This is a genomic window from Amycolatopsis keratiniphila subsp. keratiniphila (genome assembly GCF_001620365.2).
Taxonomy (GTDB): Bacteria; Actinomycetota; Actinomycetes; order Mycobacteriales; family Pseudonocardiaceae; genus Amycolatopsis; species Amycolatopsis keratiniphila.
On record NZ_LQMT02000010.1, the window covers coordinates 279,328 to 334,499 of the forward strand.

The following is a 55,172-nucleotide window of genomic DNA, read 5'->3' on the forward strand; positions in this document are numbered from 1 at the left end:
CACCGCCGTCGCGACCTGGGCCGCGAGCGCCTCGCCGAGGCGCGGGATCTTGCGGCGCAGGATTTCGACCTCGCGGCCGAGGTCCGGATGTTCGAGCCAGTGGTAGAGACAGCGACGCTTCAGCGCGTCGTGCACCTCCCGCGTCCGGTTCGAGGTGAGCACCACGAGCGGCGGATGCTCGGCGCGCACCTCGCCGAACTCGGGGATCGTCACCGCGTTCTCGTCGAGGAGTTGCAGCAGGAAGGCTTCGAACTCGTCGTCGGCCCGGTCGATCTCGTCGACCAGGAGGACGCATGGCGCGGTCTGCAACGCCTTCAGCAGCGGCCGGGAGAGCAGGAACCGTTCGGTGTAGAGGGATTGTTCGGCGGCCTCGACGTCGAGGCCGCCGTCACCGGCGGCTTCCAGTGCCCGCAGGTGCAGTAGCTGCCGGGGGAAGTCCCATTCGTACAGTGCCTGCGCCGCGTCGATCCCCTCGTGACACTGGAGACGGATGAGCGGCATGCCGAGCGCTTCGGCCAGTCCCAGCGCGAGCGAGGTCTTGCCGGTTCCCGGTTCGCCCTCGCAGAACAACGGGCGGCCGAGCGCCACGGCGAGGTACCCGGCCGTGGCGATGCCGTCGTCGGCGAGATAGCCGACCGCTTCGAGGGCTTCGGCCAGTTTCTCGGGCGATTCGACGGTCACTCGCCGATGGTAAGCCCCGGTGGGCCGGAGATCAGCCCGGAAGATCCTCGCGGCGGTCCACGTCCTGCCCGGTGCCGAGGTCACCGCATTCGACGAGCCTCAGGTCCTCGCGCGCCCGGAGCCAGTCGCGGGCGCCCTTGTCCCCGGACGCGCCCGCGACGATCTCCGGCCACCAGCGACGGCCGAGCACCACGGGATGGCCGGGAACGCCGTCGTAAGCGGCACGCGCGACGGTGTTCCCGTCGGCCCCTGCGGCGACCCGGCGGACCACTTCGGCACCGACCCCGGGCAGATCCACGAGATGCACGACGGCGGCTTCGGCATCGGTTTCGGCGAGCACGCGCAGGCCCGCGCGCAGTGAGGCGCCCATGCCGGACTCCCAGTCCTCGGCGACGACGGCGGCCCCGGGATCGGGCAGGAGCGCGCGGGCTTGCGCGGCCGACGCACCCAGCACCACCCGGACCGGGACGCAGCCCGCTTCGGCGAGCACCCGCAGCGACCGGACGACGAACGGCTCGCCGTCGAGGACGGCCAATGCCTTCGGCCCGCCGAACCGACGCCCGGCGCCGGCCGCGAGGAGCAGCCCCGCGACCTCAGCCATGCCTCGCCCTGGTCGGCGGCGCAGAGGCCAGATCGGCCTCGATGGCCCGCGCCGCCGAAAGCAGCGACGGCAGCAGTTCCTTCTCGACCGACTCCGGCGTCGTGCGGCTGGCGTGGGTGGAAAGGTTGACCGCGGCCACGACCTTCCCCCGCCGGTCCCGGATCGGCGCGGCGATCGAGCGGAGACCCTCTTCGAGTTCCTGGTCGACCATCGCGTAGCCCTGCCGGTACACCTTTTCCAGCTCGGCGAGCAGATCCTTTTGCCTGGTCAGCGTGCGCGCGGTCAGCTTTTCGAGTTTGGCCGCGTCGAAGTAGCCGTGCAGGTCTTCGTCATCCAGGCCGGCCAGCAGGACATGCCCCATCGACGTCGCGTGGGCGGGGAAGCGGGTGCCGACGTTGATGCTGACGGTCATGATCCGCGAGACGGCCACGCGGGCGACATAGACGATGTCCGGGCCTTCGAGCACGGAGATCGAACTCGACTCGTGCACCTCGGCGGAGAGCCGTTCCAGATGCGGCTGGGCGACTTCCGGCAGCGACAGGCTCGACAGGTACGAGTAGCCGAGTTCGAGGACCCGCGCGGTGAGCGAGAAGTACTTGCCGTCCGTGCGCACGTACCCCAGGTCGACGAGGGTGAGGAGGAACCGGCGAGCGGCCGCCCTGGTCAGCCCGGTCGCGCGGGCGACGTCGCTCAGGGTGAGCTCCGCCGCGTCCGCGTTGAACGCCTTGATCACGGCCAGCCCGCGCTCCAGCGACTGGACATGATGCGCCCCGCGCTCGGTCACCTCGCCTTCGTCCATGAAAGAACCCTAACTGTCACCCTCTCTCTGGGCGGCAGGCTCACCGAGTTCGGCCAGGACCCGCTGCGCGACGGCGAACGCCGCGTTGGCGGCCGGGGCACCCGTGTAGACGGCGGTGTGCAGCAGGACCTCGGAGATCTCCTGCGCAGTGAGTCCATTGTGGACGGCCGCGCGGACGTGCATCGCGAGCTCGTCGTGGGCGTGCAGCGCGGTGAGCGCGGCCAGGGTGACACAGCTGCGGGTCTTGCGGTCGAGCCCGTCCCGCGACCAGACCGATCCCCAGGCGCCCCTGGTGATGTAGTCCTGGAACGGGCGGCTGAACTCGGTGGTCCGGGCGACGGCCCGGTCGACGTGCTCGTCCCCGAGGACCTCTCGGCGCACCTTCATGCCGGTCTCGTAGGGGTCTTCGCTCATCGGGCGGCCTCCAGATGTTCGAGGATCAAGGCGCTGAACCGCTCCGGCTGTTCGAAACTCCCGAGATGGGCGGCGTCTTCGACGACCTCGAGCCGCGCGTCCGGGATGCCGCCCGCGATCACCTCGGCGTGCTCAACCGGGGTGGCCGGATCCTGGGCTCCGGCGATGACCAGGGTCCGCGCCGCGATCTTGGGCAGGTCGCTCACGAGGTCCATCCGCTCGATGGCCTGGCAGGACGCCGCGTAGCCCTCGGCGGGGACACCCGCGATCATCTCGCGCAGGTACTCGGCCTGCTCCGGATACGCGGCGGCGTACCCAGTGGTCAGCCACCGGCCGACGCCGGCCTCGGCGACCGCCGCGGTGCCCTTCTCGCGGACGGTCTTCGCCCGGTCCGCCCACATGCTCGGCGGCCCGAGCTTCGCGGACGTGCAGCACAGGACGAGGCTCGCGATCCGGTCCGGCGCGTTGACGCCGAGCCACATCCCGGTCATCCCGCCGAGCGAGAGCCCGACGACGTGGGCCCGTTCGGCGCCGTGCTCGTCGAGCAGCGCGAGCAGGTCACCGCCGAGATCCGCGAGCGTGTACGGCCCGGCGGGCACCGGGGACGCGCCGTGCCCGCGGGTGTCGTACCGGATCACCCGGAAACCCCTCGCCACCAAGGGTTTCACCTGCGGTTCCCACATGCGGTGATCGCTGCCGAGCGATCCGCTGAACACCACGACCGGGCCGTCGGCGGGCCCCTCCGCGACGCTGTGCACCTTCACCTGCTCGGACATCGAAGAACTAGACATCGAAGAACACCGTCTCCCCTTCGCCCTGCAACCGGATGTCGAACCGGTAGCCGTCACCGGCCTTGGTGGCGATCAAGGTGCCCTGGCGCGCCTCCGGGACCGACGCCAGCACCGGATCCCCGGAGTTGTCGTTGTCCTCGAAGTAGACCCGGGTGACCACCCGGTGCAGGAGCCCGCGGGCGAACACCGAGACGTCGATATGCGGCGCCTGCGTGCCGCCGGCCGGGCCGGGCAGCGAGCCGGGCATGATCGTCCGGATCTCGTAGTCGCCGTTCGGGTCGGTGGGACAGCGGCCGAAGCCCCGGAACCCGCTCGCGACCGCTCCGCGCGGGTCGTCGGGGTGGTCGAACCGGCCGTCGGCGTCGGCCTGCCAGGTCTCGATCATCGCGTCCGGCACCGGTTCGCCCGCGCCGTCGAGGACGCGGCCGTGGATGCGGATCGCGGCCGGCTCGCCCGCGGGGACGACGTCCGGCCCGTCCGGCCAGGGCAGGCCGATGGACAGGTACGGGCCGACGGTCTGGGAAGGCGTCGTCTCCGGCATCAGTGCTCGTCCTCCTCGTCTTCGAAGACCGAAGCCTCGCGGCCGCGCACGACGATGTCGAACTGGAAGGCCAGCGCCCACTCGGCTTCCGTGCGGTCGAGGTCGAAGCGCGCGATCATCCGCTGCCGCGCCTTCTCGTCCGGGATGGAGTTGAAGATCGGGTCCTGCGAGAACAGCGGGTCTTCCGGGAAGTACATCTGCGTGACCAGCCGCTGGGTGAACGCGCTGCCGAAGACGGAGAAGTGGATATGCGCCGGCCGCCAGGCGTTGTCGTGATTCTTCCACGGGTACGCGCCCGGTTTGATGGTGGTGAAGGTGTAGCGCCCTTCGGAGTCGGTGAGTGTCCGGCCCGCGCCGTCGAAGTTCGGGTCCAGCGGCGACGGCCAGCGGTCGCCGGTGTGCCGGTACCGGCCGCCCGCGTTCGCCTGCCAGATCTCGACGAGCGAGTCACGGATCGGCCGTCCGTCGCCGTCGAGCAACCGTCCGGTGACGATGATCCGCTGGCCCTGAGGCTCCCCCGCGTGCCCCTTGGTGAGGTCGTTGTCGAACTCGCCGATCCGGCCCGGGCCCAGCGCGGGCCCGGTGACCTCGGTCAGCAGATGCGGGAGCACGATCAACGGTTCCTTGGGGTGCCGCAGCGCCGTCGACCGGTATCCGGCGGAATCGAGCGGCGGATGCGTGCCCTCCGGATCGCGCCGGTAGCGCGGGAGCCTCAGTTCTGCGGGTGCCGACATGCTGTTCCCTCCAGCGCGGGTCAGTGGATCACTGAGCTTCGAGGACGATGGCCAGCCCCTGGCCGACGCCGATGCAGATGGCGGCCAGACCCCACCGGCCGCCGGTGCGGCGCAGGTGGTGGGCCAGGGTGCCGACGATCCGGCCGCCGGAGGCGCCCAGCGGATGCCCGATCGCGATCGCGCCGCCGTTCACGTTGACGATCTCCGGGTCGAGCTTCGACCAATCGCGCAGACAGGCCAGCGACTGCGCGGCGAAGGCCTCGTTCAGCTCCACCGCCGCGAGGTCTTCCCAGCCGATCCCCGCCCGCTCCAAGGCGATCTCGGCCGCGCGCACCGGGCCGATGCCGAAGACGTCCGGGTCGACACCGGCCGCGCCCCGGCCGGCGATCCTGGCCAGCGGCGCCTTGCCGAGCCGCTTGCCCGCCGCCTCGTCGCCGAGCAGCAGCGCGGAGGCGCCGTCGTTCAACGGCGAGGCGTTCGCGGCCGTGACCGTCCCTTGTGGACGGAAGACCGGCTTGAGCTTGGCGAGCTTCTCCAGGCTGGAGTCCGGCCGGATGCCTTCGTCGCGGGTGAGTTCGACACCCTCGACCGGGACGACGTGATCGTCGTAGAACCCCTCGTCCCAGGCGCGGGCGGCGTTGACGTGGCTGCGGACGGCGAACGCGTCCTGCTCGTCGCGGCCGATCCCGTAGCGCTCCGCGAGCTGCTCGGTGGACTCGCCGAGCGAGACCGTCCACTGCTCGGGCATCTTCGGGTTGACCATGCGCCAGCCCAGCGCGGTGGAGTACAGCGTCTGGTTGCCCGCCGGGAAGGCCTTCTCCGGTTTCTGCATGACCAGCGGCGAGCGGCTCATCGACTCGACCCCGCCCGCGACGGCGAGCGAGGCGTCGCCGACCTGGACCGTCCGGCTGGCGTGCATGAGGGCGTCGAGGCCGGAGCCGCACAGCCGGTTGACCGTGGCACCCGGCACCGTCGTCGGCCAGCCGGCCAGCAGCGCCGCCATCCTCGCGACGTTGCGGTTGTCCTCGCCCGCGCCGTTGGCGTCGCCGAGCACGACCTCGTCGACGGTGGCCGGGTCGAGGTCGTTGCGCTCGGCCAGCGCCCGCAGCACGGTGGCGGCGAGATCGTCCGGGCGCACCCCGGACAGGGCGCCGCCGTACTTGCCGAACGGGGTACGGATGGCGTCGAACAGGAAGACGTCGGTCATGCGCTCGCCCTTTTGAGGTCTCGGAGGATGCGGAGTTCTGCCTCGGTCGGCGCCGGGGTGGTGCCCAGGTCGCCGGCCACCTTCAGTTTCCACCCGGTCGCTTCGACGACCTGATCGACCTCGACACCGGGGTGCAGTTCGGTGAGCGTGAGCTCGGCGGTCTCCGGGTCGGGCCGCATCAGGCCGAGGTCGGTGACCACCAGCGTCGGCCCGGCGCCGGGGAGGCCGAGCCGTTCACGATCGCCCTTGCCGGTGCCGTGGCCGAACGACGTCACGAAGTCCACCTTCTCGACGAACGTGCGGGGGCTCTGCCGGAGCACCACGAACACCTCGCGGCAGGACGCGGCGATCTCCGGGGCCCCGCCCGCTCCCGGGAGGCGCACCTTGGGATTGGCGTAGTCCGGCCCGATGACGGTGGTGTTGATGTTGCCGAACTTGTCCAGCTGGGCGGCGCCGAGGAAACCGACGTCGATCCGCCCCGGCTGGAGCCAGTAGTTGAAGACCTCGGGGACGCTGACCACGGCGTCCGCGGTGTCGGCGAGTTCGCCGTCGCCGATGGACAGCGGGAGCCTGCTCGGCTTGGCGCCGAGGCAACCGGATTCGTAGATCAGCGTCAGGTTCGGCGCATGCCCGCGGCGAGCCAGGTTGGCGGCGGTGCTGGGCAGGCCGATGCCCACGAAACAGGACATCCCGTCGCCGAGCGCGCGGGCCGCGGCGACACTCATCATTTCGTCGGACGTGTACTCGGTCATGCCTTCACTCCCGTCAGCTCGCCGAGCCAGCGGGTGAAGCTTTCCCTGTCCCGGCCGATCGCGTCCCATGCCTGGTAGGCGTCGTTGTCCCGTTCGTAGTAGCCCGCCGCGTACGACGGCCTCGCGCCGCCGGGCACCTCGGCCACGGCGGTGACGGCCCACGACGGCAGCACGATCGCGCCAGGCCGGGGCTCCAGCTCGTCGACGACCTCCTCGACGGTGACCAGCGACCGTTTCGCCGCGAGCACCGCCTCCTTCTGGACGCCGGTGATGCCCCAGATCTGGACGTTGCCGGACCTGTCGGCGCGCTGGGCGTGGACGATCGTGACGTCCGGGTTGAGGGCGGGGACCGCGGCCAACTGCTCACCGGTGAACGGGCAGGTGATGGGTTTGATCGTGTCGGTCTGCGCGGGAAGATCGGTGCCGGTGTAACCACGCAGGACGGCGAACGGCAGGCCCGAGGCTCCGGCGACGTACCGATTCGCCATGCCCGCGTGGCTGTGTTCCTCTATCTCCAAGGGCACCGGCCAGGAGTGCTGGACGGCGTCACGGAACCGGTGCAGCGAGCCCACTCCGGGGTTGCCGCCCCACGAGAAGATCAGCTTGCTCGCGCAGCCCGCGCCGATGAGCTGGTCGTAGACGATGTCCGGCGTCATACGGATCAACGTCAGGCCGGTGCGGCCCTGGCGGATGATCTCGTGACCGGCGGCCACGGGGATGAGGTGCGTGAAGCCCTCGAGCGCGACGGTGTCCCCGTCGTGCACCAGCCGTGCCACGGCTTCCTTCAACGACAGCAGCTCCGCCATCCCCACCCTCCCGGACTCTCCATGATGCGTTCGTATCGCGCACACATGTTCTTCATATGAACATAGCTCAGCCGACGCGACCGTGCAACCAAGCGCGATAGCGGCGGAGCGCCAAGGCCTGCAGGACCGTTTCCACCACGAGCGCCGCCTTCGGATCGATGCCGGGCTTGGTACGCCGCCCCGCGCCGAGCCGGCGAAGCTGTCGCCGGACGCGCGCCATGCTCGCGGCGGACGCGACGGCCTTGTCGCCGATCCGGACCGGCGCGAGTTCCACGGCGGCGTCCCCGTCGTGCCGCCATTTGGCGGGCAGTGCCGGATCGACGGCCAAGGCGGTGCCCATGCCGACGAGTTCCACGCCGCTCGCCAGGACTTCTTCCGCGACGCGCCTCCGGACCACACCGCCGGTCAGCATCAGCGGCAGCGAACTGGTCCGGACGAGCTGTTCGGCCAGCGACAGGAAATAGGCCTCCCTCGCCCGGGTGCGATCGTCGCCGGACTGCCCGGTCATCGCCGGGCTCTCGTAGCTGCCGCCCGACAGTTCGACCAGGTCGACGCCGAGCGGCGCGAGCATCGCGATGACCGACGCGGCGTCGTCGGCATCGAAGCCGCCGCGCTGGAAATCCGCGGAGTTGAGCTTGACGGCGACGGCGAACCCGGGCGCCACGACGGCGCGGACCGCGCGGACGACGTCGAGCAGGAACGCCGCCCGGTTCCCCAGACCGCCACCCCACCGGTCTTCACGACGATTGGCCAGCGGGGAAAGAAATTGCGAGAGCAGGTAGCCGTGCGCCGCGTGGATCTCGACGCCGTCGAATCCGGCCTCTTCGGCACGACGGGCGGTCTCGGCGAATCGTGCCACGGTCTCCTCGATCTGCCGCGGGGACATCTCGACCGGCTCGGCGAACCGCTTGCTGTTCTTGCCGACGTCGACCCGGACGGCCGACGGACCCCAGGCGACCCCGGGCATGTCCGCCCGCACCTGGCGCCCTGGATGGTTGATCTGCATCCACACCCGCGCGCCCCCGCTCTTGGCGGCCGACGCCCATCGGCGGAACGGTTCCAGCGGCGAATCCGCGTCGAGGACGACACCGGCCGGTCCGGTGAGCGCCTCCGCGTGGACCATGACGTTGCCGGTGATGAGCAGACCGGCCCCGCCCTCGCCCCACCGGCGATACAGCTCGAACAAGGGCTTGCCGGGCAGCTGCCCGCGACTCGCCATGTTCTCCTCCATCGCGGCCTTCACCAGGCGATTCGGCAGCGTCGAGCCACCCGGAAGGGTGAACGGCTCGAAGACCGGCGAGGAGGTTTTCTCGACTGCGGATGACATCCTTGCTCCCGGAAGAGGTATGTTTACATTGCTCACATGAGCATAGGAAGGGGATGTAAGCAGTGTCAACATCGGCGAAGAGTGGTTACCACCACGGCGACTTGAGAGCGTCACTGCTGACCACGGCGATGCGCATGCTCGAAGCCGGCGAACAGTTCTCCTTACGCGCCGTCGCACGCGAAGCAGGCGTTTCGGCGACAGCGCCGTACCGGCACTTCGCCGACAGGGACGCCCTGGAGTCGGCATTGGCCGCGCAAGGCTTGCGCGACCTGAAAGAAGACCTCGCGAAGGGACGCGAACTCCCGGCCTCAGCGGAGGAACTGGCCGAGCTCGCGGTCGCCTACGTCGATTTCGCCTTGCGTCGCCCGGCACTGTTCCGCCTGATGTTCGGGAACGCCTGCGACACGGGAAGCGAGGAACGCGTCCAGGCCGCGGCGGACATCCACGACCTCCTGCGGCTCGCGATGACCCACGTGTTCTCCGAGCCCTCGGACGCCCTCGCCTCGGCCGGCTGGGCACTCGCCCACGGGCTCGCCTACTTGTTCCTGGACGGCAAACTCCAGGTGGAGTCGGACGACGAGATCGCCGAGCAGGTGCGCGCCTCTTTCGCCGCGATCTTGGCGGCTCGGCCGAAGTAGCCGGTGTTGACAGTGCTTACATCGAAGCTTATGGTCGCGAATGTAAGCATTGTAAACATCCCGGGAGATCCGATGACACAGGAAACGGTCACCGTCGATCTGGGCGGACGCGCGGTCGACGTCCCGAAAGGCGGCCTATACGACCGCTACCGCATGGACACCGACCTCGACGCCGTCGCCGCCGACCCGCGCGTGAGCGGCGTCGACTTCTTCCGGCGCCTCCCCAAGGCGCGGGTCGACTCCCCGATCGGCCCGACGCTGACGCCCAACTTCTACTACCGGATCTCGACGGCCCGGCTGACGTTGACGGCGCCTTCACGGGCGATCCGGCACCGCCTTCCTGAAGAGCTCACTCCACTGGAGGTCGCGCCGGGCCTCGGCCTGGTGTCGGTGATGGTGTTCCGGTACGACGTCTGCGACATCGACTTCTACACCGAGGCCGCCGTGGGTGTCGCGGTCCGGCCCGCCCGGCACGGACGGCTCGGCTTCTTCGATCTCGTGACCGGGCTCAAGAACGAACACCTTCACTCGTACGTGTTGTCCCTTCCGGTCAGCAGCGACATCGCCCAGGTCCGCGGCCACGACGGCTACGGATTCCCGAAATGGGTGACGAGCCTCGACGTCGACATCGACGCCGAGCGCACCGAAGCGAGCGTGGCGAACGACCGCGGAGAGACCGATCTCGCCCTTTCGGCGGCGACGCCGCGCCAAACTCCGCACAAATCCGGCGAGCGGGTCTCAAGCCTCACGTCGTACACCACCATCGGGGACGCGTGGCATGCGACGCTGAGCCAGACCAACGTCCTCTCGGCCGGAAGCACGACGTTCCCGCGCGGCGTCGGCCTCCGGCTGGGCGAGGGACGCCTCTCCGACGACCTGCGCTCGCTCGGCCCGCGCAAGCCGATCCGCCTCGACGTGCTGACCGAAGGGCAGCTCGCGCTCCACATGCCGGTCCCCACCTCCGTCCGGGAACAGGAGGCCCGCCAATGACCAAACGCGTCTTGACCGTCGTCACCAACGTCGGCCACTACGACGATCCGTCCCACCCGACCGGGTTGTGGCTCTCCGAACTCACGCACGCCTACCACGTCTTCGCCGAGCGCGGGTTCGAGCAGACGATCGTCAGCCCCCAGGGCGGACGATCGCCGCTCGAACCCCGCTCGCTGAAGTTCCCCAACTACGACAAGACCGCCAAGGCCTGGCGCGCCGACCCGGACCGGATGGCCTTGCTGGAGAACACCGCCGCCCCGGACGAAATCGACTCGGCGGACTTCGACGCGATCTACTTCACCGGCGGCCACGCGGTCATGTACGACTTCCCCGACAGCGACGGACTACAGCGGATCACCCGCGAGATCTTCGAACGCGGCGGCATCGTCTCCTCCGTCTGCCACGGTTACTGCGGCCTGTTGAACACGAAGCTGTCCGACGGCTCGTATCTCGTCGCGGGACGCAAGATCACCGGCTTCGCCTGGCGCGAGGAAGTCCTCGCGAAAGTGGACAAGCTCGTGCCCTACAACGCCGAAGAAGAGATGAAGAAACGCGGCGCGCGCTACGAAAAGGCCAAGCTGCCCTTCGTCTCCTACGCGGTGGTCGACGGCAACCTCGTCACCGGTCAGAACCCGGGATCCGCGAAGGAGACGGCGAAGAAGGTGGCGGACCTGTTGTGATCAGCCGATCCCGCTGCCGGGCGGGAACCATTCGACGGCCTTGAAGTCCCCGCTCTCGACCCGCTCGAAGGTCGCGCTGCTCAGACACGGCGGAACGATCTGCTTGTGCTCGGGGTCCGGCCCCCAGCTGTAGCCGAGCCGGTCGCGCTTGCCGTTGTCGTACACCGTCATCCCGACGCGGCGGTCCTTGAGGCCGGGGACGTCCGTGTCCTCGACGATGCCGGTGACGACGGCGACCGGGCCACCGACGACCAGGCAGTCGACCCTGCCCTTGAAGTAGGCGGAGAACCCGCCGCCCACGTGGCTGACCCGGAAAGTCCCCCTGCTCTCCGGGAAGAGACCGTGCGCGTCGAAGGCGAACCGGACGTCCTGGCCGTCCTTGCGCAGCATCTTGGCGCTGCCGACCAGGCTCGGTTCGGTCGGCTTGCCCTTGCCCGCTTCCGCACCCGACGCCGGACCGGCCGCGACGAGTGTCGTGGCGAGGACCATCGCGGCACCGACGGCCGCGAGTTCTCGTGATCGTTTCATGTTCCACCCCTTGAATCCCCTGGTCGCGGAGCTTTTCCGCATTTCTCACCATTCCGGGGCGCCGGACGGTGACGACTCCCCCGCGCAGGGGAAGCGCCTCCCTCATAACGGGGATTTCCGGTATTTGGGATACCAAGCGCCGCACACTAGGCTGAGCGCGTGACCTCGACGATCGCGGTGACCCGGTGGATTCCCGACGAAGCGCTGAAAGTGCTCGCCGAGGCCGGGGAGGTGAAACTGTCGCGCGCCGACCGGCCGCTGACGCCGGACGAACTGCGCGAGTTCGTCCGCGGCTCGTCCGCGATCGTCGGCATGCTGCACGACCGGATCGACGGCGAGGTCGCCGACGCGGCGGGCCCGGATCTGAAGGTCGTGGCGAACGTGGCCGTCGGCTACGACAACATCGACGTCCCGGCACTGGCCGGACGCGGGATCACCGTCACCAACACCCCCGGGGTGCTCACCGACGCCACCGCGGATCTGGCGTTCGGGCTGATCCTCGCGGTCACGCGACGGCTCGGCGAGGGCGAACGGCTGCTCCGCTCGCGCACCCCCTGGTCGTTCCATCTCGGTTTCCTGCTCGGCTCTTCACTGCAGGACAAGACCCTCGGGATCGTCGGGCTCGGCCAGATCGGGCAGGCGGTCGCGCGGCGGGCGCTCGGTTTCGGCATGCGGATCGTCTACTCAGGACGATCGAGGGCCGCCGAAGACGTCGAGAAGGCCCTGGGCGCGCAGTACGTGCCCTTCGCCGAACTGCTGCGAAGCTCCGACGTCGTGTCGCTGCACTGTCCTCTGACGCCGGAAACCCGGCATCTCGTCGACGCGGACGCGTTGAAGGCGATGAAACCGGGCGCGTATCTGATCAACACCACACGCGGCCCCGTCGTCCACGAGGCCGCGCTGGCCGACGCGCTCGAAGCCGGGGAAATCGCCGGTGCCGGCCTCGACGTGTTCGAAGCCGAACCCGAGGTCGAACCGCGCCTGCTGGGCCGCGAAAACGTCGTCTTGACGCCGCATCTCGGATCGGCGACGGTCGAGACCCGTACTGCCATGGCCGTGCTCGCGGCCGAGAACGTCGCGTCGGTGCTCACCGGCGGAAACCCGCTGACGGAGGTTCGTCCATGACTCGTGTGGTCATCGCGCCCGACAAGTTCAAGGGAAGCTTGACCGCGGTCGAGGCCGCGGAGGCGATCGCCCACGGCGTCCGCGACGCGCTGCCCGAAGCCGAGGTCTCGTCCTGCCCGGTCGCCGACGGCGGCGAAGGAACCCTCGACGTCCTCGTCGCGGCGGGCGGCCACCTCGTGGAACTTCCCGTCCGAGGGCCGCTCGACGACACCGTCGACGCCCGCTACGTGACCCTCGACGGGACGGCATACATCGAATCGGCCCGCGCTTGCGGGATCGAGTTCGTCGAGCCGAGCCCGGAGGTGGCGCTCGCCGCGCACACCTGGGGCGTCGGGGAACTGCTCGCGCACGCGCTCGACAACGGCGCGCGGCGGCTGGTGCTCACGGTCGGCGGGACGGCGAGCACCGACGGCGGCGCCGGGATGCTGGCGGCGCTGGGCGCCGGGGTCTTCGACGCGTTCGGCGCGCCGGTCGGGCTCGGCGGCGGCACGCTGGGCCGGGTCGCGCTGGCCGAACTCGGCCCGGTGCGTGAACGGCTCGGCTCCGTCGAGGTCGCCGTCGCCACCGACGTCACGAACCCGTTGCTCGGCCCCCGCGGCGCGGCCGCGGTCTTCGGCCCGCAGAAGGGCGCGGGCCCGCGCGAGGTCGAGCAGCTGGACGAGTCCCTGTCCCGCTGGGCTCAGGCGTTGCGGAGCGCCGGGGCGCCCGACGTCTCGGATCTTCCCGGAGCGGGCGCGGGCGGCGGGGTCGCCGCGGGCGCGATCGCGGGACTCGGCGCGAGCGTCGAATCCGGGTTCCAGCTCATCGCCGGGCTCACCGGCGTGGCCGGCGCCATCGAACACGCCGACCTCGTGATCACCGGTGAAGGCTCACTGGACGAGCAGAGTCTCGACGGCAAGGCCCCGGCGGGTATCGCGGCCCGCGCGCGGGAACACGCGGTGCCGCTGATGGTGCTGGCCGGGCGGATCCAGCTGGACCAGAGCCAGCTCACCGGCCTCGGGGTCGTGGGCAGCGCCGCCCTGATCGACCACGCGCCTTCGCTCGACCACGCGCGGGCGCACGCGGCGGAACTCCTGCGCGAGCGGGCCGGCGAGCTGGTCCGCGCCTGGGCCCGCCCTTGAGCCTGGGCAGTGACGCCTGAACCCCGCGGGGTCAGCTGCCGGGCTGGGGCTGAGCCTGCGGGAGTACGGCGAAGGCGACTTCGCCGGTTTCGTCCTGCTGGACGTCGAGGACCTTGTCGTCGAGCAACGCGGCCGCTTCCGGCTCCAAGAACACCTTCGGGCCGCCGTCGGCGCCGAGGACCTTGTCGCCGCTTTCCGGTTCCGGGGCGACGGACACGGCGAGCTGAGGACTGTCCCCCTGCTGGGAGTGCATGGCGAACCGCAGCCCGCCTCCATCCTGGCCGTTCTCCTGCCCGGTCAGTGCGGTGATCGCCTCGGCGGCGGCTTCGGTGACTGTCAGCATCTCTGCCCTTCCTTCGTCGCGGTCTTGCACTTGACCGACCACGCTAGGGGGTGTCGGCACGGCCCGCCGTCTGAGTGAAGATCATTTCTCGCCGACGTCCGGCTCCTCTTCGGCCAGCCGCATGGCGTGCGACTCACCTTCGCGGATCTCCGCGGGTGTGGTCCCGAACCGGTCGGCGCCACTCCAGTGTTCGGGCGGTTCGACCCCTTCTTCGAGCGGGTCGACACGGAGTTCGTCCTCGTCGAGCGCCTCACTGGGATCCAGCGTTTCCGGCTCCGCGCTCTCACGATCGCTCATCGGCCGCTCCCTCCTGGTCGGACGTTGCCCGGGGCGTGCTGTACTCGACCCCGTCCCGGTGGCGTACCCGGCGTCTCCGCAGGCCAAACGGCGGTGCTGTCGCGGGGATCACAGTTTCTCAGGTGGTTCATTAGCTTCACAAATTTGTGAAACAAGGAGTAGCGTCGTCGGTATGACCACCACCAGGTGGGCGCCAGGGCACCGGATCATCCGGCGCGCGCCGGAGCGGCACCACGAACTCGGCAACCATGCCGCTTGGTACGTCGTCGCCGGGGTCGCCGCCACCGGCCTGCAGGCGGTGCTGTTCCTTCTCCTGCAGCCGATCCTCGGCCCGCAATTGGCCAATCTGGTCGCGCTCGCGGTCACCACCGTCGGGAACACCGAGTTCCACCGCCGGGTCACGTTCGCCACTCGCAAGAGTCACGCGGGCAAGCGGCATTTCCAGGATCTGGTGACCTTCGCCTTCTACGCCGTGTACGGCTCGATCGTGCTCGCGTCCCTCGACGCGGTGATCACCGAGCCGACCGCGCTGGAACAGACCGGCGCACTGCTCGCTGCCAGCGTCGTGGGCGGCATCGCGCGCTTCGCGGTCCTTCGCTGGTGGGTCTTCGCGCGCCGGAACGCCTAGGCGGTGTCCGACCGGCCTGCGCGATGGGCTTCGTGATCCAGGTGGCTCCTGGCGGTGCGGGCGGATCGCCCTCGTACCGGGTCGTACTCGGGCGCATCCGCCCGTGCCGCCAGGGGTGACCTGGGCGCGAAGACCGCGCGCAGGCCGGCCGAACACCGCCTAGTCTTCATCGCGTGGCAGAGATCAACGGCCCGCACGACGGCGGCTCGGAACCCGATTACCGCTTCACGCTCGCCAACGAACGGACCTTCCTCGCCTGGCTCCGGACGGCACTGGGCCTCCTGGCCGGCGGCGTCGCCGTCCATCAACTGGTCCCCGACCCGAGTGCGCTGAGCACCGTCCTGGCGGGGCTGTGCGTCGTACTGGCCGCCGTGCTCGCGGCGAGCGCCTACCCGCGCTGGCGACAGGTGCAGACCGCGATGCGCACGGGACGACCGTTGCCGAAGAGCGGGATGCTGCTCCTGCTGACCGCCGGAATCCTCGCGATCACCGTGACCGCCGCGGCACTGGTGGTCTTCTCGTGAACCCGTCCGATCACGGAGCGCAAGCGGAACGGACCGGGCTGGCGTGGCGCCGGACCGCGCTCGCGGCTACTGCCTGCACACTCCTGCTCTTGCACACCGCGGCCCGGCGAGGATGGGGCACGGCGGTCGTCCCGGTCGCCTTCGCGGGGGCCATGGTGATCACCTTCGCCGTCGTCGGCGCGATCCGTGAACGAGCACTGCGCCGTCCGGAAACCCCGAAACCTCTTAACCCGATCCTTGCTGTCACAACGTCGGCACTCGTCGTAGCGACGGCGGCGGCACTGATCGCGGTGCGCTAATCGCCGCGCACATCCAGCGACGCCGAGGCTCGTTTTCGCGACGCAGAGTCTCGGTTGTATTAAGCCGGCTCCGGCGAATGGGCTATCTCTAGTTGAAATCTTTACTGCCGTCCGATCGACGCCTACGATTACGCTGCGTCGCAACGGCGGCAGATGGATCTGATCTTGCGGAGCATCTGCCGCCCTCAATCGTTACGGAGTGTTGACCCCTCGACAGCGACGGTCGCAGGGTCGGCCGGGGAGGACGACCATGCAAGCAACTTCAAGCGCGTCCAGAACCGTCACCCCCGATGCGGTCCCCGGATACACGACTCCGGAGAACCTGCCTCGACCGGGCGGACGGCTGACGAAGGAGGACCTCGATCCCCTCGTCAAGGACGCGGGCGACGGGAATCCCGCCGCCATCCAGTCCCTGCTGCGGATGATCGGCCCCGTCGTGGTCCGGTACTGCCGCGCCAGAATGGGCGGCCGCGACCTGTCCTACCTGTCGGCGGACGACGTCGCGCAGGAAGTGTGCATGGCGGTGCTGAAGGCGCTGCCCGGCTACCAGGATCGCGGCGGTTCGTTCCTCTATCTCGTGCACGCCATCGCCGCCAACAAGGTCGCCGACGCCTACCGCGCCGTCTCCCGTGACCGGTCGGAGCCGGTCCCGGAACTGCCCGAGCGGCCCATCGGCGACAACGAGCCCGAAACGCACGCCCTGCACCTCGACCTCGGTGCCCGGCTCAACCGCCTGCTCTCCACCCTCCCGCGGGTGCAGCAGGAGATCCTCGCCCTCCGCATCGCCGTCGGCCTGTCCGCCGCCGAAACCGCCGAGGCGCTCGGGATCTCCGCCGGCAACGTGCGCGTGACGCAGCACCGCGCACTGGCCCGCCTGCGGACGATGGTCAAGCAGGACGAGTTCTGATCTTTCGTCCCCCTGCCGCAGGTCGTTGATCAGCGGTTCTCAGGCGCCCGGACCCCGCGCCGCCCACTTTCTTCCTTCCCCGGTTCACCGCCGGGGTTTCGTCGTGTCTCACGTAAGGCGATAGGCCCGCCGCGCCGTCCCGTCGAAGAACTCCAGCCGCTCGGCATCGCTCAGCGAACCCGTCAGCGAAAACGCCGTGTCCACGACGACCTCGTAGGCGGCCGCGAGTTCGCAGACCGGCCAGTCGGAGCCGAACATCAGCCGCGAAGCCCCGAAAGACTCCAGCACGTGCTCGGCCCAGCGCGCCAGCTGACCGACCTTCCAGTGCGCCCAGTCCGCCTCGGTGACGAGTCCCGAAAGCTTGCAGTACACGTTGTCCAGCTCGCCCAAGGCCGCGACGCCGTCCGCCCACGGCTGCCACTCACCCGAGGCGATCGGCGGTTTCGCGGCGTGGTCGAGCACGAAAACCTGGTCCGGCAACGCTTTCGCGGCGGCGAGGGCCGCGGGAAGCTGAGGTGGCTTCACCAGCAGGTCGTACGCCAGCCCTGCCTCGCCGAGAGCGGCGAGACCACGCAGGACGTCGGGCCGCGTCAGCCACGACGGGTCCGGCTCGTCCTCCACCTGGTGCCGGATTCCCACCAACGGCCCTGAAAACGAGGCCACGCGCTCGGCGACGCCGGGGGCGGTGAGGTCGGTCCAGCCGACGACGCCGGCGATCAGCGGTTCTTCCCGCGCCGCCGAAAGGAACTCGCGCGTCTCCTCCTCCGACGAGACCGTCTGCACCAGCACGGTCCCCTTCACCCCCGCCGCCTTCGTCACCGCGCGGAGATCGTCCACTGTGTACGGACGGCGGATCGGTTCCAGCGCCGTGCCGGTCATCCACGGGTAGTCCCGTCGCGCCGGGTCCCAAAGGTGGTGGTGCGCGTCGATCACGGCTGTCCTTCCTCCCGCAGCACGGTGTCCTCACGCAACAGTCCCGCACGGATCAGGTCCGTCCACAACTCGCGCGGCACCGGGCGCCGGAAACGTTCGGCGTTGAGCCGGACCTGCCCGGGATCGTGCGCGCCGACGACGACGGACACCACCGACGGATGCGCGGCCGGCAGCGCCAAAGCGGCTTGCGGGAGCTCGACGCCGTGCCGAGCGCAGACGTCGGCGATCCGCTGGGCGCGTTCGACCAGTTCGGCGGGCGCCTCGACGTAGTCGTACATCGTGCCCGGCGTCGCGGTGGCGAGGATCCCGGCGTTGAACGCGCCGCCCGCCACCACGTCCACCCCGCGTTCCGCGCACAGCGGGAGGAGATCGTCGAGGGCGGGCTGGTCGAGCAGGGTGTACCGGCCCGCCAGCAGGATCACGTCGAGATCGAACCGGCGGACGAACTCCGCCAGCATCGGCGCCTGGTTCATCCCGGCGCCGATGGCGTCGACGACACCCTGTTCGCGCAATTCGAGCAGCGCGGGGAAAGCACCGTCGACGGTGTCCTCGAAGTGCTCGTCGGGGTCGTGCACGTAGACGACGTCGACGCGGTCGAGCCCGAGCCGCTCCAGACTGTCCTCAAGCGACCGCAGGATCCCGTCACGACTGAAGTCCCAGCGTCGTTTGTACGCGGCCGGAACGACGAAACCCTGCGAGTCGGTGCGTGAAGCGCCGTCGGGATCGGGCTCCAGTACCCGGCCGACCTTGGTCGACACCACGAAGTCCGCGCGGGGATACGCCGAAAGCGCCGCGCCCAACCGTCGTTCCGACAGCCCGAGCCCGTAGTGCGGGGCGGTGTCGAAATACCGGATGCCTTCGTCCCACGCCCGCCGGACGGTCGCTTCGGCCGTCTCGTCGGTGATGGCGTGGTACAGGTTGCCCAGCTGCGCGCAGCCGAGCCCCAGCGGGGACAGGGAGATCTTCACGGAAGCTCCCAAACGAGGCCGATTCCCGAATCCTTGCCCGAGTAGTCGTCTTCGACGTCGAGCAGTTCGGACATCCGAGCCTGCCAGGGAATGTTGGCCGGATGATCGCGCAGGACCGCGCGCATCTTCGCGTAGTCCTCGACCTCCACCACGTGGAACAGGTCAAGGCCGTCCCGCCAGATCCGCCACGAACGCACGCCCGCACCGCGCAGGGCTTCGTCCAGGTCGGGCGGGATGACGGCGTGGACCGACTCGTATTCGGCCTCCTTGCCCGGCTTCAGCCGGGTGTGGAGTGCCACTCTTTGTAGTGCGACACCGTGGGTCACCGCGCCTCCTTCATTCGAAACATGGCACTCTGTCAACTAACACTCAAACATCCGAGGTCTTCGGGGAGGGCGGTGGAACATGCCGGTCACCGATGTCGCGATCGACAAGATCAAGGACATGATCATCTCCGGCGAGCTTGCTCCGGGCGACAGGCTGCCGAAGGAGGCCGAACTGGCCCAGCGGCTCGGCCTGTCCCGCAGTTCGCTGCGCGAAGCGGTGAAGGCGCTGTGCCTGATCCGCGTGCTCGACGTCCGCCAGGGCGACGGGACGTACGTCACCAGCCTCGAACCGAATCTCCTCCTCGACGCGATGACGTTCGTGGTGGACTTCCACCGCGACGACACCGTGCTGGACTTCCTCGCCGTCCGCCGGATCCTCGAACCGGCGGCGACGGCGCTGGCCGCGCTGCACATGAGCGACGAGGACATCGCGGAACTAGGCCGCCTGCTCGACGAGCTGGCCGATTCGCCGACGGTGGAGGCGCTGGTCGCGAACGACCTGCAGTTCCACCGCAAGATCGCCGACGGTTCCGGCAACCCGGTGCTGTGCTCGCTGCTGGACAGCCTGTCCGGCCCCACCGCGCGCGCCCGCATCTGGCGCGGGCTCACCCAGGAGGGCGCGGTCGCGAAGACCCGCGAGCAGCACACGGCGATCTACGAGGCCATCGCGGCCCGTGAGCCCGAGCTCGCGCGTTCGTGGGCCACCGTGCACGTGGCGGGGGTGGAGCAATGGCTCCGCAACGCGCTCGGCACCGCCGACGACCCCACTTCGGCCGCCGAAGCTTCCTGACACCGCTCTCTCCTCTCTCACGTCCTCTAACCGGCCCTTCGCGCGCTAGGAACGGTCCTTTCCTCGCAAAATTTGCAAGGAAAGGACCGTTCATTGCATCGGCGAGGGGGCTAGGTCTGGGCCTTCCCACCGGCATAGCGCGAAATGATCAACGCGACCAGGATGATCACGCCGTAGATCGCCTTCAGCCATTCCGGCGGCACCTGCGCCACCTGCAGCAGGTTGGTGACGGTCTGCAGCAGCAGCACGCCGGTGAGCGCTCCGACCAGAGTGCCCTTCCCACCGTCCAGTGAGACACCGCCGATCACCGCAGCCGCGAACACCTGAAGGATCAATCCGTCGCCCTGATCCGCCCCGAGCGCGCCGACGTAGCCGGTGTACGCGAGCCCGCCGAGCGCGGCCAGCACACCGGCCACGACGAAGACACCCCAGGAGATCCGGTCGACGCGGATACCGGCGGCCCGGGCGGCTTCCCGGTTGCCGCCGATGGCGTACAGCGACCGTCCGATCCGGTGATATCGCAGCCCCAGCCCGAACACGGTGAACAGCGCCGCGGCCAGCCACACCGACATCGGCAGCCCGATGAACGTCGTCGTGGCCAGCGCGGTGAACACGTCCAGCTGGTCGAAGAGCGTCTTCCCCTGTGTGGAACCGATCTGCGTGCCGCGCAGCACCGTCAGCATCGCGAGCGTGACGATGAAGGCGTTCAGCTTCAGTTTGACGATCAGGAAACCGTTCACGAAGCCGACCGCGGCACCGGCCACCAGCACGGCGAGGATGCCCGCGAAACCGGGGATCTCGGTGCCGAAACCCGAAGAAGCCACCGGGATGACCAGCATCGCGCCCAAGGCGGGCGCCATCCCCATGGTGGATTCCAGTGACAGGTCGAACTTCCCGGTCAGCAGCACGAGCGATTCGCCCAGCACCACCATCGACAGCGCGGCGGAGGCGGACAGGATCCCGACAATACTGCCGAAGGTCAGGAACGTGTCGCTGATCAGTCCTCCGATGATCAGCACCACGACGAGCGCCGGCACGAGCGCGAGTTCGCGCAGCCACCGGAACTTCCGGCGCTTCGGCGGGGCCGCGAGCGTCGAAGTCTTCGGATCGGTCATCAGTTCGGTCACCGCTCGACTCCTTCGATGTCGGCCACCAGGTCGCCGTCGGACCAGCCCGCCGGGTGTTCGGCGACCACGGCGCCGGCGCGCAGCACCAGCACCCGGTCGCTCAGGCGGAGATCGTCCAGCTCGTCGCTGACGATCAGCACCGCCTTGCCCTCGGCGCGCACCCGGTCGACGACCGCGAGCAGCGCCTCCTTCGATTTGACGTCCACGCCCGCGGTCGGGTTGATCAGCACCACCAGGCGCGGATCACCGGCCAGCGCGCGGGCCAGGACGACCTTCTGCTGGTTGCCGCCGGAAAGGTCGGACACCGGCTGGTCCGCGTCGGCCGCGACGATGTCGTAGTCCCGCAACGCCCGCACGGCCCGGCCGTACCGCGCGCCCGGTGCCGCGAGACCGCCCTTGCCCATACGATCCAAAATGGACAGTGTGGCGTTGTCGGCGATGGAGTGCTCCAGCACCAGTCCTTCGTGATGGCGATCCCTCGGCACACAGCCGATCCCGGCGCGGATCGCGGCCGGGATGTCGCCCGGCTTCAGCGGCTTCCCGTCCACCCGGACCGTGCCGGAGGTCGGCGAACGCAATCCGTACACGGTTTCGGCGACCTGATGCTTGCCGCTGGCGTTGCTGCCGGCGAGCCCGATCACCTCGCCGCGGTGGATTCGGAACGTGACGTCCTCGAACCCGTCACCGGAGAGCCCGTCGACGGCCAGGACCTCGGCGGCGTCCGCGTCCAGCGCCTCGCGGGTGGAGGCGTCGCGGACCGAAAGCCCGCCCTGTTCGCCGGTCATCGCGTCGATCAGCTCGGCACGGCCGACCTCCGAAACGGGCGCGGTCAGGATGTGCTTGGCGTCGCGCAGCACGGTGACCGCCTGGCAGACCTCGTACACCTCGTGGAGGTGATGCGAGATGAACAGGAACGTCACCCCGTTCGCCTGCATCTGCCGCATCCGCGCGAAGAGCCGGTCGATCGCCTGGCTGTCCAGCTGTGCCGTCGGCTCGTCGAGCACGATGAACCGGGCGCCGTAGGAGAGCGCCCTGGCGATCTCGACGAATTGCCGGTCCTCGACCGAAAGCTCGCCGGCAGGGGTGTCGACGTCGACCCTCACGTCCCAGGAGTCGAGCAGGTCCCGTGCCTGACGGCGCAGCCGCTGCCAGCCGATCGCGAAACCCTTGCCGGACTGACGGTTCAGGAACAGGTTCTCCGCGACGGTCAGCTGCGGGACGACCATCGCGTGCTGGTAGACGCAGGCGACCGCGCGTTTCCAGTCGTCCTGTTTGGACAACGGCGGCGCGGGGACACCGCCGAACTCGACGTGTCCGGTGTCCGTTTTGGACAGTCCGGTGAGGATGGAGACGAGCGTCGATTTCCCGGCTCCGTTGCGGCCGACGAGCGCGTGCGACTCGCCGGGGTGCACGGTGAGGCTGACGTCGGACAGCGCCACGGTCGGCCCGTAGCGTTTGCCGACACCCTGTGCGCTGACCACCGGCACGGCGGCGGACCCGGCGGGCAGCGCGCTCACAGGTTGTTCCCCCAGAGCGCCTTGTCGTCCACGTTGTCCTTGGTGACGACGGGCGCGGGGAGCTGGTCTTCGAGGATCCCCGGCCGGACCTCGACGACGGTGCTGCCGTGATCGGTCGGCCCCGCTTTGAAGGTCTCCCCCGCCATGGCCTTCTTGATCCAGTACATGCCGTACTTGGCGTAGTCGTCGGCGGGCTGCGAGACGGTCGCGTCGAGTTCGCCCGCCCGGATCGCGGCCAGTTCCTGGGGAATGCCGTCGTTGCTGACCAGCACCACGTGCTTCGGGTCGCCGACCGGGAAGTAGAGGTTCTTGCGTTTGAGCGCCTGCTGCGTCGGCGCCAGGTACACGCCGCCCGCCTGCATGTACACGGCCTTGATGTCCGGGTTCGCGGTCAGCAGGCTGTCCAGGCCGGACGAGGCCTTGTCCGCCTTCCATTCGGCGGCGACCTCCAGCACCTGGACGCCCGGGAACTTCGTCTTCATGCACTGCCGGAACGCCTCGGACCGGTCGCGGCCGTTGACCGAGGCGAGGTCGCCCATGACCTGCACGACCTTGCCCGAGGTGACTTTCGCGCCGATCGCCTCGCAGGCCTTGGTGCCGTACGCCTTGTTGTCCGCTCGCACCACCATCGCGACCTTGCCGCCCTCCGGGGCGACGTCGACCGCCACCACCGGGACGCCCTTGTTCTCCGCCGCCTTGAGGCCCGCCACGACGGCGGCCGAGTCCAGCGGGGTCACGACCAGACCCTTGACGCCCTGGTTGAGCAAGGTGTTGATGTCGGTGATCTGCTTCGCCGGGTCGCTGTCCGCGTTGACCGTCGGCAACGCCTCGACGCCCTGTTCCTTCGCCTTCAGCGGTACGTAGTTGTTGTAGGCCTGCCAGAACGGCGAGGTCAGCAACGGGATCGTCGCGCCGACCTTGCCGCCCCCACCCGCGCCGGGCCGCGGCGCGTTGTCTTTGGTGGACCCGCAAGCCGACAGGACCAGCCCGAGCGCCGTGGCCGCGGCGGCCACCTTCATCACCCTCGTACGCACCGCATCCTCCTTGATGGCAGCGAAACTACTGGTGGTGGACCGGGCCGCGCGGACGCAGCCCGTACATCCCTCCGTCGACGGCGAGCGCCGTGCCGGTGGTCGAAGCCGACAGCGGGCTGGCGAGGTACACCACCGCGTTCGCGACCTCGTCCGCGGTGACCAGCCTGCCCATCGGCTGACGGGCCGCCAGCGCGGCGCGTTCGGCCTCCGGATCGCCCGCGGCGTCGAGCAGCCTGCCGACCCACGGGGTGTCCGCGGTGCCCGGGCAGACGCAGTTGACGCGGATCCGGTCGGCGAGGTGGTCGGTCGCCATCGCCAGGGTCAGCGAGAGCACCGCGCCCTTGCTGGCCGAGTACAGCGCGCGGTTGGGCAGGCCCGCCCACGCGGCGATCGAACAGGTGTTGACGATCGCGGCCGACGGCGAGTTCTTCAGATGCGGCAACGCCGACCGCGCGAGCCGCACCATGCCGACGACGTTGATGTCGAGGACGCGGTGCCATTCGTCGTCGCCGTTGGCGGTGACGTCGCCCTGCGCGCCGATACCCGCGTTGTTGACCAGGACGTCGAGCCTGCCGAACCGCTCGGCGACCGCGTCGATCGCCGAACGGACCTCCTTGTCGGAGCCGACGTCACAGCGGAATCCGGTGAGCCCTTCGGGAAGGTCGCCGGGATTCAGGTCGAGCACCGCGACCTTCGCCCCGCGCGCGGCGAGCAGGTCGGCGGTGGCCCTGCCGATTCCCGAGGCACCGCCGGTGACGGCGGCGACGAGGCCTTCGAACTCACTCACTGGTTTGTCTCCGTCCACTCTGGACCGTCGGGGAAGGTGAACCGGCGCAAGGTCGCGTCGTGCATCCGGGCCGAGAAACCCGGCGCGGACGGGGCGACGTAGCGGCCGTCGACGACGGCGGCCGGATCGGTGAAATGCTCGTGGAGGTGGTCGACCCATTCGATGGACCGGTCGGCGTCGGAGCCGGACACCGCCACGAAATCGAACATCGACAGGTGCCGGACGAGTTCGCACAGCCCGACCCCGCCGGCGTGCGGGCAGACCGGGACCCCGAATTTGGCCGCCAGCAACAGGATCGCCAGGTTCTCGTTGAACCCGCCGACCCTGGCGGCGTCGAGTTGCAGCACCGAGATCGCGCCGGCCTGCAGCAACTGCTTGAACACCACGCGGTTCTGGACGTGCTCGCCGGTGGCCACCCGGATCGGGGCGAGCGCCTTGGCGATCGCGGCGTGCCCGAGCACGTCGTCCGGTGAGGTGGGTTCCTCGATCCAATACGGGTCGTACGGCGCCAGTGCGGTCATCCAGGTGATCGCGGTGGAGACGTCCCAGCGCTGGTTCGCGTCGACGGCGACCCGGATGTCCGGGCCGACGGTCTCGCGGGCGAGCTTCATCCGCCGGACGTCGTCCTCGAGATTCCCGCCGACCTTCAGTTTGATCATCTCGAAGCCGTCCGCCACCGCCTGTTCGGCGAGCCGGACCAGTTTCGCGTCCGAGTAGCCGAGCCAGCCCGGGGACGTGCTGTACGCGCGATAGCCGTCGCGCTCGATCTTGGCGATCCGTTCGGCGCGGCCGGGCTCGGCGGCGCGGAGGATGTCGAGCGCCTCCTGCTCGGTCAGCGCGTCGGAGAGATACCGGAAGTCGACGAGGGAGACCAGTTCCTCCGGCGACATCCCGGCGGCGAACCGCCAGACGGGGAGCCCGGCGATCCGCGCGGCGAGATCCCAGGCGGCGTTGACCACCGCGCCGATCGCCATGTGCGCGACACCCTTTTCCGGGCCGAGCCAGCGCAGTTGCGAGTCGCCGACCAGTGCCCGCGACAGGTCACCGAGCCCGGCCGCGTCGGTGGGCACGTCCCTGCCGACGACGTGCGGTTCCAGCGCGCGGATCGCCGCGGCCTGGACGTCGTTGCCGCGTCCGATGGTGAACGCGAGCCCGTAGCCGTCCGGGCCGCCGTCGGTGTGCAGCACGACGTACGCGGCCGAGTAGTCCGGGTCCGGGTTCATGGCGTCCGAACCGTCCAGCTCCCGCGAAGTCGGGAAGCGGACGTCGAGCACCTCCATGCCCACGATCTTCGCCATCACGCCTGCCTGACGTTCTGACGCTGGCGGCCGAGGCCGTCGATTTCGAGCTCGATGACGTCACCCTCGGTCAGGTACGGCTTGGGCTCGGGCCGGCCGAGCGCGACTCCCTGCGGGGTGCCGGTGTTGATGAGGTCCCCGGGGCGCAGCACCATGTACTGGCTCACGTAGTGCACGATCTCGGCGACCGTGAAGATCATGTCCTTGGTCGAGGAGTCCTGCTTCTTCTCACCGTTGACCCACAACCGCAGGCCCAGGTCCTGCGGGTCGGCCACCTCGTCGGCGGTGACCAGCCACGGGCCGAGCGGGTTGAAGTTCTCGCACGATTTGCCCTTGTCCCAGGTGCCGCCGCGTTCGAGCTGGAATTCGCGCTCGGACACGTCGTTCGAGACGGTGTAGCCGGCGACGTACTCCAGGGCCTCTTCGGTGCTTTCGAGGTAGCGCGCGGTCTTGCCGATGACGACGCCGAGCTCGACCTCCCAGTCGGTCTTGGTCGAGCCGCGCGGCACGAGCACGTCGTCCTCCGGGCCGACGACGACGTCGGGGGCCTTCATGAACACGACGGGTTCGGTCGGGACCTCGGCGCCGGACTCCTCGGCGTGCTGCCGGTAGTTGAGCCCGATGCAGACGACCTTGCCCGGCCGCGCGATCGGCGAGCCCACCCTGGCCGAGGTGAATTCGGGCCCGGCTTCGGGCAGCTCGCCGGCGGCCAGCGCGGCCGCGACCCTGGCGACGCCGTCGCCCGCGAAGAAGCTGCCATCGATGTCGGCGGTCAGCGCCGAGAGGTCGCGCAGCGTGCCGTCCCCGGCACGTACGAACGGACGCTCACTTCCCGGCTCCCCGAGTCGCAACAGCTGCACGGATTTTCCCTTCCAGCCGAACCGTCAACAATCAACGGCTCCCACAGCAACGAACAGACATCCGATGTATACCCGACGACCTCCGACGAGATCTAGGGGCCACTCGGATTTGTCTCGAATATTGATCGGATCAGTCTTGCGAAGTCGGGGTGGCGAGACTCACAGGGGGAATAGTTACCTACTCTAAGCAAGTTGTTCCTCGCGGAACCTTGGCTGGGGAAAGGAAGAGCATGACCATCGCGCCCGAGCGAGTGGAAGAAACCGTCGCGCGCCCTATCCCGACCGGACGCGCCCGGTTCGTCCTGATCCTCGGCGGCCTGTCCGCCTTCGGGCCCCTGTCCATCGACATGTACCTGCCCGCGCTGCCGCAGATGGCGGGCGAACTGCGCGCGGCGGACGCGACCGTGCAGCTCACGCTCAGCGCGTTCATCATCGGGCTCGCCATCGGCCAGCTGATCCTCGGACCGCTGTCCGACGCGATCGGCCGCCGCAAACCGCTCGTGGCCGGGCTCGCGCTCTACATGGTCGGCTCGATCCTGTGCGCCGTCGCCCCGACCGCCGAGCTGCTCATCGCCGCGCGCGGCGTGCAGGCCTTCGGCGCCGCGGCGGGCATCGTGATCGCCAGGGCGACCGTGCGCGACCTCTACTCCGGTACCGCGATGACGAAGTTCTTCTCGCTGCTCATGCTGGTCAACGGGCTCGCCCCGATCCTGGCGCCGATCATCGGCGGCCAGATCCTGAACTGGACGTCGTGGCGCGGCGTGTTCGTCTGCCTGACCGTGTTCGGCGGACTCCTGCTCGCCGTCGTCTTCTTCCTGCTGCCGGAGCCCCTGCCCGAGGAGCGCCGCACGCCCGCGCGATTCGGCTCGGTGCTGCGGAAGTACGCGAGCCTGCTCCGCGATCGTGGCTTCCTCGGCTACGCGCTGGCCTCGGGGCTCATGTTCGGCAGCCTGTTCGCCTACATCTCCGGCTCGTCCTTCGCGCTGCAGGGCGTCTACGGGCTCAGCCCGCAGGCGTACAGCCTGGTGTTCGGGCTCAACGGCATCGGCATCGTGGCCGTCGGGCAGCTGAACGGGCGCATCGTAGGACGTTTCCCGGAACGGACGCTGCTGACCGTCGGCCTGGTCATCGCGGCGGTGGCCGGTTTCGGCGTGCTGGCCGCGACGGTGCTGGACCTCGGGCTGATCGGGCTGCTGATCCCGCTGTTCATCCTGGTGTCGAGTATCGGCATGGTGGCGCCGAATGCGAGTTCGCTGGCGCTCGCCGAACAGGCGCGGTCCGCCGGTTCGGCGTCGGCGCTGCTGGGTGTGCTGCAGTTCGTCGTCGGCGGGCTGGCGACGCCGCTGGTCGGGCTGGGCGGTCCGGGCACCGCGGTCCCGATGGGGATCGTGATGGCGGGCTTCGGTGTGCTCGCGCTGCTGGCCTTCGGGACCATGACGCGGCCTTCGCGGGCTTCGGTGCCTCTCGCGGCCGTCGCCCAGGAGGCCTGACCCCCTGCCCCGGATGTCATGAAAGGGTCGTTCAAGACGTTTTTCGTCCTGAACGACCCTTTCATGACATCCGGGGCACCACACCGTCAGACGAGCGAAGTGAGGTCAGCGGTCCTCAGCTGCTCCGCGGTCACCGCCGAGCGTCCCTCGACCAGGGCCTTCAAGGCGTCCCCGTCATCCCACTGGTTGACGTTCATCGCGGCGGCCACCTGCCCATCCCGCAGCCAGAACGCGGTAAAGTCCCGCGCCGCGAGATCGCCCCGCACCACGAGTTCGTCGGTCTCGGGATCGGCGAGACCGCGGTACTCGCATCCGAGGTCGTACTGGTCCGAGAAGAAATACGGGCTCCGCAGATACGGCTCGTTCTCCCCAAGCAGGTTTCCCGCGACGTGCTCGCCCTGCCACTTCGCGTTCGACCAGTGCTCGACGCGGACGCGTTTTCCGTAGCGCGGATGGAAATGCGCGGCGATGTCACCGATCGCGTAGACGTCGGGCGCGGCCGTCCGCAGGCCGGCGTCGGCGCAGACACCGCCGTCGTCGGACAGTTCCAGCCCGGCGGCGTGCGCGAGGTCGACCCGCGGCGCGGCGCCGACGGCCACCAGCACGACGTCGGAGGGAAGCTCGTCACCACTCCGAAGGCGGACACCGGTCACCCCATCGGCGTCACCGGTGAAGCCTGCGACGCCTTCACCCAGCCGCCAGTTCACCCCGTGCTGGGTGTGGAGGTCCTTGAAGACGCCGGACACCTGCTCGCCCAGTACGGCGAGCAACGGCGAGCCGACCTGGTCGACCACGGTCACCTCGGCGCCGTGTTCCCTGGCGGCCGCCGCGGCCTCGGTCCCGATCCAGCCCGCGCCGACGATCACCACCCGCCGCGCGTCCTCGAACGCCGAGCGCAGCGCCAGCGCGTCGTCGAGGGTGCGCAGGGTCCGCAGTCCCGGCAGATCCCCGCCGGGCACCGGCAACGACCGCGGCCGGGAGCCGGTCGCGAGCACGAGCCGGTCGAAGCGGTGTTCGCCGCCCGCGTCGTCGTGCACGAGCCGCGCGCCGAGCTCGATCTTGGTCGCGGTCACGCCGTTCCGGAACGCGATGTCCTTTTCGCCGTAGAAACCCTCGTCGTGCACCCAGTCGGGTTCATCGGCCTTGCCCAGCAGAAGTCCCTTGGACAAGGGCGGTAATTCGTACGGGCGATGCGTGTCGGTGCCGAGGAGCACGATCCCACCCTCGTAGCCGCGTTCTCGCAGCGCTCCGGCGGCCGTCGCCCCGGCGAGACCGGCGCCGACGATGACGATCTTCCTGGGTTCGGACATCCATGACCTCCCAAGCAGTCCCTCCCCCGGACGCTACTCCCGTCTCTCCCCGTCCGGCCTAGCGAAAGCGGAAGTCGATCACGAAACGCGGTATCGGTTAACCCATCAGTAGGAATGTGGGGTAACCGGCGTCACGCCCCCGAAAGCGCCTCGTCCCAGCCTCGGACGAGAAAGGGAGATCATGGGATACGGGAGGATGAGGACGTTGGCACCCCGGGACGAATGGTCGGTCGGCTGCCGGGATCTCGCGGGCAGGCGCAGGGACGTGACGGTGTTCGTGAGCAGCGACAAGATCGTGCTCGTGGCGCCGCCCGGAGAGGCCGCCGTACTCGGGCCGCTGGACGTGGGGCGCCTGCGCGCCGCGCTCCGCGACGCCGTGGTCGCGGTGGCCGAAAATCCGGACCACAGTGAGTGACAACTACCGTTCCTACTTCTGAGTAGGTAGAGTCGGCCCCGTTCGGAAGGAGCCGGCCATGACCACCTACTTCGTGACGGGCGCGACGGGTTTTCTGGGCAAACGCCTGGTCGCGCGCCTACTACGGCGACCCGAGACCGTAGCCGTCCACGTACTCGTGAGGGAAACCTCACGCGGGAAGCTCCCGAGCCACGAGAAGCTCGTTCCCGTCACCGGCGATCTGACCGAACCCTCGCTGGGCATCGATCCCGCCCGCGTGGGACCCCTCGACCACGTCGTGCATCTCGGCGCGATCTACGACCTCACCGCTGACGAAGCGGCGAACCGCGCGGCCAACGTCGACGGCACCCGCAACGTCCTGGAGTTCGCCGCCGCCGCGAAGGCCGGGCTCTTCCACCACGTCTCGTCGATCGCGGTCGCCGGGCAGTACGCCGGGCGGTTCACCGAGGCCGACTTCGACCTCGGCCAGAGTTTCGCGTCGCCGTACCACGCGACGAAGTTCGAGGCGGAGAAACTCGTGCGCAGGCACGGGAAAACGCCGTTCCGCGTGTACCGGCCGTCCGCCGTGGCCGGTGATTCGCGTACCGGTGAGATGGACAAGATCGACGGTCCGTACTACTTCCTCCCCGCGATCTCGCGGCTCGCCGCGCTGCCTCGCCGTCTTCCGCTGGCCGCCCCGGATCTCGGCGCCACGAACCTCGTTCCGGTCGACTACGTCGTCGAAGCGATGGAACACCTCATGCACGTCGACGCGCCCAGCGGCAGCACGTATCACCTCGCGTCGCCCCGTCCCCAGCCGCTGCACGAGGTTTACAACGCCTTCGCGCGGGCCGCGGGCGGGCCGAAGATCTCCGCCGTCCTCCCCTCCCGGCCGTCCGGGGCGCTCAAGCGGGCCGGCACCCGGCTGGCGAAATCCGCGGCCGCCGGATTCGACCGGGTCCCCGGCGGGCGGTCGGCCCGCGCGGCGGTGCTGGCGGAGCTCGGCATCCCGCTCGAAGTCCTGCCGCATCTGAGCATGGAGGTCGACTTCGACACGAGCGCCACCACGGCCGCGCTCGAAGGCAGCGGGATCACCTTGCCCCCGTTGAAGGAGTACGCCGGCCCGCTCTACCGGTACTGGCTCGCGCACCTGGATCCCGACCGCGGCCGCCGCCGTCCCGGGCCGGAACCGCTCGACGGCCGCAAGGTCCTCATCACCGGCGCGTCCTCGGGTATCGGGCGCGCGTCCGCGCTGGCCGTCGCCGCGAAGGGCGGCGAAGTGATCCTCGTGGCCAGGCGTGCCGACGAACTCGAAGAGGTCCGCGAGCAGATCGTCGCGGCGGGCGGCAAGGCGTCGGCGTATCCGTGCGACCTCACCGACGGCGGGGCCGTCGACGCTCTGGTCAAGGACGTGCTCGCCGCGCACGGCGCCGTCGACATGCTGGTCAACAACGCGGGCCGCTCGATCCGGCGGTCGCTTTCGCTGTCCACCGAACGGTTCCACGACTTCGAGCGCACGATGGCGATCAACTACTTCGGCCCCGTGCGGCTGACGCTGGGCCTGCTGCCGTCGATGACCGCGCGCGGCTTCGGCCACGTCGTCAACGTGACCACCCAAGGACTCCAGACCGACACCCCGCGGTTTTCCGCTTACCTGGCCTCGAAGGCCGCGCTGGAGGAGTTCGGGCTGACCGCCGGGCGGGAAACGCTTTCCGACGGCGTCACCTTCACCTCGGTCCGGATGCCGCTGGTGCGCACCGACATGATCGCCCCGACCGGCTCCTATCGCGGCATGCCGTCGAGCTCGCCCGAACGCGCCGCCGCCCTCGTGGTGAAGGCGTTGGAGAAACGGCCGGAGATCCTGAACCTTCCGGAGGGCACGGCCGCCGAACTGGTGACGCTCGTCGCACCGAAGACCGCCCGGTTCTTCGCCCACCTCGTCTACCGCGCGATGCCCGAGTCCGCGCCGGAATCCCGTGGCCTGCCCCGGAAGGCCCCGCTCGCCTCGGTGGCGGGCGCGGTCACCCGGCTGGTCTGGCGCCGTCGTCCCTGAGAGCCTGTGGGCGGAGCTGAGGTTTTCCCCGGAAAGTGACCATACGCGTGAACCCGCCCGGCCGAAGGCCCCGCTATCGCGGTGGCAGGGCGCCCTTGACCACCTTCGCGACCAGGAAGGCCAGGTCGCGCCCTGTCGACGTCGATCGCGGACGCGGGTTCACCTATAGACACTGACGTCCCGCCCGGGGCTCGATCGGGGGACGCCCCCGGCCGCTACCATCGGTTTCCGATACGCCGTGGGGTCGGCGGGCACGGGCCGAGTAGGGACGACCGGGAAGGGGCAGTGTGGACGTCGCCAGTCCCCCGCTGTCGACCGGACCGGACGCGGAGGTGGTACGTCCGTCCAGGACAGTGCTGCGGCTTTCCCTGCACGCGGCCTGGGTGCTCGCGCTCGCCGTCGCCACCGAACTCCGGGTAGGGCGCTTCGGTTTCCACCCGTCGGACCAGGGTTTCATCCTCGCCCAGGCCTGGCGGGTGCGGCACGGGGAGGTGCCGCATTCCGACATCATCTCCGCACGGCCACTGGGTTCGGCGTACCTGCACATCGTCGATTTCGTGGTGCCGGGGCCGCTGTTCTTCGTCTCCAGCGTGCTCAGCATGCTGGAGATCATCCTGGCGACCATCGCGTTCGCGGTCCTGGTCACCCGCCGCCGCGTCCGTGACTGGGGGCCTGGGCTCACCGGGCTGACGGCGGCCGCGTCGCTGCTGAACCTCAACGCGTTCCCGCTGATGGCGTGGCACACGATCGACGGGATCTTCCTGACCGCGTGCGGCGCCTGGGCACTGGATTCGGGGCTGCGCAACGGCAAGGCGTGGCCACGACGGCTGGGTCTGGTGCTGCTGGGCACCTCGGTGTTCGTCAAGCAGAGTTTCGCGCCGGTGCCGCTGATCGCGCTGTGCTGGCTGCTGCTGCACCCGTCACTGCGCGAAGGAGCGTTCCGCACCGGCCGCTGGTGGGGGCGGCTGGCCTGGGATCTGCTGGCGCTGGGCGCTTTCCTGGTCTTCTACGTCGGAATCGTCACCCTCGACGGCGGGCTCGGCGCGATGGCCGAGCAGCTCACCGGCGGTCTGCCCGCGTATGGCGAGCGGCTTCTCGGGCTGTGGCTGGAAAATCCCGCGTCCCTGCTGCGGCCGCCCGTGCGGGGCTTGACCTTCTTCCTGATCGCCGGGGTGTTCCTGGCCCTGCTGGGGATCTTCCGCGACCGCGCCGGTTTCGCCGGGGCGCTCGTCGCCCGGCTGCTGCTCCTGGCGGGGGTGGCGGTGGTGGTCGGCACCGTCGTCGACGGGCATTTCACCGGCGCGTCTCGCTGGGCGGACGTGCTCTGGTGGATCCTCGGCGTCGCGCTCCTGGTGAACTGGGCGGCGACGCGGCGCTTCCCGAGAATGGGGGCGCTGGTCTTCGCGACCGGCTTCATGACCAGCCTGTCGTGGGGCAACGACACCCCGACGTTGTTCACCGGGACACTGGCGCTGACGGCGATCCTGCTGCTCGCGGACGCGCTGCCGCCGCTGCCGGAGCCGCCTCGTCCGATCGGGCTGGCGGGTGCCACGGCGATGGGCCTGGTCGCGGTGCTGGCGTCGGGCTGGGCCGTGGTCGCGCATCACGACGAAGCCGCGTACCTCGACATGGCGCACGAGAAGCTGACGGGCGACCTCGGCACGGTGACGCCGTCGATGCGCGGCATCCGGACGAACCCGGGCACCTACGCCTACATCTCCCAGATCCAGGACTGCGTCACGCGTTTCCCCGCCGGGCGCACGGCCGTCCTGCCCGACAACCCGTTCGCCTATCCCGCCTTCGGCCTGCGCAACCCGTTCCCGCTGGAATGGCCGCTGCCGCTGGAGATCGTCGCCGACGCCCCGGAACGCATGCTCGCGACGGCCGACGGGCTCAACCGCGACGGCGACTACCTGGTGCTGTTCCAGACCGTGAGCATGCCCGCGCTGGCCAAGGGCGGGCCGGTACCCGCGCAAGTCGCCGGGGACGCCCCGATCTTCGACTACCTCGGGCTGGAGAACGCGCTGCGGTCGCGGCTCACCGGGCAGACCGTCACCTGCGGCAGCTTCATCGGCAAGTGGGCTCCCCGCCCCTGACGCATTTCGTCCTCTGAATGCGGGGAGGTCACTCGACGCCGGCGTCCTCGGGGCGGCCGGAGGCGAGTCCGGCGAGGACGTCCAAAGCGGCCGCGAGCGTTTCGAGCGGCGGCGACGAGACGGCGAGCCGCACCGCGTTCGGGGCGTGCCCGGGGACGACGGCGAACGCGGCCGCCGGGGTGACCGCGATACCGCGTCGCGCGGCGGCGGCGACGAAGGTCTCGGCGCGCCAGTGTTCCGGGAGCTCCCACCAGCAGTGATACGCCCGCGGGTCGGCGCGCAGGGTGAACCCGGCCAGGCGTTCCGATGTCACCCGCTGGCGTTCCGCGGCGTCGAGCCGTTTCGCCCGTTCGACGGTTTCCAGCGTGCCGCCGGTGATCCACCGGGTGGCCGCTTCGACGGCGAGCCGGGGCGCGACCCAGCCGCCCGAGCGCACGGCCGCGGCGAGCCGTTCCGTCCAAGCCGCCGGGACGGCGAGGAAGCCGGTGGTCAGCCCCGGCGCGAGCCGTTTGGACATGCTGTCGGCGAACACCGTGCGTTCCGGCGCGTACGTCGCGAACGGGCGGACGTCGGGCCGCAGGAAGGTGTAGATCCCGTCCTCGATCACCGGGATGTCCATCCGGCGCACGGTTTCGGCCAGCTCGACGCGACGCGCATCGTCCATTGTGGACCCGAGCGGGTTGTGCAACGTCGGCTGGACGTACAGCGCGCGGACGGACGCGGCTTCGAGCGCTTCGGGAATGAGCCCCATGTCGTCGGTCTCGATGGGGACCAACTGGACGCCGAGCCGCCCGGCGAGCGCCTTGACCACGGGGTAGGTGATGGCTTCGACGGCGAGCCGTTCCCCCATCGGCACGAAGGCGGCGATGGCGGCCGCGATGGCCTGGCGCCCGCTTCCGGCGAAGAGGATCTCCGGCGTCCAACCCTCCTTCGCGATCAGTCCGGCGACGGCGTCACGCGCCTGCTTCGAGCCCGAGACGCTTCCCGGGCTCAACGCCGCCGTCAGGACGTCTTCGCGCAGGAGCGGCTCCAGCGCCTTCCCGACCAGCGCCGACTGTTCCGGGAGGACGGCGAAGTTGAGTTCGAGGTCGACCGTCGCGCCGCCCGGTTCGGCGAGCGCGGTCTCCAGCGGCGGCCGCGCGGCGCGGACGAACGTCCCCCGGCCGACCTCGCCGACCACGACACCGCGCCGGACGAGTTCGCCGTAGACCCTCGCGGCGGTCGAGTTCGCGATCCCGCGCTCCCGGGCGAAGCGCCGCTGCGGGGGCAGCCTGTCCCCGGGCCGGAGCCTGCCCGCCTCGACGTCGGCGGAGATCTCGTCCGCGACTATCCGGTAATCCTCCATGCCGTCCTTCGATCGCACCGAGTGCATTCACGCGATTGCACTGGGGATGATGCCATCGAAGCACGTCGTGAGCCGACTGCGACCTACGGAACACCACAACGGCGGACTCCTAGGTTAGCCTAACCTGCGTGGAGACCGTGGAAACCCTCACCGAGCAGAGCACGACGTCCCGTCTGCACGCGGACGCGCTGACGCTCGCCTACGACGGCCGGACCGTGGCCGAAGACCTCGGGGTGGTCATCCCCGACCGGTCGTTCACCGTCATCGTCGGGCCGAACGCCTGCGGCAAGACCACCCTGCTGCGCGCGCTGGCGCGGATGCTCAAACCGCGCAAGGGTTCGGTTTTCCTCGACGGGCAGGTGATCAGCTCCTTCCCCGCCAAGGAGGTCGCCCGGCGGCTCGGCCTGCTGCCGCAGAGCTCGATCGCGCCCGACGGCATCACCGTCGCGGACCTCGTCGCGCGCGGCCGGTACCCGCATCAGCGCCTGCTGCGCCAGTGGTCCCGTGAGGACGCCACCGTGGTCGCGGAGTCCATGCGCGCCACCGGTGTCGACGATCTCGCCGAGCGGCTGGTCGACGAGCTGTCGGGTGGTCAGCGGCAGCGTGTGTGGATGGCGATGGCGCTGGCGCAGGAGACCGACCTCCTGCTGCTCGACGAGCCGACGACCTATCTGGACATCGCGCACCAGATGGACATCCTCGACCTGTGCGCGGAACTGCACCAGAAACAGGGCCGGACGCTGGTCGCGGTGCTGCACGACCTCAACCACGCTGCCCGCTACGCGACACACATGATCGCGATGCGCGGCGGAGAGGTCCTCGCGACCGGCGCGCCCGAAGAGGTCGTGACCGCCGCCAACGTCGAGAAGATCTTCGAGCTGCCCTGCCGGGTCATGCCGTGCCCGGAGACCGGCACCCCGCTGGTGATCCCGAAAGCCGGACGCCGCGCCGCCTGATCGCCTCGGAGTAGGTTGGCGGCGGAGGTGCCATGTCACAGCAACTGTGGTCCGAAGTGGACGACTATCTGTCCGGGGTGCTCGTCCCGTCCGATCCCGCCCTCGAAGGCGCGCGGAAGACGTCGGACGAGGCCGGGCTGCCGTCGATCGCCGTCGCGCCGAACCAGGGCAAACTGCTCAACCTGATGGCGAGGATGATCGGCGCCCGGTCCATCCTGGAGATCGGCACGCTCGGCGGGTACAGCACGATCTGGCTCGCCCGCGCCCTGCCGCCGCAGGGCAGACTCGTCACGCTCGAATACGACCCGAAGCACGCCGAGGTCGCGCGCGGGAACATCGACGCGGCCGGGCTCGGCGGCCTGGTCGACGTCCGCGTCGGCAAGGCGCTGGACCTGCTGCCGTCGGTCGAGGGCCCGATCGACCTGGCGTTCATCGACGCCGACAAGGTCAACAACCCGGCCTACTTCGAGGCGTCGCTGAAGCTCGTCCGGCCCGGCGGCGTGATCGTGGTCGACAACGTCGTCCGCGGCGGCGCGGTGACCGACGCCGCCAGCGAAGACCCGAACATCCAGGGCATCAGGCGGCTGCACGAGATGATCGCCGCCGAACCCCGCGTCGACGCGACGGCGATCCAGACGGTCGGCAGCAAGGGTTACGACGGGCTGACCGTCGTGCTCGTGAAGCCCTGACGGAACCGCCTCGGTCCAGTGGGTCGTGAGTGGCGTTTCGGGTTAGAACACGAATCGCCACTCACGACCCACTGGACCGAAGCATCACCGCGGCGCCGTCGTGGCGGGACGCGGCTCGGAACCGTCCGGCCACCGCGCCGGCTGTCCTCGATGGACACCGTTCATGAAGCGCTGCCAAACGTCGGCCGGGATCGTCCGGCCGGTCAGTTTCTCCCCGGCGGCGTCCCGCATCCGGCGCGGCTCGTCGGAGCCGACCCAGACCGCGGTCGCGAGCTGCGGCGTGTATCCGACCGCCCAGCCGCCCGCGTTGTCTTCTGTCTCTTCGAACTGGAAGTCGCCGGTCTTCAGCGCCGCCGGACGATCCTTCAGGCCGGTGGCCAGCACCTGGCTCATCGTGCCCGCGATCCGGCGGCTCACCGCCTCGTCGCCCTGGAACGCGGGCGTCTTGTCCGGCGGCCGTTCCCATACGACTTCACCGTTCTCGTCCCGGATCTTCGACACCAGATGCGGTGTGGCGCGCATGCCGCCGGCCGCGAAGGTCGCGTAGGCACCGGCCATGTCACTGGGGCGTAAGGGATACCGGCCGACCGCGATCCCCGGGCCGATCAGGAACCCGTCCTTCTCGCGCAGGGTCACCGCGCCGTCGACGGATTCGGGGATCCCGGCCGCACGGGCGCCTTCCCGGACCGCTTCGGCGCCGAGCTTCTTCGCCAGGTCGACGAACGGGCCCTGAGCACCTCGCCCCATCGCCTCGCGCAGCGTGCACTTCCCGGTTTCGCCGCACTGGTCCTGGAACTCGAAGGTCTCGCCAAGGAAATCCACCGACGCGGGCGCCTTAAACGGTTCGTCCACGTTCACCCCCCGTTCGAGCCCGGCGGCGAGGATGAACGGCTGGAACGTCGAACCGGTGCCGTACGGGGTGCCCGCGTAGTCGTGCACGCTCCAGCCGCCGCCGTTGTAGGCGCGGATGGCCCCGGTCCCGGGTTCGACGGCGACCAGCGACGCGCGGAAGTGTTCCGGCTGCCCCTTCAACCGTTCCTTGACCGCCTTCTCGGCTTCGGCCTGAGCACGCGGATCGATGGTCGTCTCGACCTTCATCGCGCCGCCGCGGAGCCGGTCGAGCGGGTAGCCGACCTGCTCGAGTTCGGCGAGGACCTGCTGCTTGATGTGGTACTGCTCGTAGGTCACGCGGCCGGCCCTGGTCTCGGACGGCGCTTGGATCGCGTCCTCCGGGTAGGTCATGGTGACCGCTTCGGCCTGGCTGACGTAGCCGCGCGCGACCAGTTTGTTCATCACATAGGACCAGCGTTTCATCGCGTGCTCGTGGCTGGAGGCGTACGGGTCGTGTACCGAAGGCGACTGGATCATCCCCGCGAGGAAGGCCGCCTCGCTCCAGGTCATCGAGTCGTCGAGCTTGCGGCCGAAGTAGGCGTTCATCGCCGACGCCGGGCCGTAGGTGCCGCGACCGAACGAGATGATGTTGACGTAGCTCTCGAAAATCTCCTTCTTCGTCTGCTGCTGGGTGATCTTCGTGGCGAGCACGAGTTCGGAGAACTTGCGGGTGAGGGTGGCGTCCTCGTTGCCGGTGGACTTCTTGATGTACTGCTGGGTGATCCCCGAGCCGCCGCCGACGCCGGTCACCAGCGCGCGGCCGAGCCCGGTGAGATCGAAACCCTCGTTGTCCCAGAAGGTCGGGTCCTCGGTCGCGACGATCGCGTCGCGCAGTTTCGCGGGGACGGCGTCGTAGGGTACGAACAGCCGGTCGCCGCCGGGCGGGACCACCTTGAGCAGTTCGGAACCGTCCGCGTTCTGCAGGACGACGGTCTTGTCGAGGTCGGCGAGGACCTCTTGCGGGCTGCGGACGTCGAGCAGGACGTACGCGAGCCCGAACGCGACGACCGGGATGCCGATCACCAGGCCGAGCGTCCAGGCGGCGATCTTGCGCCACCTGCGCTTCTTCCGTTTCGGCTCCGGGGTGGCCGTGGTCTCCGACTCGGGTGCGTCTGCCTCATCCGGGTTTTCCACGCCAGGTTAGACGCCCGAACGAGTGAAAAGGTTGTGGGAAAGTCACCGAATGGCCACCGGTTCACGACTTGAAGAATTCTTCATTTGATAATGTGCGCAGATGCCCGTCCCCCTGTACCAGGCCAAGGCGGAGTTCTTCCGCATGCTGGGCCACCCGGTCCGGATCCGTGTACTGGAGCTGCTCGCCGAAGGCCCGAAAGCCGTCCGCGAACTGCTCGCCGAGATCGAGGTCGAGGCCTCCAACCTGTCACAGCAGCTGGCCGTCCTGCGCCGGTCGGGAATCGTCACTTCGACCCGCGAGGGCTCGACGGTGGTGTACGCGCTCGCCGGCGGCGACGTAGTCGAGCTCCTGCGCGCGGCCCGGCGCATCCTCACCGAGCTGCTGGCCGACCAGAACGTCCTGCTCGCCCAGCTACGCGACGCGGAGTGACGGCGTGGCGGGTCTGAAACTTTCGGAATTGCGCTCGCTCCTGCCCGGACGTGAAGACCTGCGGACGCTCAAACGCGCTCCCCGGCACGACCTCACGGCAGGCCTGACCGTCGCGATCGTCGCCCTGCCGCTGGCGCTGGGCTTCGGCATCTCGTCCGGCCTCGGGGCCGAAGCCGGTTTGGTCACCGCGATCGTCGCCGGCGCGCTGGCCGCGATCTTCGGCGGCTCCAATCTCCAGGTGTCCGGGCCGACCGGCGCGATGACCGTGGTACTGGTGCCGATCACGGCCACGCACGGGGCGGGCGGCGTGCTGACGGTGGGTCTGCTCGCCGGGGTCTTGCTGCTCCTGCTCGCGGTCGCCCGCGCCGGCCGGTACATGCGCTACGTGCCGACACCGGTGGTCGAAGGCTTCACGCTGGGCATCGCCGGGGTGATCGCACTGCAGCAGGTTCCCGCCGCGCTCGGCGTCGCCACCCCGGAAGGCGAAAAAGTGGCCGTCGTCGCGGCGAAGGCGGTGGCCGATTTCGCCGGGCATCCGGCCTGGCCGTCGATCGCGATCGCCGCCGGGGTCGCCGCCCTCATGCTGCTCGGCGCGAGGTGGCGACCGTCGATCCCGTTCTCGCTGGTCGCGGTGGCCATCGCGACCCTCGTGAGTCACTTCGCGCAGCTGCCGGTCGCCCGCATCGGCGCCCTGCCCAACGGACTTCCCGCGCCCTCGCTGGACTTCCTGGATCTGTCGACCTTGGGCGCGCTGGCGCCCTCCGCCGTCGCGGTCGCGGCGCTGGCCGCGCTGGAAAGCCTCCTTTCGGCCACGGTCGCCGACGCGATGAGCGTCAACGAACGCCACGACCCGGACCGGGAACTCTTCGGGCAGGGCCTCGCGAATCTCGTCACCCCGCTGTTCGGCGGCGTCCCCGCCACCGCGGCGATCGCGCGCACCGCGGTCAACGTCCGTGCCGGGGCGAAGTCGCGGCTGGCCTCGTTCACCCACGCGATGGTGCTGGCGGTGATCGTCTTCGCGGCGGCGCCGCTCGTGGCCACGATCCCGATCGCGGCACTCGCCGGGGTGCTGCTGGCCACCGCCGTCCGCATGGTCGAGGCGGGTTCGGTCCGCGCGCTCCTGCGCTCCACCCGTCGTGACGCGCTGGTCCTCGTGCTCACCGCGGCAGCGACGCTGATCCTGGACCTGGTCACCGCGGTCATCCTCGGCCTCGTCGTGGCGGGCGCACTGGCACTGCGGGCGATCGCGAAGGCGGCTCGCATCGAAGAGGTGGCGCTCGACCACGCCGATCACGCGGCCGAGGAGCAGGCGCTGCTGGACGAGCACATCGTCGCGTTCCGGCTCGACGGACCGCTGGTCTTCGCCGCGGCCCACCAATTCCTGCTGGAGCTGTCCGAGGTGGCCGACGTCCGGGTGGTCATCCTCCGGATGTCACGGGTGTCGGCCATCGACGCCACCGGCGCCCTCGTCCTGCGCGACGCCATCGAACGCCTCGAACATCGCGGGATCACGGTCCTGGTGTCGGGCATCAAACCCGGCCACGAGAAGGTGCTCGACGAACTCGGCGTCGCGGACCGGCTCCGCGCGGAGGGCCGGGTCTTCCCGGATACACCGCACGCCATCGATTTCGCGCACGCGCTGCTGACCTCAAGCGAGGAACGCGCGAAGCAGTGAAGCGGTCCCTTCGACGTGTTCCGTCATCGCCCGGCGGGCCGCCTCGGAGTCCCCGGCGAGGATCGCGTCGACGATGGCCTCGTGCTGGGCGTTGGAATGCTCCAGGTTCGGTTCGAGCAGCGGGATCATGTCGAGCAGCTGGTTCACCCGCATCCGTGCGTCGGCCATCGCCGTGGTCAGCGAACCGGACGCCGTGACCTCGGCGATCGCCAGGTGCAGCCGCGAATCCTTGCGCCGGTAGTCGCCGACGTCGGCCGCCGCGGCCTCGGCGAGTGTGCTGGTCAGATGCTGCCGGTCAGCCGGGCTGAGCGAACGCGAGGCCGCCATCTCGGCGGCGCCGGTCTCCAGGACGTGCCGGAGGCCGAGCGCGTCCTCCAGCGTGGCGTTGTCGACCTTCCGGCCGTCGGCGGCGGGCGGGTCGGGCAGCACGTCGTTGACGAACGTGCCGCCGTACCGCCCGCGCCGCGATTCGACGTACCCCGCGTCGGACAGCGCGCGGATGGCCTCGCGCAGCGTCACCCGGCTGACCCCGAGCCGCTCGGCGAGCTCACGCTCCGAGGGCAGCCGCTCCCCCGCGCCCACCACGCCCAGCCGGATCGCCTGGAGCAGCCTTTCGACGGTCTCCTCGAAGGCGTTGCCCGCGCGCACCGGGCGGAACAGCGCGTCACCCGCGTTCGCGACCGTGCTCGACTCCACTCTTCGAGTTTAGGCGGCCCGCAATTCGTCTCAGCATTCGATGACGTTCACGGCGAGGCCGCCGCGAGCGGTCTCCTTGTACTTCACGCTCATGTCGGCACCGGTCTCGCGCATCGTCTTGATCGCCTTGTCCAGCGTCACGACGTGCGAACCGTCGCCGCGCATCGCCATCCGCGCCGCGTGGATCGCCTTCGACGCGCCGACGGCGTTGCGCTCGATGCACGGGATCTGCACCAGCCCGCCGACCGGGTCGCAGGTCAGCCCCAGGTGGTGCTCGACCCCGATCTCGGCGGCGTTCTCCACCTGCGCGGGTGAACCGCCGAGGACCTCGGTGAGCCCGGCGGCGGCCATCGCACTGGCCGAACCGACCTCACCCTGGCAGCCGACCTCGGCACCCGAGATCGAGCCCGTCTGCTTGAGGATCGAGCCGATCGCGCCCGCGGTGAGCATGAACGTCACGATGCCGTCGTCCGACGAGCCCCGGATGAACCGCTGGTAGTAGTGCAGAACGGCCGGGATGATCCCCGCGGCGCCGTTGGTCGGCGCGGTGACGACGCGGCCGCCCGCGGCGTTCTCCTCGTTGACCGCCAGCGCGTACAGGCTCACCCAGTCCATCGCGTACAGCGGGTCGCCGACGCCGTCCTCGGCGAGCAGCTTCTCGTGCAACGCCTTCGCACGCCGAGGAACCTTCAGCCCTCCCGGAAGCACGCCCTCGTGCTCGCAGCCGTTGCGCACGCATTCCGCCATGACCTGCCAGATCTCCAGCAGCCCTTCGCGGATCTCCTCGCGAGTGCGCCACGAAAGCTCGTTGCGCAGCATGATCTCGCTGATGGACAGCCCGGTGTCCTCGCAGTGCTTCAGCAGATCCGCGCCGGTGCGGAACGGGAACTCCAGCTTCGTCGAGTCCTCGACGACGACGGTGTCGGTCTCGTAGGACTCGTCGCGGACGAACCCGCCGCCGACGGAGTAGTAGGTGCGCTCGCGCAGCACCTTCCCGTCGGCGTCGAACGCGCGGAAGATCATCCCGTTCGGATGTGCCGGCAACGACTTCCGCCGGTGCATGGTCAGGTCGGTGTCCTCGGTGAACACGATCTCGTGCTCGCCGCGCACCTTCAACCGGCACGATTCGCGGATCGCCGCGATCTTGCCGGGCACGGTGTCGGTGTCGATCTCCTCCGGACGCTCCCCGGACAGCCCGAGCAGCACGGCCTTGTCGCTGCCGTGCCCGAACCCGGTCGCGCCGAGCGAGCCGAAAAGCTCGCTCTGGACGCGTGCCGTCGCGGTGAGGTCACCGTCGGCCGCCAGACCGTCCACAAAGGTCAGTGCGGCGCGCATCGGGCCCACCGTGTGGGAGCTGGAGGGGCCGATGCCGATCGAAAACAGGTCGAAGACGCTGATCGCCATTGATCTGCCCTCCTTCCTATCTGGCCAGCAGTGAGCTGGCCTCTTGGGCCGCGGGCCCTTCGGCGGCGAGATGGGCCAAATTCTCCGACAGCGCTTCGCCGCGGTGGGCCTTCGTCTGGGCGAAAAGGCGACCGGCCCGATACGACGAGCGGACCAGCGGCCCGGCCATCACACCAGCGAAGCCCATCGCTTCGGCTGCCTTCGAATGCTCGACGAACTCCTCCGGCTTGACCCAGCGGTCCACCGGATGATGCCTCGGCGACGGTCGCAGGTACTGGGTGATCGTGAGGATCTCGCAGCCCGCGTCGACCAGGTCCTTCATCGCGGGCGCGACCTCTTCGGGGGTCTCGCCCATGCCGAGGATCAGGTTCGACTTCGTCACCAAACCGGCCTCACGAGCCTTCGTGATGACCTCCAGCGACCGCGCATAGCGGAAACCCGGCCGGATCCGCTTGAAGATCCGCGGCACCGTCTCCACGTTGTGCGCCAGAACCTCCGGCCGCGAACCGAACACCTCGGCCAGCTGATCCGGATCCGCGTTGAAGTCCGGGATCAGCAGCTCCACACCGGTACCCGGGTTCAGCGCGTGGATCTGACGAACGGTCTCCGCGTACAGCCACGCGCCACCGTCCTCCAGGTCGTCACGCGCGACACCGGTCACCGTCGAGTAGCGCAAGCCCATGGCCTGCACCGACTCCGCCACCTTCCGCGGCTCGGTCCGGTCCAGCGCTTCCGGCTTGCCCGTGTCGATCTGGCAGAAGTCACACCGGCGGGTGCACTGGTCGCCACCGATCAGGAACGTCGCCTCGCGGTCTTCCCAGCACTCGTAGATGTTGGGGCAACCGGCCTCCTCACACACGGTGTGGAGGCCTTCACGCTTGACCAGTCCCTTGAGCTCCGTGAACTCCGGACCCATCCGGGCCCGGGTCTTGATCCACGGCGGCTTCTTCTCGATCGGGGTCTGCGCGTTGCGGACTTCCAGCCGGAGAAGTTTGCGCCCCTCGGGGAGCGCGCTCATCGGTTGAGGTCCGCGTACAACGGGTGCTTCTTGGCCAGCAGCTCGACCCGGGCGGACAGCGACTGACGCAGATCCTCGTCGAAGTCCGGGCGCAGCGCCTCGGCGATGATGTCGGCGACCTCGGCGAAGTCCTCGGCGCCGAAGCCGCGGGTCGCCAGCGCCGGGGTGCCGATCCGCAGGCCGGAGGTGACCATCGGCGGACGCGGGTCGAACGGGACGGCGTTGCGGTTGACCGTGATGCCGACCGAGTGCAGCCGGTCCTCGGCCTGCTGACCGTCCAAAGTGGAGTTGACCAGATCGACGAGCACCAGGTGCACGTCGGTGCCGCCGGTCAGCACGCGGACGCCTGCCTCGCTGCAGTCCGTGCGCGAAAGGCGGTCGGCCAGGATCTTCGCGCCTTCGAGCACACGCTGCTGGCGCTCGCGGAACTCCTCGCTCGCGGCGATCTTGAGCGCGACGGCCTTGGCGGCGATGACGTGCTCCAGCGGACCGCCCTGCTGGCCGGGGAACACCGCCGAGTTGATCTTCTTGGCGAGTTCCTGTCGGCACAGGATGATGCCGCCGCGCGGGCCGCCGAGGGTCTTGTGCGTGGTCGTGGTGACGATGTCGGCGTAGGGCACCGGGCTCGGGTGCAGCCCGGCCGCGACCAGACCGGCGAAGTGCGCCATGTCGACCATGACCTTCGCACCGACCTCGTCGGCGATACGGCGGAACTCGGCGAAGTCGAGCTGACGCGGGTACGCCGACCAGCCGGCGATGATCAGCTTCGGCTTGTGCTCCTTGGCGAGGCGCTCGATCTCCTCGATGTCGACGATCCCGGTCTCTTTGTCGACGTGGTAGGCGACGACGTTGTAGAGCTTGCCCGAGAAGTTGATCTTCATCCCGTGGGTCAGGTGCCCGCCGTGGGCGAGGTCGAGACCGAGGATGGTGTCGCCGGGGTTGAGCACCGAGACCATGGCGGCGGCGTTGGCCTGCGCGCCCGAATGCGGCTGGACGTTGGCGTGTTCGGCGCCGAAGAGCGCCTTCGCGCGGTCGATCGCCAGCTGCTCGATGACGTCGACGTGCTCACAACCGCCGTAGTAGCGGCGGCCGGGGTAGCCCTCGGCGTACTTGTTGGTCAGCACCGAACCCTGCGCTTCGAGCACGCCCACCGGGGCGAAGTTCTCGGAGGCGATCATCTCCAGGGTCGACTGCTGCCGGTCGAGTTCGGCCGCGACGGCGGTGGCGACCTCGGGGTCCACTTCGGACAGGGCAGCGTTGAACATGTCAGTTCTCCTGGGTCAGGACGGCGTACGCCTGGGCGTCGAGCAGGGCCGGCACGTCGCCGGACAGACGCACCTTCAGGAGCCATCCTTCGGCGTACGGGTCCGAGTTGATGAGCTCGGGGGTGTCCGTTGTGGCCTCGTTCACCTCGACGACCTCGCCGTCCACGGGTGCGTACAGCTCGCTGACCGATTTGGTCGACTCGACCTCGCCGAACACCTCGCCCGCGGTGACGGTGTCGCCGACCGAGGGGAGCTGGACGAACACGATGTCACCGAGCGATTCGGCGGCGAAGGCGGTGATGCCCACGGTGGCGAAGCCGTCGGCGACGTTCAGCCACTCGTGTTCCTTCGTGTACTTCAGGTCCTGGGGGATGCTCATGAGAAAGGGGCCTTTCAGGCGCGGGAGTAGAAGGGCAGGGCGACGACCTCGACGGGCTCGATACGGCCCCGGATGTCGACGGAAAGCTCGGTGCCGGGCTCGGAGTGCTCCCGGTCCACGTAGGCCATGGCGATCGGGTAACCCAGCGTCGGTGAGAGGGCACCGCTGGTGACCTCGCCGATCTCGGTGTCACCCGCCAGGACGGTGTAGCCGTGACGCGGCGCGCGGCGGCCGGAACCCTTGAGCCCGACACGCACGCGGGGAACGTCCTTCTTGGACAGCTCTTCGAGCGCGGCCTTGCCGACGAAGTCGTTCGGCTTCTCGAACTTGACCACGCGGCCGAGGCCCGCCTCGAACGGGCTCAGCTGAAGGCTGAGTTCGTTGCCGTACAACGGCATTCCCGCTTCGAGCCGCAGGGTGTCGCGGCAGGCGAGACCGGCCGGGAGCAGGCCGTGCGGCTCGCCCGCGTCGGTGAGGATGCGCCAGACGGCGGGCGCCTCACCGGCCGGGACATACAGCTCGAAACCGTCCTCGCCGGTGTAGCCGGTGCGGGCGAGCAGGACGTCGTGTCCCTTCACGACGGCCGGGACGCTCGCGTAGTACTTGAGCGCGCCCAGGTCGGCGTCGGTGACGGCGCCGAGGATCTCGACGGCCTTCGGGCCCTGGACGGCGATCAGCGCGACGTCCTCGGACTTGTTCTCGACGACCGCGTCGAAACCCGAGACCCGCTCGGCCAGCGCATCCGCGACCACGGTGGCGTTGCCCGCATTGGCGACGACCAGGAACTTCTCGTCGGCGAGGCGGTAGACGACCAGGTCGTCCAGCACGCCGCCGTTCTCGTCGCAGATCATCGTGTAGCGCGCCCGGCCCGGCTTGACGCCCGACAGGTTGCCGACCAGCGCGTAGTCGAGGGTGTCGGCGGCCTGCGGGCCGGTCACCTCGATCTCGGCCATGTGGGAGAGGTCGAACAGGCCGGCGGCCTCGCGGACCGCCTTGTGCTCCGCCAGTTCGCTGGAATAGCGGATCGGCATCGACCAGCCCGCGAAATCGGTGAACAGCGCACCCAGTCCTTTGTGGACTCCGTGCAGGGACGTCTCTTTCGACATCAAGTGCCTCAGTTCTCGTAGGCGTTGAGCGGCGGGCAGGAGCAGACGAGGTTACGGTCCCCGCGCGCACCGTCGATGCGGCGCACCGGGGGCCAGTACTTGGACTTGCGGTTCACTCCGGCGGGGTACACCGCCAGTTCGCGGTCGTAAGGCAGGTCCCAGTCGCCGACGAGGGTCTCCGCGGTGTGCGGGGCGTTGCGCAGCGGGCTGTTGTCCGCGGCCCACTTGCCCTGCGCGACGGCGTCGATCTCCGCGCGGATGGCGATCATGGCCTCGATGAAGCGGTCGATCTCACCGAGGTCCTCGGATTCGGTCGGCTCGACCATCAGCGTGCCCGCGACCGGGAACGACATGGTCGGGGCGTGGAAGCCGTAGTCGATGAGGCGCTTCGCGACGTCGTCGACGCTGACGCCGGTCTCCTTGGTGAGCCCGCGCAGGTCGAGGATGCACTCGTGCGCGACCAGGCCGTCCTGGCCGGTGTAGAGCACCGGGTAGTGCTGGTTGAGGCGCTTGGCCACGTAGTTCGCGGCGAGCACGGCGACCTGCGTCGCGGCGGTGAGCCCGCCCGCGCCCATCATGCGGACGTACGCCCACGAGATCGGCAGGATCGACGCCGAGCCGTACGGGGCCGCGCTGATCGGACCGACACCGGTCTCGGGGCCGGCCTTCTCCAGCAGCGGGTGGTTCGGCAGATACGGCGCGAGGTGCGCGCGGACCGCGACCGGGCCGACGCCGGGGCCGCCGCCACCGTGCGGGATGCAGAAGGTCTTGTGCAGGTTCAGATGCGAGACGTCGCCGCCGAACTCACCCGGCTTGGCGAGCCCGAGCAGCGCGTTGAGGTTCGCGCCGTCGACGTAGACCTGGCCGCCCGCGTCGTGGACGATCTTGGCCAGCTCGTCGATGCCGTTCTCGTACACGCCGTGTGTGGACGGGTACGTGACCATGATCGCGGACAGCGTGTCGCGGTTGGCCTCGACCTTGGCCCGCAGGTCTTCGAGGTCGACGTTGCCCTCGTCGGTGCACTTGACCACGACGACGCGCATCCCGGCCATCACCGCGGAGGCGGCGTTCGTGCCGTGCGCGGACGACGGGATCAGGCAGACCTCGCGCTCGGTCTGGCCGTTCGCGTGGTGGTACGCGCGGATCGCGAGGAGGCCGGCGAGCTCGCCCTGGCTGCCCGCGTTCGGCTGCAGCGACACCTTGTCGTAGCCGGTGACCTCGGCGAGCCAGCCCGACAGCTGCTCGACCAGGGTGTGGTAGCCCTCGGCCTGGTCGGCGGGGGCGAACGGGTGGATCCCCGCGAACTCGCGCCAGCTGATCGGCTCCATCTCGGTGGTGGCGTTGAGCTTCATCGTGCAGGAGCCGAGCGGGATCATGCCGCGGTCGAGCGCGTAGTCCAGATCGGACAGTCCGCGCAGGTAGCGCAGCATCGCGGTCTCGGAGCGGTGCGAGTGGAAGACCTCGTGGGTGAGGTACTCGCTCTCACGGCCGAGGCCGGCGGGCAGCGCACGAGCATCGGCGGCGGGGGTGTCGACACCGAACGCGTTGAGCACCTTGGCGATGATCGCGGGTGTGGTGACCTCGTCGACCGCGATGCGGACGTGGTCGGCGTCGACCGGGCCGAGGTTGATCCCGTTCTCCCGCGCGACCGCGACGACCGCTTCGGCCTGTCCGGGCATGCGGGCGAGGACCGTGTCGAAGAAGCCCTCGTGGACGACCTCGACGCCACCCTCGCGGAGGGCGGCGGCCAGTCCGGCGGCGAGTTCGTGGACGCGGGTCGCGATGCGCTTGAGGCCGTCCGGACCGTGGTAGACCGCGTACATCGCGGCGAGTACGGCGGGCAGGACCTGCGCGGTGCAGATGTTGGAGGTGGCCTTCTCGCGGCGGATGTGCTGCTCGCGGGTCTGCAGGGCGAGGCGGTACGCGGGGTTGCCGTCGACGTCGACCGAGACCCCGACCAGGCGACCCGGCAGCGAACGCTCGAGCCCGGCGCGGACGGCCATGAACCCGGCGTGCGGACCGCCGTAACCGAGCGGGACGCCGAAGCGCTGGGTGGAACCGGCGGCGATGTCGGCGCCGAACTCACCCGGCGCGGTGATCAGGGTGAGGGCGAGCAGGTCGGCGGCGACGGTGTACAGCGCGCCGGCGGCCTTCGCGGTCTCGGAGATGGCGGAGTAGAAGCCCGCGCCGCGCAGCACGCCGGAAGCGCCCGGGTACTGGACGACGACGCCGAAGAACTCCTCCGGCAGGCCGGTGAGCAGGTCGCGGACCTCGACCTCGACGCCCATGGCCTCGGCGCGGGTGCGGACGACGGCGATGGTCTGCGGCAGGCACTCGGCGTCGAGGACGACCTTGTTCGACTTCGCCTTCGACGCGCGGCGCATCAGCATGACGGCCTCGGCGACGGCGGTGGACTCGTCGAGCAGGGAGGCGTTCGCGGTGGCGAGACCGGCCAGCTCGGAGACCATCGTCTGGAAGTTGAGGAGGGCTTCGAGACGGCCCTGCGAGATCTCCGGCTGATACGGCGTGTACGCCGTGTACCAGGCCGGGTTCTCCAGCACGTTGCGGCGGATGACCGCCGGGGTGACCGTGTCGTGGAAGCCGAGGCCGATCATCTGGGTCATCGGCTTGTTGAGCGCGGCGAGCGCGCGAAGCTCGGCGATGGCGTCCTCTTCGGACGCGGCGGGGGGAAGTTCGAGGTCACGGGTGACCCGGATCGCGGACGGCACCGCGGCCTGCACCAGGGCATCGAGACTGCCGTAGCCGACCTCGGCGAGCATCTTGGCCTGCTCGGACTCCGAGGGGCCGATGTGCCGGTCGTCGAAGGACGTACTGGTCAAGGGAGCTCCTTGGGTCAGGCGCCGGATAGACCGGTGCGCTGGGAACTCCCCCTCTGTCATGGCACCTGAGAGTTTCACCACCGATGAGGGTGGCTTTCACCTTGGGTGAGGCGCACTTGCGCGCCTGCTTTCCAGAGTGGCCTCGCGTGAAGCGGTAGTGGGTACCTGAGAGATTCCGGGGAGTTTGCTCCTTCGGTGCCCCACCACGTTCGTGGGGGCTCTCCCGCTCCAGCTCGACGGCCCTGTCTGAAGTTGTGCGCACACCGTACCTGGCCTGTTCAGCGCGCGTCTACTCACCGCCGACGACGTCACTTGCGTGCTTGGAGCCGTAACTCGCGTGATCAGAGCCGTAACTCGTGAGTTACGCCTTCAATCACGCGAGTCACGGCTCTGATCACGCGAGTTACGCGTTCTCCATCATCATCTCGGCGGTGATCGTGCCGCAGAGCTCGGCGCAGCGCCTCATCATGTCGGCCGCGTCGGCGAGCTCGGCGTCGCCGGTCTTGGCGCACTCGTCGGCGCACATGCGCATCATCTGGGAGGCGAGGCCGCACATCTTCGCGCACATCCGCATCATTTCGAGGTCGGCGACCATCGCGGAGCAGCGCATCATCATGTCGGCGCACATGCGCGACATGTCCGCGCAGGTCACCATCATCATCCCGAGCTTCGCGCCGCCCCTCTCCATACAGCGCGTCATCATCTCCTCGCAGCGGACGTGACACTCGTTGCACAGGTCGATGCAGTCACGCATGGCGGTGCTCATCTGCCGGGTCATGCTCGGGCCTCCTGGGTGGTCCTGGATGCTGGCTTCGCGTTCTCAGGACTACAGCGCAGGTCAGCGGGTCGCCATCCCAGCCACCGGGACGAGTGACGGTCAGCCCGGCTCACGGGCTGAAAGACCCCTTCACCGCATGAGACGAGGGGAAAGCGTCCTTCGGCGCCGGCCCGAGTACATGAACGCCCCCTTCCTGTACCTAGGCGCAAGGAAGGGGGCCTTCATGTACTTCACCGCATTTAGAGGACTGAACGCGCGGAGGGTCAGAGCGGGGTGACGTAGGCGCCCGAGATGCCCCCGTCCACCAGGAACTGCGAAGCGGTGATGAACGAGGCGTCGTCGCTCGCCAGGAACGCGACCGCGGCCGCGATCTCCTCCGGCTCCGCGAACCGCCCGACCGGCACGTGCACCAGCCGCCGCGCGGCCCGCTCGGGGTCCTTCGCGAACAGTTCCTTGAGCAGCGGCGTGTTCACCGGCCCCGGGCACAGCGCGTTCACCCGGATGTTCTCCCGCGCGAACTGCACGCCCAGTTCCCGGCTCATCGCCAGCACGCCACCCTTGGACGCGGTGTAGGAGATCTGCGACGTCGCCGCGCCCATCACCGCGACGAACGACGCCGTGTTGATGATCGAGCCCTTCCCCTGCCGCTGCATATGCGGCAAGACCGCCTTGCAGCACAGATACACCGACGTCAGGTTGACCTTCTGCACCTTCTCCCACGCGTCGATGCCCGTGGTGAGGATCGAGTCGTCCTCGGGCGGCGAGATACCGGCGTTGTTGAACGCGACGTCGACCGAGCCGAAGGTGTCCACAGTGGTCTGGAACAGGGCCTCGACCTGCTCGGCGTCGGTGACGTCGGCCTGCACGAACAGGCCACCGACCTCGTCGGCCGCGGCCTTCCCGGTCTCGGCGGAGATGTCGCCGATGACGACCTTCGCGCCTTCGCTCGCCAGCCGCCGCGCGGTGGCGAGACCGATGCCGCTGCTGCCGCCGGTGATGACGGCGACACGGCCCTCGAAACGCTGAACCATTCCTATTCCTCCGTGCTGATGAAGACGTTCTTGGTCTCGGTGAAGGCGTCGACGGCGTCCGGGCCGAGCTCGCGGCCGAGCCCGGACTGCTTGAACCCGCCGAACGGCGTCCAGTACCGGACGGACGAATGCGAGTTGACCGACAGGTTCCCGGCCTCGACACCGCGCGCGACGCGGAAGGCGCGGCCGACGTCACGGGTCCAGATCGAGCCGGACAGCCCGTACTCGGTCCGGTTGGCCATGGTCACCGCGTCCCCCTCCCCCTCGAACGGGACCACGGCGACGACCGGGCCGAAGATCTCCTCGGACGCCAGCGGATGCCGCAGGTCCGGCGGGGTGACGACGGTCGGCGCGAACCAGTACCCGGGGCCGACGGGCGCGCTGCCCCGGAAGGCGACCGGCGCGGAATCGTCCACATAGGACGACACCTTCGCGTGATGTCCCGCCGAGATCAGCGGGCCCATCTCGGTGATCTCCAGCCGCGGATCCCCGACGACGACGCCGTTCACCGCGGGTTCCAGCAGCTCCATGAACTTCTCGTACACGCTCGACTGCACCAGGATCAGCGACCGCGCGCAGCAGTCCTGCCCGGCGTTGTCGAAGACGCCGTACGGCGCGGTGGCCGCGGCCTTCTCCAGGTCGGCGTCGGCGAACACGATGTTCGCGTTCTTGCCGCCGAGTTCCAGGGTCACCCGCTTCACCTGTGCGGCGCAGCCCGCCATGATCTGCTTGCCGACCTCGGTGGAGCCGGTGAACACCACCTTCCGCACCGCCGGATGATCCACGAAACGCTGACCCACCACGGATCCCTTGCCGGGAAGCACCTGGAAGACGTCTTCGGGGATCCCCGCCTCGCGAGCGAGTTCGCCGAGGCGGATCGCGGTGAGCGGGGTGAGCTCGGCGGGTTTGAGCACGACGGTGTTCCCGGCGGCGAGCGCGGGCGCGAACCCCCAGCCCGCGATGGGCATCGGGAAGTTCCACGGCACGATCACCCCGACCACGCCCAGTGGCTCGTGGAACGTCATGTTCACCCCACCGGGAACGGGGATCTGCTTGCCGCTCAGCCGTTCGGGCGAGGCCGAGTAGTACGTCAGCACGTCGCGGACGTTGCCCGCCTCCCAGCGCGCGTTGCCGATCGTGTGGCCGGCGTTGGCGACCTCCAACGCGGCGAGATGCTCGATGTCGGCGTCGACGGCGTCGGCGAACCGGCGCAGCAGCCGTGCCCGGTCGCCGGGGGCCACCGCGCGCCAGGCGGGGAACGCCGCGTGCGCGCGGGCGATGGCCGCGTCGGTCTCCTCGGCCGAGGTCAGCTCGACCGACCTCACCACCTCTTCCGTGGCGGGGTTGATCACCTCGAACGTGGTCATTCGCGCTCCTTCGCAGCTTTCACCAGCGCTTCGAAAAGCCTGATGTCGTCGGGATTCTGTTCGGGATGCCATTGGACGCCGAGCACGAACCCGTCGCCGGGCAGTTCGGCCGCCTCGATGGTCCCGTCGGCGGCCCAGCCGACCGGGACCAGCCCGTCGCCGAGCTTGTCGATCGCCTGATGGTGGTAACACGGCGCCTTGGTCTCGGCGCCGAGGATCGACGCGACGCGGCTGCCCTCGGCAAGCCTCACCGTAGTGGTGCCGAAGACCCCTGGCGCGGGCTGGTGATCCGCGCTGTCCACCGTCTCCGGCAGATGCTGGACGAGCGTGCCGCCCAGCGCGACGCTGAGCACCTGCAGCCCGCGGCACACGCCGAGCACCGGTTTCCCACCGTCCAAAGCGGACCGCAGCAGGCCGAACTCGAACGCGTCCCGGTTCGGCCGCGTGTACGTCGTCGCGTGCTGCTCCTGCCCGTACCGTGCCGGGTCGACGTCCGCGCCGCCGACCAGCACGAGACCGTCCACGGCGGACATCAGCCGATCGTGTGCCTCGCTCACCGGCGGCAGCAGGACCGGGATCCCGCCCGCCGCGACGATCCCGTCGACGTAGACCCGGTGGAGCAACGCCGCTTCGGTCTCCCACACCAGGAACTTCGCGGGTTCCAGATAGGACGTGAGCCCGATCAGGGGCTCAGAGGCGTTCGAAGCCACGGATCCTCTCCCAGTCGGTGACGGCGGCGTCGTACGCGGTGAGCTCGACCTTCGCCGCGTTCAGGTAGTGGTCGACGACCTCGTCCCCGAACGCGGACCTCGCGAGTGCGCTCCCGTCCAGCAGCGCCGCGGACTCCCGCAGGGTGGTCGGCACGGTCGGCTTGGCGGAACCGTAGGCGTTGCCGTGGAACTCCGGCTCCAGCTCCAGTTCGTTCTCGATACCGTGCAGCCCGGCCGCGATCAGCGCGGCCACCGCGAGGTACGGGTTCACGTCGCCGCCGGGGACGCGGTTCTCGGTGCGCAGCGAGTCCCCGTGCCCGACGACGCGGAGCGCGCAGGTGCGGTTGTCCGTGCCCCACGCGACGGCCGTCGGCGCGAAGCTCCCGGGCACGAACCGCTTGTAGGAGTTGATGTTCGGCGCGAAGAAGTAGGTCAGCTCACGCAGTCCCGCCAGCTGACCGGCGAGGAAGTGCTCCATCAGCGGCGAGAATCCGCCAGGACCGTCGCCCGCCAGGACGGGCTCGCCCGAGGCGGAGCGCAGGCTGATGTGGATATGACAGGAGTTGCCCTCGCGTTCGTTGTACTTCGCCATGAACGTGAGGCTCTTGCCCTCCTGCGCGGCGATCTCCTTGGACCCGGTCTTGTAGACGCTGTGGTTGTCGCAGGTGGTCAGCGCGTCGGCGTAACGGAACGCGATCTCGTGCTGGCCGGGATTGCACTCGCCCTTGGCCGACTCGACGTACAGCCCGGCGCCGCCCATGTCGTTGCGGATGCGGCGCAGCAGCGGTTCGATCCGGGCGGTGCCGAGCATCGAGTAGTCGACGTTGTACTGGTTGGCCGGGCGAAGGTCCTGATAGCGCTTGTCCCAGGCCGATTCGAAGGTGTCGTCGAAGACGATGAACTCCAGTTCGGTGCCGACGTAGGCGGCGAGACCGCGTTCGGCGAGCCTGTCGAGCTGGCCGCGCAGGATCTGGCGAGGCGAGGGAGCGACCGCGCCACCTTGTACCCGTTCGAGGTCGGCGAGGACGAGCGCCGTGCCCTCCTGCCACGGGAGCAGGCGCAGCGTGTCGAAGTCCGGGCGCATGACGAAGTCGCCGTAGCCGGTCTCCCAGGACGACATCGCGTAGCCGTCGACGGTGTTCATGTCCACATCGACGGCGAGGAGGTAGTTGCACGCTTCGGTGGCGTGCTCGACGACCTCGTTGAGGAAGTACTCGGCGGCGCAGCGTTTGCCTTGCAGCCTGCCCTGCATGTCGGTGATCGCCACCAGCACCGTGTCGACGGTGCCGTCCTCGACCAGTTCCCGGAGCCGATCCAGCGTGAGCATGCCGCGCCTGTTCGCCATCAGCCTCACCTAAAGGTTCGAAGCGGTACCTTTGCGGCTTCTTCCTACCGGGTCGACCGAACCAGGTCAACTCGACCAATGGTCTGGTTCGTTATCCATTGTGCACCGTAGTTGATCCCTGGGCGGATTGTCTGCGATGCCCGGCTGAGAAGATGCTGTGAATCCCGCCGCACCGGGAGGAGATCCGCGCATCCGGGACGTTGTACGGATCAAGAGAGGTGAGAAGGAATGACACAGGCATTCACGCAGCAGACCACGTTCACCGAGCCCCAGGGGCGGGCTCAGCTCCCGACGATGCCCAGTGGGTGGCCGATCGGCTCGTACGAGTCGTACTCCGAAGCGCAGCGTGCCGTCGACCACCTCGCGGGAACGGACTTCCCGATCACGGACGTCACGA

Annotated in this window: 56 protein-coding genes, 1 pseudogene and 1 riboswitch (2 of these 58 only partly in view); of the genes and pseudogenes, 19 read left to right on the plus strand and 38 right to left on the minus strand. The window is 69.5% G+C overall.

The features are described 5' to 3' along the window. The 11 genes from AVR91_RS09530 to AVR91_RS09580 all read right to left on the minus strand — a co-directional run. Positions 1-681 carry the 5' portion of an AAA family ATPase gene (locus tag AVR91_RS09530; protein ID WP_063274944.1) on the minus strand. 192 nt of this gene lie to the left of the window's left edge, so 681 of the gene's 873 nt are visible here — the first part of the coding sequence; its start codon is at positions 679-681; its stop codon lies beyond the left edge, outside the window. 31 nt (positions 682-712) lie between these two features. Further along, the gene (locus AVR91_RS09535) at positions 713-1,282 is read right to left on the minus strand and encodes a nucleotidyltransferase family protein (RefSeq protein WP_063274945.1); all 570 of its coding nucleotides are present in this window, start codon (positions 1,280-1,282) and stop codon (positions 713-715) included. Beyond that, positions 1,275-2,081: an IclR family transcriptional regulator domain-containing protein gene (locus AVR91_RS09540; protein ID WP_063274946.1), complete on the minus strand. Its 807-nt coding sequence runs from the start codon at positions 2,079-2,081 to the stop codon at positions 1,275-1,277. Before AVR91_RS09540 ends, AVR91_RS09535 begins: the two co-directional genes overlap by 8 nt. Positions 2,082-2,090: 9 nt before the next feature. Continuing rightward, positions 2,091-2,495, minus strand: coding sequence for a 4-carboxymuconolactone decarboxylase (pcaC, locus tag AVR91_RS09545; RefSeq protein ID WP_063274947.1), 405 nt, complete (start codon positions 2,493-2,495; stop codon positions 2,091-2,093). Then, complete coding sequence (pcaD, locus tag AVR91_RS09550) at positions 2,492-3,271, minus strand: 3-oxoadipate enol-lactonase (RefSeq protein ID WP_063274948.1); 780 nt, start codon at positions 3,269-3,271, stop codon at positions 2,492-2,494. Before pcaD ends, pcaC begins: the two co-directional genes overlap by 4 nt. 7 nt (positions 3,272-3,278) lie before the next feature. Further along, positions 3,279-3,827 (minus strand): protocatechuate 3,4-dioxygenase subunit alpha, encoded by a 549-nt coding sequence (gene pcaG, locus AVR91_RS09555; protein ID WP_063274949.1) that lies wholly within the window; start codon positions 3,825-3,827, stop codon positions 3,279-3,281. Further along, entirely contained in the window at positions 3,827-4,561 is a 735-nt protein-coding gene (pcaH, locus tag AVR91_RS09560) for a protocatechuate 3,4-dioxygenase subunit beta (RefSeq protein ID WP_063274950.1), read from the minus strand. The genes pcaG and pcaH overlap by 1 nt, the downstream gene beginning before the upstream one ends. Positions 4,562-4,589: 28 nt before the next feature. After that, positions 4,590-5,768, minus strand: a complete 1,179-nt coding sequence (locus AVR91_RS09565; RefSeq protein ID WP_063274951.1) for a thiolase family protein — start codon at positions 5,766-5,768, stop codon at positions 4,590-4,592. After that, positions 5,765-6,520 carry a CoA-transferase subunit beta gene (locus AVR91_RS09570; protein ID WP_016336332.1) on the minus strand — a complete coding sequence of 252 codons (756 nt, stop codon included), beginning with the start codon at positions 6,518-6,520 and terminating at the stop codon, positions 5,765-5,767. Before AVR91_RS09570 ends, AVR91_RS09565 begins: the two co-directional genes overlap by 4 nt. After that, complete coding sequence (locus AVR91_RS09575) at positions 6,517-7,326, minus strand: CoA transferase subunit A (protein ID WP_063274952.1); 810 nt, start codon at positions 7,324-7,326, stop codon at positions 6,517-6,519. Before AVR91_RS09575 ends, AVR91_RS09570 begins: the two co-directional genes overlap by 4 nt. 67 nt (positions 7,327-7,393) lie before the next feature. Beyond that, entirely contained in the window at positions 7,394-8,653 is a 1,260-nt protein-coding gene (locus AVR91_RS09580) for an NADH:flavin oxidoreductase/NADH oxidase family protein (protein WP_063274953.1), read from the minus strand. 101 nt (positions 8,654-8,754) lie between these two features. On the opposite strand from AVR91_RS09580, the gene AVR91_RS09585 reads away from it, so the two are divergent. From AVR91_RS09585 to AVR91_RS09595, 3 genes are all read left to right on the plus strand, one after another. Beyond that, positions 8,755-9,291: a TetR/AcrR family transcriptional regulator gene (locus tag AVR91_RS09585; protein ID WP_228708182.1), complete on the plus strand. Its 537-nt coding sequence runs from the start codon at positions 8,755-8,757 to the stop codon at positions 9,289-9,291. A gap of 72 nt (positions 9,292-9,363) precedes the next feature. Further along, entirely contained in the window at positions 9,364-10,281 is a 918-nt protein-coding gene (locus tag AVR91_RS09590; RefSeq protein ID WP_063274955.1) for an acetoacetate decarboxylase family protein, read from the plus strand. Next, on the plus strand, positions 10,278-10,961 hold the full coding sequence (locus AVR91_RS09595) for a type 1 glutamine amidotransferase domain-containing protein (RefSeq protein WP_063274956.1): 684 nt from the start codon (positions 10,278-10,280) through the stop codon (positions 10,959-10,961). Before AVR91_RS09590 ends, AVR91_RS09595 begins: the two co-directional genes overlap by 4 nt. Here AVR91_RS09595 and AVR91_RS09600 read toward each other — a convergent pair whose 3' ends face one another. Continuing rightward, positions 10,962-11,489, minus strand: a complete 528-nt coding sequence (locus AVR91_RS09600; RefSeq protein WP_063274987.1) for a hypothetical protein — start codon at positions 11,487-11,489, stop codon at positions 10,962-10,964. It lies immediately after the preceding gene. Positions 11,490-11,648: 159 nt separating this feature from the next. Between AVR91_RS09600 and AVR91_RS09605 the strand changes: the two genes are divergently transcribed. Both AVR91_RS09605 and AVR91_RS09610 read left to right on the plus strand, forming a co-directional pair. Then, positions 11,649-12,614, plus strand: coding sequence for a 2-hydroxyacid dehydrogenase (locus tag AVR91_RS09605; protein ID WP_063274957.1), 966 nt, complete (start codon positions 11,649-11,651; stop codon positions 12,612-12,614). Then, positions 12,611-13,735, plus strand: a complete 1,125-nt coding sequence (locus tag AVR91_RS09610) for a glycerate kinase (RefSeq protein WP_063274958.1) — start codon at positions 12,611-12,613, stop codon at positions 13,733-13,735. The genes AVR91_RS09605 and AVR91_RS09610 overlap by 4 nt, the downstream gene beginning before the upstream one ends. A 31-nt stretch (positions 13,736-13,766) precedes the next feature. Here the strand turns inward: AVR91_RS09610 and AVR91_RS09615 are convergent, their stop codons facing one another. Both AVR91_RS09615 and AVR91_RS09620 read right to left on the minus strand, forming a co-directional pair. Continuing rightward, positions 13,767-14,078 carry a hypothetical protein gene (locus tag AVR91_RS09615; RefSeq protein WP_005153325.1) on the minus strand — a complete coding sequence of 104 codons (312 nt, stop codon included), beginning with the start codon at positions 14,076-14,078 and terminating at the stop codon, positions 13,767-13,769. Between the two features lie 96 nt (positions 14,079-14,174). Next, positions 14,175-14,375: pseudogene (locus AVR91_RS09620) on the minus strand (hypothetical protein); the annotation flags it as partial. Positions 14,376-14,547: 172 nt separating this feature from the next. Between AVR91_RS09620 and AVR91_RS09625 the strand changes: the two are divergent. The 4 genes from AVR91_RS09625 (at position 14,548) to shbA (ending at position 16,733) form a co-directional block, all read left to right on the plus strand. Then, positions 14,548-15,003 (plus strand): GtrA family protein, encoded by a 456-nt coding sequence (locus tag AVR91_RS09625; RefSeq protein WP_016336342.1) that lies wholly within the window; start codon positions 14,548-14,550, stop codon positions 15,001-15,003. 173 nt (positions 15,004-15,176) lie between these two features. Beyond that, a complete protein-coding gene (locus AVR91_RS09630) occupies positions 15,177-15,527 on the plus strand; it encodes a YidH family protein (protein WP_063274959.1) in 351 nt (116 codons plus the stop codon). Next, positions 15,524-15,826, plus strand: a complete 303-nt coding sequence (locus AVR91_RS09635) for a DUF202 domain-containing protein (protein ID WP_063274960.1) — start codon at positions 15,524-15,526, stop codon at positions 15,824-15,826. The genes AVR91_RS09630 and AVR91_RS09635 overlap by 4 nt, the downstream gene beginning before the upstream one ends. A 250-nt stretch (positions 15,827-16,076) precedes the next feature. Beyond that, the gene (gene shbA / locus AVR91_RS09640; protein WP_034321212.1) at positions 16,077-16,733 is read left to right on the plus strand and encodes an RNA polymerase sigma factor ShbA; all 657 of its coding nucleotides are present in this window, start codon (positions 16,077-16,079) and stop codon (positions 16,731-16,733) included. A gap of 108 nt (positions 16,734-16,841) precedes the next feature. Here the strand turns inward: shbA and AVR91_RS09645 are convergent, their stop codons facing one another. Genes AVR91_RS09645 through AVR91_RS09655 form a run of 3 tightly spaced genes read right to left on the minus strand, consistent with a single transcriptional unit; the run spans position 16,842 to position 18,933 of the window. After that, a complete protein-coding gene (locus AVR91_RS09645; RefSeq protein ID WP_063274961.1) occupies positions 16,842-17,666 on the minus strand; it encodes an amidohydrolase family protein in 825 nt (274 codons plus the stop codon). Continuing rightward, positions 17,663-18,634: an aldo/keto reductase gene (locus AVR91_RS09650; protein ID WP_063274962.1), complete on the minus strand. Its 972-nt coding sequence runs from the start codon at positions 18,632-18,634 to the stop codon at positions 17,663-17,665. Before AVR91_RS09650 ends, AVR91_RS09645 begins: the two co-directional genes overlap by 4 nt. After that, positions 18,631-18,933, minus strand: coding sequence for an L-rhamnose mutarotase (locus AVR91_RS09655; protein WP_063274963.1), 303 nt, complete (start codon positions 18,931-18,933; stop codon positions 18,631-18,633). The genes AVR91_RS09650 and AVR91_RS09655 overlap by 4 nt, the downstream gene beginning before the upstream one ends. A 106-nt stretch (positions 18,934-19,039) precedes the next feature. Here AVR91_RS09655 and AVR91_RS09660 point away from each other — a divergent pair, with 106 nt between their 5' ends. Then, a complete protein-coding gene (locus AVR91_RS09660) occupies positions 19,040-19,750 on the plus strand; it encodes a FadR/GntR family transcriptional regulator (protein WP_063274964.1) in 711 nt (236 codons plus the stop codon). A 110-nt stretch (positions 19,751-19,860) separates the two neighbouring features. On the opposite strand, the gene AVR91_RS09665 is transcribed toward AVR91_RS09660, so the two are convergent. The 6 genes from AVR91_RS09665 to AVR91_RS09690 are packed head-to-tail and all read right to left on the minus strand — an operon-like array spanning position 19,861 to position 26,373. Continuing rightward, positions 19,861-20,877 carry an ABC transporter permease gene (locus AVR91_RS09665; protein ID WP_016336350.1) on the minus strand — a complete coding sequence of 339 codons (1,017 nt, stop codon included), beginning with the start codon at positions 20,875-20,877 and terminating at the stop codon, positions 19,861-19,863. Then, entirely contained in the window at positions 20,874-22,394 is a 1,521-nt protein-coding gene (locus AVR91_RS09670) for a sugar ABC transporter ATP-binding protein (protein WP_063274965.1), read from the minus strand. The genes AVR91_RS09665 and AVR91_RS09670 overlap by 4 nt, the downstream gene beginning before the upstream one ends. Then, complete coding sequence (locus AVR91_RS09675) at positions 22,391-23,428, minus strand: sugar ABC transporter substrate-binding protein (protein WP_063274966.1); 1,038 nt, start codon at positions 23,426-23,428, stop codon at positions 22,391-22,393. The genes AVR91_RS09670 and AVR91_RS09675 overlap by 4 nt, the downstream gene beginning before the upstream one ends. A 25-nt stretch (positions 23,429-23,453) precedes the next feature. Continuing rightward, positions 23,454-24,215, minus strand: coding sequence for an SDR family NAD(P)-dependent oxidoreductase (locus tag AVR91_RS09680; RefSeq protein ID WP_063274967.1), 762 nt, complete (start codon positions 24,213-24,215; stop codon positions 23,454-23,456). Then, complete coding sequence (locus AVR91_RS09685; protein ID WP_063274968.1) at positions 24,212-25,513, minus strand: enolase C-terminal domain-like protein; 1,302 nt, start codon at positions 25,511-25,513, stop codon at positions 24,212-24,214. Before AVR91_RS09685 ends, AVR91_RS09680 begins: the two co-directional genes overlap by 4 nt. Beyond that, positions 25,513-26,373 carry a fumarylacetoacetate hydrolase family protein gene (locus AVR91_RS09690; protein ID WP_063274969.1) on the minus strand — a complete coding sequence of 287 codons (861 nt, stop codon included), beginning with the start codon at positions 26,371-26,373 and terminating at the stop codon, positions 25,513-25,515. The genes AVR91_RS09685 and AVR91_RS09690 overlap by 1 nt, the downstream gene beginning before the upstream one ends. 230 nt (positions 26,374-26,603) lie before the next feature. On the opposite strand from AVR91_RS09690, the gene AVR91_RS09695 reads away from it, so the two are divergent. Continuing rightward, complete coding sequence (locus AVR91_RS09695) at positions 26,604-27,863, plus strand: Bcr/CflA family multidrug efflux MFS transporter (RefSeq protein ID WP_063274970.1); 1,260 nt, start codon at positions 26,604-26,606, stop codon at positions 27,861-27,863. 86 nt (positions 27,864-27,949) lie between these two features. On the opposite strand, the gene AVR91_RS09700 is transcribed toward AVR91_RS09695, so the two are convergent. After that, positions 27,950-29,173 carry an NAD(P)/FAD-dependent oxidoreductase gene (locus AVR91_RS09700; RefSeq protein ID WP_063274971.1) on the minus strand — a complete coding sequence of 408 codons (1,224 nt, stop codon included), beginning with the start codon at positions 29,171-29,173 and terminating at the stop codon, positions 27,950-27,952. Between the two features lie 196 nt (positions 29,174-29,369). On the opposite strand from AVR91_RS09700, the gene AVR91_RS09705 reads away from it, so the two are divergent. The 3 genes from AVR91_RS09705 to AVR91_RS09715 all read left to right on the plus strand — a co-directional run bounded on the left by AVR91_RS09705 (position 29,370) and on the right by AVR91_RS09715 (position 33,716). Further along, entirely contained in the window at positions 29,370-29,588 is a 219-nt protein-coding gene (locus AVR91_RS09705) for a hypothetical protein (protein ID WP_083715358.1), read from the plus strand. Between the two features lie 58 nt (positions 29,589-29,646). Then, positions 29,647-31,620, plus strand: coding sequence for an SDR family oxidoreductase (locus AVR91_RS09710; RefSeq protein ID WP_063274973.1), 1,974 nt, complete (start codon positions 29,647-29,649; stop codon positions 31,618-31,620). A 287-nt stretch (positions 31,621-31,907) separates the two neighbouring features. Then, a complete protein-coding gene (locus tag AVR91_RS09715; RefSeq protein ID WP_063274974.1) occupies positions 31,908-33,716 on the plus strand; it encodes a hypothetical protein in 1,809 nt (602 codons plus the stop codon). Positions 33,717-33,744: 28 nt separating this feature from the next. On the opposite strand, the gene AVR91_RS09720 is transcribed toward AVR91_RS09715, so the two are convergent. Beyond that, entirely contained in the window at positions 33,745-35,061 is a 1,317-nt protein-coding gene (locus tag AVR91_RS09720) for an aminotransferase-like domain-containing protein (protein ID WP_063274975.1), read from the minus strand. 128 nt (positions 35,062-35,189) lie between these two features. Between AVR91_RS09720 and AVR91_RS09725 the strand changes: the two genes are divergently transcribed. After that, positions 35,190-36,017, plus strand: coding sequence for an ABC transporter ATP-binding protein (locus tag AVR91_RS09725; RefSeq protein ID WP_038509632.1), 828 nt, complete (start codon positions 35,190-35,192; stop codon positions 36,015-36,017). Positions 36,018-36,049: 32 nt separating this feature from the next. After that, positions 36,050-36,706: an O-methyltransferase gene (locus tag AVR91_RS09730; RefSeq protein WP_063274976.1), complete on the plus strand. Its 657-nt coding sequence runs from the start codon at positions 36,050-36,052 to the stop codon at positions 36,704-36,706. Between the two features lie 84 nt (positions 36,707-36,790). On the opposite strand, the gene AVR91_RS09735 is transcribed toward AVR91_RS09730, so the two are convergent. Then, the gene (locus AVR91_RS09735) at positions 36,791-38,731 is read right to left on the minus strand and encodes a transglycosylase domain-containing protein (protein WP_063274977.1); all 1,941 of its coding nucleotides are present in this window, start codon (positions 38,729-38,731) and stop codon (positions 36,791-36,793) included. Between the two features lie 100 nt (positions 38,732-38,831). Here AVR91_RS09735 and AVR91_RS09740 point away from each other — a divergent pair, with 100 nt between their 5' ends. Then, positions 38,832-39,161 carry an ArsR/SmtB family transcription factor gene (locus AVR91_RS09740; protein ID WP_038509627.1) on the plus strand — a complete coding sequence of 110 codons (330 nt, stop codon included), beginning with the start codon at positions 38,832-38,834 and terminating at the stop codon, positions 39,159-39,161. Between the two features lie 4 nt (positions 39,162-39,165). Beyond that, positions 39,166-40,836, plus strand: coding sequence for a SulP family inorganic anion transporter (locus tag AVR91_RS09745; RefSeq protein WP_063274978.1), 1,671 nt, complete (start codon positions 39,166-39,168; stop codon positions 40,834-40,836). Here AVR91_RS09745 and AVR91_RS09750 read toward each other — a convergent pair. The 12 genes from AVR91_RS09750 to AVR91_RS09805 form a co-directional block, all read right to left on the minus strand. Continuing rightward, positions 40,810-41,532: a FadR/GntR family transcriptional regulator gene (locus tag AVR91_RS09750; RefSeq protein WP_016336365.1), complete on the minus strand. Its 723-nt coding sequence runs from the start codon at positions 41,530-41,532 to the stop codon at positions 40,810-40,812. The two genes, AVR91_RS09745 and AVR91_RS09750, sit on opposite strands and share 27 nt — an antisense overlap. Positions 41,533-41,562: 30 nt before the next feature. Then, a complete protein-coding gene (locus tag AVR91_RS09755) occupies positions 41,563-42,936 on the minus strand; it encodes an L-serine ammonia-lyase (RefSeq protein WP_016336366.1) in 1,374 nt (457 codons plus the stop codon). Positions 42,937-42,952: 16 nt separating this feature from the next. Then, the gene (gene lipA, locus AVR91_RS09760) at positions 42,953-43,954 is read right to left on the minus strand and encodes a lipoyl synthase (RefSeq protein ID WP_016336367.1); all 1,002 of its coding nucleotides are present in this window, start codon (positions 43,952-43,954) and stop codon (positions 42,953-42,955) included. Beyond that, positions 43,951-45,219, minus strand: coding sequence for a serine hydroxymethyltransferase (gene glyA / locus AVR91_RS09765; RefSeq protein WP_063274979.1), 1,269 nt, complete (start codon positions 45,217-45,219; stop codon positions 43,951-43,953). The genes lipA and glyA overlap by 4 nt, the downstream gene beginning before the upstream one ends. 1 nt (position 45,220) lies before the next feature. Beyond that, positions 45,221-45,598 carry a glycine cleavage system protein GcvH gene (gcvH, locus tag AVR91_RS09770; protein ID WP_063274980.1) on the minus strand — a complete coding sequence of 126 codons (378 nt, stop codon included), beginning with the start codon at positions 45,596-45,598 and terminating at the stop codon, positions 45,221-45,223. Positions 45,599-45,612: 14 nt separating this feature from the next. After that, positions 45,613-46,704 carry a glycine cleavage system aminomethyltransferase GcvT gene (gene gcvT / locus AVR91_RS09775; RefSeq protein ID WP_063274981.1) on the minus strand — a complete coding sequence of 364 codons (1,092 nt, stop codon included), beginning with the start codon at positions 46,702-46,704 and terminating at the stop codon, positions 45,613-45,615. A gap of 8 nt (positions 46,705-46,712) precedes the next feature. Continuing rightward, positions 46,713-49,544 carry an aminomethyl-transferring glycine dehydrogenase gene (gcvP, locus tag AVR91_RS09780; RefSeq protein ID WP_076857300.1) on the minus strand — a complete coding sequence of 944 codons (2,832 nt, stop codon included), beginning with the start codon at positions 49,542-49,544 and terminating at the stop codon, positions 46,713-46,715. A 142-nt stretch (positions 49,545-49,686) separates the two neighbouring features. Then, a riboswitch (glycine riboswitch) is annotated at positions 49,687-49,780 on the minus strand. Positions 49,781-49,947: 167 nt separating this feature from the next. Next, positions 49,948-50,322, minus strand: a complete 375-nt coding sequence (locus tag AVR91_RS09785; protein WP_063274982.1) for a hypothetical protein — start codon at positions 50,320-50,322, stop codon at positions 49,948-49,950. A gap of 263 nt (positions 50,323-50,585) precedes the next feature. Further along, the gene (locus AVR91_RS09790) at positions 50,586-51,353 is read right to left on the minus strand and encodes a 3-oxoacyl-ACP reductase (RefSeq protein ID WP_016336373.1); all 768 of its coding nucleotides are present in this window, start codon (positions 51,351-51,353) and stop codon (positions 50,586-50,588) included. A gap of 2 nt (positions 51,354-51,355) precedes the next feature. Then, positions 51,356-52,720, minus strand: coding sequence for an aldehyde dehydrogenase family protein (locus tag AVR91_RS09795; protein WP_063274983.1), 1,365 nt, complete (start codon positions 52,718-52,720; stop codon positions 51,356-51,358). Continuing rightward, positions 52,717-53,430, minus strand: coding sequence for a gamma-glutamyl-gamma-aminobutyrate hydrolase family protein (locus tag AVR91_RS09800; protein WP_063274984.1), 714 nt, complete (start codon positions 53,428-53,430; stop codon positions 52,717-52,719). Before AVR91_RS09800 ends, AVR91_RS09795 begins: the two co-directional genes overlap by 4 nt. After that, positions 53,411-54,775, minus strand: coding sequence for a glutamine synthetase family protein (locus AVR91_RS09805; RefSeq protein ID WP_083737487.1), 1,365 nt, complete (start codon positions 54,773-54,775; stop codon positions 53,411-53,413). The genes AVR91_RS09800 and AVR91_RS09805 overlap by 20 nt, the downstream gene beginning before the upstream one ends. A 228-nt stretch (positions 54,776-55,003) precedes the next feature. Here AVR91_RS09805 and AVR91_RS09810 point away from each other — a divergent pair, with 228 nt between their 5' ends. Next, a protein-coding gene (locus tag AVR91_RS09810) for a general stress protein (protein WP_016336377.1) crosses the window boundary here: on the plus strand, positions 55,004-55,172 show its 5' end (the start). Its footprint extends 356 nt past the window's final position; 169 of the gene's 525 nt are visible here — the first part of the coding sequence; it begins with the start codon at positions 55,004-55,006; its stop codon lies beyond the right edge, outside the window.

What these genes read in the sequence shown, in the direction of transcription:
- AVR91_RS09535 (WP_063274945.1), bottom strand. Translation starts at nt 1,282, where the DNA reads ATGGCTGAGGTCGCGGGGCTGCTCCTCGCGGCCGGCGCCGGGCGTCGG.
- AVR91_RS09540 (WP_063274946.1), bottom strand. Translation starts at nt 2,081, where the DNA reads ATGGACGAAGGCGAGGTGACCGAGCGCGGGGCGCATCATGTCCAGTCG.
- pcaC (WP_063274947.1), bottom strand. Translation starts at nt 2,495, where the DNA reads ATGAGCGAAGACCCCTACGAGACCGGCATGAAGGTGCGCCGAGAGGTC.
- pcaD (WP_063274948.1), bottom strand. Translation starts at nt 3,271, where the DNA reads ATGTCCGAGCAGGTGAAGGTGCACAGCGTCGCGGAGGGGCCCGCCGAC.
- pcaG (WP_063274949.1), bottom strand. Translation starts at nt 3,827, where the DNA reads ATGCCGGAGACGACGCCTTCCCAGACCGTCGGCCCGTACCTGTCCATC.
- pcaH (WP_063274950.1), bottom strand. Translation starts at nt 4,561, where the DNA reads ATGTCGGCACCCGCAGAACTGAGGCTCCCGCGCTACCGGCGCGATCCG.
- AVR91_RS09565 (WP_063274951.1), bottom strand. Translation starts at nt 5,768, where the DNA reads ATGACCGACGTCTTCCTGTTCGACGCCATCCGTACCCCGTTCGGCAAG.
- AVR91_RS09570 (WP_016336332.1), bottom strand. Translation starts at nt 6,520, where the DNA reads ATGACCGAGTACACGTCCGACGAAATGATGAGTGTCGCCGCGGCCCGC.
- AVR91_RS09575 (WP_063274952.1), bottom strand. Translation starts at nt 7,326, where the DNA reads ATGGCGGAGCTGCTGTCGTTGAAGGAAGCCGTGGCACGGCTGGTGCAC.
- AVR91_RS09580 (WP_063274953.1), bottom strand. Translation starts at nt 8,653, where the DNA reads ATGTCATCCGCAGTCGAGAAAACCTCCTCGCCGGTCTTCGAGCCGTTC.
- AVR91_RS09590 (WP_063274955.1), top strand. Translation starts at nt 9,364, where the DNA reads ATGACACAGGAAACGGTCACCGTCGATCTGGGCGGACGCGCGGTCGAC.
- AVR91_RS09595 (WP_063274956.1), top strand. Translation starts at nt 10,278, where the DNA reads ATGACCAAACGCGTCTTGACCGTCGTCACCAACGTCGGCCACTACGAC.
- AVR91_RS09600 (WP_063274987.1), bottom strand. Translation starts at nt 11,489, where the DNA reads ATGAAACGATCACGAGAACTCGCGGCCGTCGGTGCCGCGATGGTCCTC.
- AVR91_RS09610 (WP_063274958.1), top strand. Translation starts at nt 12,611, where the DNA reads ATGACTCGTGTGGTCATCGCGCCCGACAAGTTCAAGGGAAGCTTGACC.
- AVR91_RS09615 (WP_005153325.1), bottom strand. Translation starts at nt 14,078, where the DNA reads ATGCTGACAGTCACCGAAGCCGCCGCCGAGGCGATCACCGCACTGACC.
- AVR91_RS09625 (WP_016336342.1), top strand. Translation starts at nt 14,548, where the DNA reads ATGACCACCACCAGGTGGGCGCCAGGGCACCGGATCATCCGGCGCGCG.
- shbA (WP_034321212.1), top strand. Translation starts at nt 16,077, where the DNA reads ATGCAAGCAACTTCAAGCGCGTCCAGAACCGTCACCCCCGATGCGGTC.
- AVR91_RS09660 (WP_063274964.1), top strand. Translation starts at nt 19,040, where the DNA reads ATGCCGGTCACCGATGTCGCGATCGACAAGATCAAGGACATGATCATC.
- AVR91_RS09685 (WP_063274968.1), bottom strand. Translation starts at nt 25,513, where the DNA reads ATGGCGAAGATCGTGGGCATGGAGGTGCTCGACGTCCGCTTCCCGACT.
- AVR91_RS09695 (WP_063274970.1), top strand. Translation starts at nt 26,604, where the DNA reads ATGACCATCGCGCCCGAGCGAGTGGAAGAAACCGTCGCGCGCCCTATC.
- AVR91_RS09700 (WP_063274971.1), bottom strand. Translation starts at nt 29,173, where the DNA reads ATGTCCGAACCCAGGAAGATCGTCATCGTCGGCGCCGGTCTCGCCGGG.
- AVR91_RS09705 (WP_083715358.1), top strand. Translation starts at nt 29,370, where the DNA reads ATGAGGACGTTGGCACCCCGGGACGAATGGTCGGTCGGCTGCCGGGAT.
- AVR91_RS09710 (WP_063274973.1), top strand. Translation starts at nt 29,647, where the DNA reads ATGACCACCTACTTCGTGACGGGCGCGACGGGTTTTCTGGGCAAACGC.
- AVR91_RS09720 (WP_063274975.1), bottom strand. Translation starts at nt 35,061, where the DNA reads ATGGAGGATTACCGGATAGTCGCGGACGAGATCTCCGCCGACGTCGAG.
- AVR91_RS09730 (WP_063274976.1), top strand. Translation starts at nt 36,050, where the DNA reads ATGTCACAGCAACTGTGGTCCGAAGTGGACGACTATCTGTCCGGGGTG.
- AVR91_RS09740 (WP_038509627.1), top strand. Translation starts at nt 38,832, where the DNA reads ATGCCCGTCCCCCTGTACCAGGCCAAGGCGGAGTTCTTCCGCATGCTG.
- AVR91_RS09755 (WP_016336366.1), bottom strand. Translation starts at nt 42,936, where the DNA reads ATGGCGATCAGCGTCTTCGACCTGTTTTCGATCGGCATCGGCCCCTCC.
- lipA (WP_016336367.1), bottom strand. Translation starts at nt 43,954, where the DNA reads ATGAGCGCGCTCCCCGAGGGGCGCAAACTTCTCCGGCTGGAAGTCCGC.
- glyA (WP_063274979.1), bottom strand. Translation starts at nt 45,219, where the DNA reads ATGTTCAACGCTGCCCTGTCCGAAGTGGACCCCGAGGTCGCCACCGCC.
- gcvH (WP_063274980.1), bottom strand. Translation starts at nt 45,598, where the DNA reads ATGAGCATCCCCCAGGACCTGAAGTACACGAAGGAACACGAGTGGCTG.
- gcvT (WP_063274981.1), bottom strand. Translation starts at nt 46,704, where the DNA reads ATGTCGAAAGAGACGTCCCTGCACGGAGTCCACAAAGGACTGGGTGCG.
- AVR91_RS09785 (WP_063274982.1), bottom strand. Translation starts at nt 50,322, where the DNA reads ATGACCCGGCAGATGAGCACCGCCATGCGTGACTGCATCGACCTGTGC.
- AVR91_RS09790 (WP_016336373.1), bottom strand. Translation starts at nt 51,353, where the DNA reads ATGGTTCAGCGTTTCGAGGGCCGTGTCGCCGTCATCACCGGCGGCAGC.
- AVR91_RS09795 (WP_063274983.1), bottom strand. Translation starts at nt 52,720, where the DNA reads ATGACCACGTTCGAGGTGATCAACCCCGCCACGGAAGAGGTGGTGAGG.
- AVR91_RS09805 (WP_083737487.1), bottom strand. Translation starts at nt 54,775, where the DNA reads ATGGCGAACAGGCGCGGCATGCTCACGCTGGATCGGCTCCGGGAACTG.